This window comes from Thermus brockianus (genome assembly GCF_001880325.1).
Lineage (GTDB): Bacteria > Deinococcota > Deinococci > Deinococcales > Thermaceae > Thermus > Thermus brockianus.
In genome coordinates this window covers 763,224-815,167 of sequence record NZ_CP016312.1, presented here as the reverse complement: position 1 = coordinate 815,167, position 51,944 = coordinate 763,224, and the positions used below count along the sequence as shown (strand labels likewise).

Annotated in this window: 60 protein-coding genes, 1 tRNA gene, 1 other RNA gene and 4 pseudogenes (2 of these 66 cut by a window edge); 35 read left to right on the top strand and 31 right to left on the bottom strand. The window is 67.9% G+C overall.

Annotated features, from left to right (window positions below; genetic code table 11):
• A protein-coding gene (gene lysS, locus A0O31_RS04255; RefSeq protein WP_071676814.1) for a homocitrate synthase crosses the window boundary here: on the top strand, window positions 1-784 show its 3' portion. It extends 347 nt beyond the left edge of the window; the window shows 784 of its 1,131 coding nt (coding positions 348-1,131); the start codon falls outside the window, past its left edge; it ends in the stop codon at window positions 782-784.
• A 2-nt stretch (window positions 785-786) separates the two neighbouring features.
• Here the strand turns inward: lysS and A0O31_RS04250 are convergent, their stop codons facing one another.
• Window positions 787-993 carry a type II toxin-antitoxin system HicA family toxin gene (locus A0O31_RS04250; protein ID WP_071676813.1) on the bottom strand — a complete coding sequence of 69 codons (207 nt, stop codon included), beginning with the start codon at window positions 991-993 and terminating at the stop codon, window positions 787-789.
• On the bottom strand, window positions 983-1,210 hold the full coding sequence (locus tag A0O31_RS04245; RefSeq protein ID WP_071676812.1) for a type II toxin-antitoxin system HicB family antitoxin: 228 nt from the start codon (window positions 1,208-1,210) through the stop codon (window positions 983-985). Before A0O31_RS04245 ends, A0O31_RS04250 begins: the two co-directional genes overlap by 11 nt.
• Before the next feature lie 22 nt (window positions 1,211-1,232).
• Here A0O31_RS04245 and A0O31_RS04240 point away from each other — a divergent pair, with 22 nt between their 5' ends.
• The 13 genes and pseudogenes from A0O31_RS04240 (at window position 1,233) to A0O31_RS04180 (ending at window position 11,552) form a co-directional block, all read left to right on the top strand.
• Complete coding sequence (locus A0O31_RS04240; protein WP_071676811.1) at window positions 1,233-2,483, top strand: 3-isopropylmalate dehydratase large subunit; 1,251 nt, start codon at window positions 1,233-1,235, stop codon at window positions 2,481-2,483.
• A complete protein-coding gene (locus A0O31_RS04235) occupies window positions 2,476-2,967 on the top strand; it encodes a LeuD/DmdB family oxidoreductase small subunit (protein ID WP_071676810.1) in 492 nt (163 codons plus the stop codon). The genes A0O31_RS04240 and A0O31_RS04235 overlap by 8 nt, the downstream gene beginning before the upstream one ends.
• 9 nt (window positions 2,968-2,976) lie before the next feature.
• Entirely contained in the window at window positions 2,977-3,294 is a 318-nt protein-coding gene (locus tag A0O31_RS04230; protein ID WP_071676809.1) for a TFIIB-type zinc ribbon-containing protein, read from the top strand.
• Window positions 3,288-3,452: a lysine biosynthesis protein LysW gene (lysW, locus tag A0O31_RS04225; protein ID WP_039455264.1), complete on the top strand. Its 165-nt coding sequence runs from the start codon at window positions 3,288-3,290 to the stop codon at window positions 3,450-3,452. The genes A0O31_RS04230 and lysW overlap by 7 nt, the downstream gene beginning before the upstream one ends.
• Window positions 3,453-3,503: 51 nt before the next feature.
• Entirely contained in the window at window positions 3,504-4,349 is an 846-nt protein-coding gene (lysX, locus tag A0O31_RS04220; protein ID WP_071676808.1) for a lysine biosynthesis protein LysX, read from the top strand.
• Window positions 4,342-5,376 (top strand): N-acetyl-gamma-glutamyl-phosphate reductase, encoded by a 1,035-nt coding sequence (argC, locus tag A0O31_RS04215; RefSeq protein ID WP_071676807.1) that lies wholly within the window; start codon window positions 4,342-4,344, stop codon window positions 5,374-5,376. Before lysX ends, argC begins: the two co-directional genes overlap by 8 nt.
• Before the next feature lie 10 nt (window positions 5,377-5,386).
• Window positions 5,387-6,196: a [LysW]-aminoadipate kinase gene (locus A0O31_RS04210; protein WP_071676806.1), complete on the top strand. Its 810-nt coding sequence runs from the start codon at window positions 5,387-5,389 to the stop codon at window positions 6,194-6,196.
• Window positions 6,197-6,200: 4 nt separating this feature from the next.
• Entirely contained in the window at window positions 6,201-7,757 is a 1,557-nt protein-coding gene (locus tag A0O31_RS04205; RefSeq protein ID WP_071676805.1) for a 1,4-alpha-glucan branching protein, read from the top strand.
• A gap of 15 nt (window positions 7,758-7,772) precedes the next feature.
• Complete coding sequence (locus A0O31_RS04200; protein WP_071676804.1) at window positions 7,773-8,648, top strand: nitrilase-related carbon-nitrogen hydrolase; 876 nt, start codon at window positions 7,773-7,775, stop codon at window positions 8,646-8,648.
• Window positions 8,635-9,479: pseudogene (locus A0O31_RS04195) on the top strand (NAD+ synthase). Before A0O31_RS04200 ends, A0O31_RS04195 begins: the two are co-directional and overlap by 14 nt.
• 2 nt (window positions 9,480-9,481) lie before the next feature.
• Window positions 9,482-10,132 carry a nuclease-related domain-containing protein gene (locus A0O31_RS04190; protein WP_071676803.1) on the top strand — a complete coding sequence of 217 codons (651 nt, stop codon included), beginning with the start codon at window positions 9,482-9,484 and terminating at the stop codon, window positions 10,130-10,132.
• Window positions 10,132-10,557: a CoA-binding protein gene (locus A0O31_RS04185; protein ID WP_071676802.1), complete on the top strand. Its 426-nt coding sequence runs from the start codon at window positions 10,132-10,134 to the stop codon at window positions 10,555-10,557. Before A0O31_RS04190 ends, A0O31_RS04185 begins: the two co-directional genes overlap by 1 nt.
• Complete coding sequence (locus A0O31_RS04180) at window positions 10,554-11,552, top strand: A/G-specific adenine glycosylase (RefSeq protein WP_071676801.1); 999 nt, start codon at window positions 10,554-10,556, stop codon at window positions 11,550-11,552. Before A0O31_RS04185 ends, A0O31_RS04180 begins: the two co-directional genes overlap by 4 nt.
• Here A0O31_RS04180 and A0O31_RS04175 read toward each other — a convergent pair.
• Window positions 11,445-12,143, bottom strand: a complete 699-nt coding sequence (locus A0O31_RS04175) for an FAD-dependent oxidoreductase (RefSeq protein ID WP_071676800.1) — start codon at window positions 12,141-12,143, stop codon at window positions 11,445-11,447. The two genes, A0O31_RS04180 and A0O31_RS04175, sit on opposite strands and share 108 nt — an antisense overlap.
• Window positions 12,144-12,180: 37 nt before the next feature.
• Window positions 12,181-12,256, bottom strand: a tRNA-Trp gene (locus A0O31_RS04170).
• Between the two features lie 66 nt (window positions 12,257-12,322).
• On the opposite strand from A0O31_RS04170, the gene A0O31_RS04165 reads away from it, so the two are divergent.
• A complete protein-coding gene (locus A0O31_RS04165) occupies window positions 12,323-13,120 on the top strand; it encodes a C40 family peptidase (RefSeq protein WP_071676799.1) in 798 nt (265 codons plus the stop codon).
• On the opposite strand, the pseudogene A0O31_RS04160 reads toward A0O31_RS04165, so the two are convergent.
• From A0O31_RS04160 to A0O31_RS04150, 3 genes and pseudogenes are all read right to left on the bottom strand, one after another.
• A pseudogene (locus A0O31_RS04160) lies at window positions 13,117-14,036 on the bottom strand (nitroreductase family protein). The gene A0O31_RS04165 and the pseudogene A0O31_RS04160 overlap by 4 nt on opposite strands.
• A 13-nt stretch (window positions 14,037-14,049) precedes the next feature.
• Entirely contained in the window at window positions 14,050-14,547 is a 498-nt protein-coding gene (locus A0O31_RS04155; RefSeq protein WP_071676798.1) for a DUF2939 domain-containing protein, read from the bottom strand.
• A gap of 82 nt (window positions 14,548-14,629) precedes the next feature.
• Window positions 14,630-15,700 carry a prepilin peptidase gene (locus A0O31_RS04150; protein WP_071676797.1) on the bottom strand — a complete coding sequence of 357 codons (1,071 nt, stop codon included), beginning with the start codon at window positions 15,698-15,700 and terminating at the stop codon, window positions 14,630-14,632.
• Between the two features lie 100 nt (window positions 15,701-15,800).
• On the opposite strand from A0O31_RS04150, the gene A0O31_RS04145 reads away from it, so the two are divergent.
• Window positions 15,801-17,336 carry a carboxypeptidase M32 gene (locus A0O31_RS04145; protein WP_071676796.1) on the top strand — a complete coding sequence of 512 codons (1,536 nt, stop codon included), beginning with the start codon at window positions 15,801-15,803 and terminating at the stop codon, window positions 17,334-17,336.
• Here A0O31_RS04145 and A0O31_RS04140 read toward each other — a convergent pair.
• From A0O31_RS04140 to A0O31_RS04120, 5 genes are read right to left on the bottom strand one after another with little or no spacing between them, the layout of a single operon-like run.
• On the bottom strand, window positions 17,324-18,394 hold the full coding sequence (locus tag A0O31_RS04140; protein ID WP_071676795.1) for a YbfB/YjiJ family MFS transporter: 1,071 nt from the start codon (window positions 18,392-18,394) through the stop codon (window positions 17,324-17,326). The two genes, A0O31_RS04145 and A0O31_RS04140, sit on opposite strands and share 13 nt — an antisense overlap.
• Window positions 18,384-19,136, bottom strand: a complete 753-nt coding sequence (locus A0O31_RS04135) for an ABC transporter (RefSeq protein WP_071676794.1) — start codon at window positions 19,134-19,136, stop codon at window positions 18,384-18,386. The genes A0O31_RS04140 and A0O31_RS04135 overlap by 11 nt, the downstream gene beginning before the upstream one ends.
• Entirely contained in the window at window positions 19,129-20,031 is a 903-nt protein-coding gene (locus A0O31_RS04130) for an ABC transporter ATP-binding protein (protein WP_071676793.1), read from the bottom strand. The genes A0O31_RS04135 and A0O31_RS04130 overlap by 8 nt, the downstream gene beginning before the upstream one ends.
• 4 nt (window positions 20,032-20,035) lie before the next feature.
• Window positions 20,036-20,620: an MBL fold metallo-hydrolase gene (locus A0O31_RS04125; protein WP_071676792.1), complete on the bottom strand. Its 585-nt coding sequence runs from the start codon at window positions 20,618-20,620 to the stop codon at window positions 20,036-20,038.
• A complete protein-coding gene (locus A0O31_RS04120; RefSeq protein ID WP_071677914.1) occupies window positions 20,617-20,937 on the bottom strand; it encodes a nucleotide pyrophosphohydrolase in 321 nt (106 codons plus the stop codon). Before A0O31_RS04120 ends, A0O31_RS04125 begins: the two co-directional genes overlap by 4 nt.
• A 22-nt stretch (window positions 20,938-20,959) precedes the next feature.
• Here A0O31_RS04120 and mgsA point away from each other — a divergent pair, with 22 nt between their 5' ends.
• Window positions 20,960-21,358, top strand: a complete 399-nt coding sequence (gene mgsA / locus A0O31_RS04115; protein ID WP_071676791.1) for a methylglyoxal synthase — start codon at window positions 20,960-20,962, stop codon at window positions 21,356-21,358.
• 143 nt (window positions 21,359-21,501) lie between these two features.
• Here mgsA and A0O31_RS04110 read toward each other — a convergent pair whose 3' ends face one another.
• The 6 genes from A0O31_RS04110 to A0O31_RS04085 all read right to left on the bottom strand — a co-directional run bounded on the left by A0O31_RS04110 (window position 21,502) and on the right by A0O31_RS04085 (window position 26,684).
• Entirely contained in the window at window positions 21,502-21,675 is a 174-nt protein-coding gene (locus A0O31_RS04110) for an AbrB/MazE/SpoVT family DNA-binding domain-containing protein (RefSeq protein WP_152024394.1), read from the bottom strand.
• Between the two features lie 7 nt (window positions 21,676-21,682).
• Window positions 21,683-23,170, bottom strand: coding sequence for a YifB family Mg chelatase-like AAA ATPase (locus A0O31_RS04105; RefSeq protein WP_071676790.1), 1,488 nt, complete (start codon window positions 23,168-23,170; stop codon window positions 21,683-21,685).
• Between the two features lie 111 nt (window positions 23,171-23,281).
• Window positions 23,282-23,734, bottom strand: coding sequence for an ASCH domain-containing protein (locus tag A0O31_RS04100; protein ID WP_071676789.1), 453 nt, complete (start codon window positions 23,732-23,734; stop codon window positions 23,282-23,284).
• 103 nt (window positions 23,735-23,837) lie between these two features.
• On the bottom strand, window positions 23,838-24,986 hold the full coding sequence (locus tag A0O31_RS04095; RefSeq protein ID WP_071676788.1) for an MFS transporter: 1,149 nt from the start codon (window positions 24,984-24,986) through the stop codon (window positions 23,838-23,840).
• A 1-nt stretch (window position 24,987) separates the two neighbouring features.
• Window positions 24,988-25,800 (bottom strand): DMT family transporter, encoded by an 813-nt coding sequence (locus A0O31_RS04090; RefSeq protein WP_071676787.1) that lies wholly within the window; start codon window positions 25,798-25,800, stop codon window positions 24,988-24,990.
• Window positions 25,797-26,684, bottom strand: coding sequence for a DMT family transporter (locus A0O31_RS04085; protein WP_071676786.1), 888 nt, complete (start codon window positions 26,682-26,684; stop codon window positions 25,797-25,799). Before A0O31_RS04085 ends, A0O31_RS04090 begins: the two co-directional genes overlap by 4 nt.
• Before the next feature lie 174 nt (window positions 26,685-26,858).
• Here A0O31_RS04085 and A0O31_RS04080 point away from each other — a divergent pair, with 174 nt between their 5' ends.
• The 3 genes from A0O31_RS04080 to A0O31_RS04070 are packed head-to-tail and all read left to right on the top strand — an operon-like array spanning window position 26,859 to window position 29,640.
• The gene (locus A0O31_RS04080) at window positions 26,859-27,986 is read left to right on the top strand and encodes an NAD(P) transhydrogenase subunit alpha (RefSeq protein ID WP_071676785.1); all 1,128 of its coding nucleotides are present in this window, start codon (window positions 26,859-26,861) and stop codon (window positions 27,984-27,986) included.
• Complete coding sequence (locus A0O31_RS04075) at window positions 27,986-28,288, top strand: proton-translocating transhydrogenase family protein (RefSeq protein ID WP_071676784.1); 303 nt, start codon at window positions 27,986-27,988, stop codon at window positions 28,286-28,288. The genes A0O31_RS04080 and A0O31_RS04075 overlap by 1 nt, the downstream gene beginning before the upstream one ends.
• Window positions 28,288-29,640, top strand: a complete 1,353-nt coding sequence (locus tag A0O31_RS04070; RefSeq protein WP_071676783.1) for an NAD(P)(+) transhydrogenase (Re/Si-specific) subunit beta — start codon at window positions 28,288-28,290, stop codon at window positions 29,638-29,640. The genes A0O31_RS04075 and A0O31_RS04070 overlap by 1 nt, the downstream gene beginning before the upstream one ends.
• A 47-nt stretch (window positions 29,641-29,687) precedes the next feature.
• On the opposite strand, the gene A0O31_RS04065 is transcribed toward A0O31_RS04070, so the two are convergent.
• Window positions 29,688-30,833, bottom strand: coding sequence for an E3 binding domain-containing protein (locus A0O31_RS04065; RefSeq protein WP_071676782.1), 1,146 nt, complete (start codon window positions 30,831-30,833; stop codon window positions 29,688-29,690).
• Between the two features lie 20 nt (window positions 30,834-30,853).
• On the opposite strand from A0O31_RS04065, the gene A0O31_RS04060 reads away from it, so the two are divergent.
• On the top strand, window positions 30,854-31,924 hold the full coding sequence (locus tag A0O31_RS04060; protein WP_071676781.1) for an aminopeptidase: 1,071 nt from the start codon (window positions 30,854-30,856) through the stop codon (window positions 31,922-31,924).
• On the opposite strand, the gene A0O31_RS04055 is transcribed toward A0O31_RS04060, so the two are convergent.
• Together A0O31_RS04055 and A0O31_RS04050 are read right to left on the bottom strand one after the other, a co-directional pair.
• Entirely contained in the window at window positions 31,921-32,691 is a 771-nt protein-coding gene (locus tag A0O31_RS04055; protein WP_071676780.1) for an ABC transporter permease, read from the bottom strand. The genes A0O31_RS04060 and A0O31_RS04055 overlap by 4 nt on opposite strands.
• On the bottom strand, window positions 32,684-33,562 hold the full coding sequence (locus tag A0O31_RS04050) for an ABC transporter ATP-binding protein (RefSeq protein WP_071676779.1): 879 nt from the start codon (window positions 33,560-33,562) through the stop codon (window positions 32,684-32,686). Before A0O31_RS04050 ends, A0O31_RS04055 begins: the two co-directional genes overlap by 8 nt.
• A 19-nt stretch (window positions 33,563-33,581) precedes the next feature.
• Between A0O31_RS04050 and ffs the strand changes: the two genes are divergently transcribed.
• An RNA gene (gene ffs, locus A0O31_RS04045) (signal recognition particle sRNA small type) lies at window positions 33,582-33,682 on the top strand.
• 85 nt (window positions 33,683-33,767) lie between these two features.
• Here the strand turns inward: ffs and A0O31_RS04040 are convergent.
• The gene (locus tag A0O31_RS04040; protein ID WP_071676778.1) at window positions 33,768-34,970 is read right to left on the bottom strand and encodes a CaiB/BaiF CoA transferase family protein; all 1,203 of its coding nucleotides are present in this window, start codon (window positions 34,968-34,970) and stop codon (window positions 33,768-33,770) included.
• 30 nt (window positions 34,971-35,000) lie between these two features.
• Here A0O31_RS04040 and A0O31_RS04035 point away from each other — a divergent pair, with 30 nt between their 5' ends.
• The gene (locus tag A0O31_RS04035) at window positions 35,001-35,786 is read left to right on the top strand and encodes a carbohydrate ABC transporter permease (protein ID WP_071676777.1); all 786 of its coding nucleotides are present in this window, start codon (window positions 35,001-35,003) and stop codon (window positions 35,784-35,786) included.
• Window positions 35,787-35,789: 3 nt separating this feature from the next.
• On the opposite strand, the gene A0O31_RS04030 is transcribed toward A0O31_RS04035, so the two are convergent.
• The gene (locus tag A0O31_RS04030) at window positions 35,790-37,037 is read right to left on the bottom strand and encodes a replication-associated recombination protein A (protein WP_071676776.1); all 1,248 of its coding nucleotides are present in this window, start codon (window positions 37,035-37,037) and stop codon (window positions 35,790-35,792) included.
• Between the two features lie 52 nt (window positions 37,038-37,089).
• Between A0O31_RS04030 and A0O31_RS04025 the strand changes: the two genes are divergently transcribed.
• Entirely contained in the window at window positions 37,090-37,773 is a 684-nt protein-coding gene (locus tag A0O31_RS04025; protein ID WP_071676775.1) for a hypothetical protein, read from the top strand.
• 228 nt (window positions 37,774-38,001) lie between these two features.
• Here the strand turns inward: A0O31_RS04025 and typA are convergent, their stop codons facing one another.
• Complete coding sequence (gene typA / locus A0O31_RS04020; protein WP_071676774.1) at window positions 38,002-39,762, bottom strand: translational GTPase TypA; 1,761 nt, start codon at window positions 39,760-39,762, stop codon at window positions 38,002-38,004.
• 52 nt (window positions 39,763-39,814) lie between these two features.
• On the opposite strand from typA, the gene A0O31_RS04015 reads away from it, so the two are divergent.
• The 4 genes from A0O31_RS04015 to folE are packed head-to-tail and all read left to right on the top strand — an operon-like array spanning window position 39,815 to window position 42,372.
• Window positions 39,815-40,681, top strand: coding sequence for a DUF1028 domain-containing protein (locus tag A0O31_RS04015; protein WP_071676773.1), 867 nt, complete (start codon window positions 39,815-39,817; stop codon window positions 40,679-40,681).
• Complete coding sequence (locus A0O31_RS04010; protein WP_071676772.1) at window positions 40,672-41,052, top strand: NUDIX hydrolase; 381 nt, start codon at window positions 40,672-40,674, stop codon at window positions 41,050-41,052. The genes A0O31_RS04015 and A0O31_RS04010 overlap by 10 nt, the downstream gene beginning before the upstream one ends.
• Window positions 41,033-41,725, top strand: a complete 693-nt coding sequence (locus tag A0O31_RS04005) for a gamma carbonic anhydrase family protein (RefSeq protein WP_071676771.1) — start codon at window positions 41,033-41,035, stop codon at window positions 41,723-41,725. The genes A0O31_RS04010 and A0O31_RS04005 overlap by 20 nt, the downstream gene beginning before the upstream one ends.
• 38 nt (window positions 41,726-41,763) lie before the next feature.
• The gene (gene folE, locus A0O31_RS04000; protein WP_071677913.1) at window positions 41,764-42,372 is read left to right on the top strand and encodes a GTP cyclohydrolase I FolE; all 609 of its coding nucleotides are present in this window, start codon (window positions 41,764-41,766) and stop codon (window positions 42,370-42,372) included.
• A gap of 4 nt (window positions 42,373-42,376) precedes the next feature.
• On the opposite strand, the gene A0O31_RS03995 is transcribed toward folE, so the two are convergent.
• The 5 genes and pseudogenes from A0O31_RS03995 to rlmB all read right to left on the bottom strand — a co-directional run bounded on the left by A0O31_RS03995 (window position 42,377) and on the right by rlmB (window position 45,504).
• Entirely contained in the window at window positions 42,377-42,601 is a 225-nt protein-coding gene (locus tag A0O31_RS03995) for a DUF2905 domain-containing protein (RefSeq protein WP_071676770.1), read from the bottom strand.
• On the bottom strand, window positions 42,588-43,496 hold the full coding sequence (locus tag A0O31_RS03990; protein WP_071676769.1) for a glucokinase: 909 nt from the start codon (window positions 43,494-43,496) through the stop codon (window positions 42,588-42,590). Before A0O31_RS03990 ends, A0O31_RS03995 begins: the two co-directional genes overlap by 14 nt.
• Entirely contained in the window at window positions 43,493-43,729 is a 237-nt protein-coding gene (locus tag A0O31_RS03985) for a hypothetical protein (RefSeq protein ID WP_071676768.1), read from the bottom strand. Before A0O31_RS03985 ends, A0O31_RS03990 begins: the two co-directional genes overlap by 4 nt.
• A pseudogene (locus A0O31_RS03980) lies at window positions 43,711-44,783 on the bottom strand (M20 family metallopeptidase). The gene A0O31_RS03985 and the pseudogene A0O31_RS03980 overlap by 19 nt, the downstream one beginning before the upstream one ends.
• A 4-nt stretch (window positions 44,784-44,787) precedes the next feature.
• Window positions 44,788-45,504, bottom strand: coding sequence for a 23S rRNA (guanosine(2251)-2'-O)-methyltransferase RlmB (gene rlmB, locus A0O31_RS03975; RefSeq protein ID WP_071676767.1), 717 nt, complete (start codon window positions 45,502-45,504; stop codon window positions 44,788-44,790).
• Between the two features lie 41 nt (window positions 45,505-45,545).
• On the opposite strand from rlmB, the gene A0O31_RS03970 reads away from it, so the two are divergent.
• The 5 genes from A0O31_RS03970 to A0O31_RS13550 are packed head-to-tail and all read left to right on the top strand — an operon-like array spanning window position 45,546 to window position 48,035.
• Window positions 45,546-45,980, top strand: a complete 435-nt coding sequence (locus tag A0O31_RS03970; RefSeq protein ID WP_071676766.1) for a universal stress protein — start codon at window positions 45,546-45,548, stop codon at window positions 45,978-45,980.
• Entirely contained in the window at window positions 45,981-46,496 is a 516-nt protein-coding gene (locus tag A0O31_RS03965) for an LOG family protein (protein WP_071676765.1), read from the top strand.
• Window positions 46,493-46,855 (top strand): VOC family protein, encoded by a 363-nt coding sequence (locus tag A0O31_RS03960; RefSeq protein WP_071676764.1) that lies wholly within the window; start codon window positions 46,493-46,495, stop codon window positions 46,853-46,855. Before A0O31_RS03965 ends, A0O31_RS03960 begins: the two co-directional genes overlap by 4 nt.
• A complete protein-coding gene (locus A0O31_RS03955) occupies window positions 46,855-47,601 on the top strand; it encodes an HAD family hydrolase (protein ID WP_071676763.1) in 747 nt (248 codons plus the stop codon). The genes A0O31_RS03960 and A0O31_RS03955 overlap by 1 nt, the downstream gene beginning before the upstream one ends.
• A gap of 44 nt (window positions 47,602-47,645) precedes the next feature.
• Complete coding sequence (locus A0O31_RS13550) at window positions 47,646-48,035, top strand: hypothetical protein (RefSeq protein WP_071676762.1); 390 nt, start codon at window positions 47,646-47,648, stop codon at window positions 48,033-48,035.
• On the opposite strand, the pseudogene amrB reads toward A0O31_RS13550, so the two are convergent.
• Both amrB and amrS read right to left on the bottom strand, forming a co-directional pair.
• Window positions 48,030-48,815, bottom strand: a pseudogene (gene amrB / locus A0O31_RS03945) (AmmeMemoRadiSam system protein B); the annotation flags it as partial. The gene A0O31_RS13550 and the pseudogene amrB sit on opposite strands and share 6 nt — an antisense overlap.
• The gene (gene amrS, locus A0O31_RS03940; protein ID WP_071676761.1) at window positions 48,806-49,852 is read right to left on the bottom strand and encodes an AmmeMemoRadiSam system radical SAM enzyme; all 1,047 of its coding nucleotides are present in this window, start codon (window positions 49,850-49,852) and stop codon (window positions 48,806-48,808) included. The pseudogene amrB and the gene amrS, both read right to left, overlap by 10 nt.
• Before the next feature lie 45 nt (window positions 49,853-49,897).
• Here amrS and A0O31_RS03935 point away from each other — a divergent pair, with 45 nt between their 5' ends.
• Both A0O31_RS03935 and A0O31_RS03930 read left to right on the top strand, forming a co-directional pair.
• A complete protein-coding gene (locus A0O31_RS03935; RefSeq protein ID WP_071676760.1) occupies window positions 49,898-51,316 on the top strand; it encodes an SWIM zinc finger family protein in 1,419 nt (472 codons plus the stop codon).
• Window positions 51,317-51,336: 20 nt separating this feature from the next.
• Window positions 51,337-51,944 carry the 5' portion of an acyltransferase family protein gene (locus A0O31_RS03930; RefSeq protein WP_071677912.1) on the top strand. 463 nt of this gene lie beyond the right edge of the window, so 608 of the gene's 1,071 nt are visible here — the first part of the coding sequence; its start codon is at window positions 51,337-51,339; its stop codon lies off the right edge, out of view.

The following is a 51,944-nucleotide window of genomic DNA, read 5'->3' as shown; positions in this document are numbered from 1 at the left end:
GAAGGAGGTCATCGGCTACATCCGGGAGCACGCCCCCCACGTGGAGGTGCGCTTCTCCGCCGAGGACACCTTCCGCTCGGACGAGCACGACCTCCTGGCGGTCTACGAGGCCATCGCCCCCTATGTGGACCGGGTGGGCCTGGCGGACACCGTGGGCGTGGCCACCCCTAGGCAGGTCTACGCCTTGGTGCGGGAGGTGCGGCGGGTGGTGGGGCCCAACGTGGACATAGAGTTCCACGGCCATAACGACACGGGTTGCGCCATCGCCAACGCCTACGAGGCCATAGAGGCGGGGGCCACCCATGTGGACACCACCATCCTGGGGATCGGGGAGCGGAACGGCATCACCCCCTTGGGGGGGTTCTTGGCCCGCATGTACACCCTGCAGCCCGAGTACGTGCGGCGGAAGTACAAGCTGGAGATGCTCCCCGAGCTGGACCGCATGGTGGCCCGGATGGTGGGCATAGAGATTCCCTTCAACAACTACATCACCGGGGAGACGGCCTTCAGCCACAAGGCGGGGATGCACCTCAAGGCCATCTACATCAACCCCGAGGCCTACGAGCCCTACCCGCCCGAGGTCTTTGGGGTCAAGCGCAAGCTCATCATCGCCTCCAAGCTCACGGGCCGGCACGCCATTAAGGCCCGGGCGGAGGAGCTCGGCCTCCACTATGGGGAGGAGGAGCTGCACCGCATCACCCAGCACATCAAGGCCCTAGCGGACCGGGGGCAGCTCACCTTGGAGGAATTGGACCGCATCCTCAGGGAGTGGATCACAGCATGAGCTTAGAGGCGGCGGAACTCCTCTTCGGTGAGGCCTACATCTTTGAGGATGCCGAGAAAGGTGCCTCGCTTGAGCTCCTTGCGGTGGAAGGGAACCACGGTACGGCGTCCGTCGGGGTGGAGGAGAACCCGGTCGCTTCCCTTACCGCCTACCTCCTCGAGGCCCAGCTTTTTGAGCTTCCGCACCACCTCTTCGGGCCTAGGCGGCATGGATCTCCGCTTCCACCCACTCTTCCTGGGGTTCGGGGATGGGCAGGCCCTTGGCCTTTAGGGCTTCCAGCATGGCCTCGAGGGCTTCTTGGGCATTGCGGATGGCCTCCTCGCGTGTATCCCCATCGGAGCGCACCCCGGGCACGGCGGGCACCTCGGCGAGCCAGACGCCAGGTTCGTCTGGGTCTGGGTACACGCGAATCCAATACCGTCCCATGGCTTTAGTATAGGAGGGCAAAATGGGCTTAACCCTAGCGGAAAAGATCCTCTCCCACAAGGCAGGGCGCCAGGTGCGGGCGGGGGAACTGGTGGTGGTGGAGGTGGACCAGGTGATGGTGGTGGACTCCATCGCCGGAAGCTTCTTTAAGCGCCTAGCGTACCTGGAAGCCACCCCCCGCTACCCCGAGCGGGTTTCCATCGTCATTGACCACGTGGCCCCGGCGGCCAACCTGGAGGTGGCCAAGGCGCAGAAGGAGATCCGGGAATGGGGCAGGCAGCACGGTATCCGGGTCTTTGACGTGGGCCGGGGGGTGTGCCACCAGGTCCTCATGGAGGAGGGCCTGGCCCAGCCTGGCTGGATTGTGGTGGGCTCGGACTCCCACTCCACCACCTACGGGGCCGTGGGGGCCTTCGGCACGGGCATGGGGGCCACGGACATCGCCCTGGCGGCGGCGAGCGGCCGCACCTGGCTAAGGGTGCCGGAGAGCGTCAAGGTGGTCTTCCGGGGAAGGCTTCCCAAAGGGGTCACGGCCAAGGACGCCGCCCTGGAGATGGTCCGGCTCCTCACCGCCGAAGGCGCCACCTACATGGCGGTGGAGATCCACCTGTTGGACGGGGCGGAGGCTCTCTCCCGGGGGGAGCGCATGACCCTGGCCAACCTCACGGTGGAGGCGGGGGCCAAGGCGGGGCTTGTGGTGCCGAGCGGGGAGATACTGGAGATGTACTGGGTGCCCGAATGGCTCTACCCCGACCCCGACGCCCAGTACGCCCGGGAGGTGGAGATTGACCTTTCCACCCTTACCCCCAGGGTTTCCGTGCCCTTCTACGTGGACAACGTGCACGAGGTGGCGGCGGTGAAGGGGAAGCGGGTGGACCAGGTCTTCATCGGCACCTGCACCAACGGGCGCCTCGAGGACCTGAGGGCGGCGGCGGAGGTGCTAAGGGGCAGGAAGGTGGCCCCTTGGGTGCGGCTCCTCGTGGTGCCCGCCTCAAGCCAGGTCCTGGAGGAGGCGGCCAAGGACGGCACCCTCCTCACCCTCCTGGAGGCGGGGGCCACCATCGGCACCCCGGGGTGCGGCCCCTGCATGGGGCGGCACATGGGGGTCCTGGCCCCCGGGGAGGTGTGCGTCTCCACCTCCAACCGCAACTTCCGCGGGCGCATGGGGGCTCCCGACGCCGAAATCTACCTGGCAAGCCCCCGGGTGGCGGCGGCGAGCGCCGTGGCCGGGTACCTCACCACCCCGGAGGAGCTGGAGGTGGCCCATGCCTAGGGTGTGGAAGTTCGGCGACCAGATCAACACGGACGATATCCTTCCCGGGAAGTACGCCCCCTTCATGGTGGGGGAGGACCGCTTTCACCGGTTCGCCTTCGCCCACCTGAGGCCCGAGTTCGCCCAGGAGGTGCGCCCTGGGGATATCCTGGTTTTCGGCCGGAACGCCGGGCTTGGCTCCAGCCGGGAGTACGCCCCCGAGGCCCTGAAGCGCCTCGGGATACGGGCGGTCATCGCCAAGAGCTACGCCCGCATCTTCTTCCGCAACCTGGTGAACCTGGGGATTATCCCCTTTGAAGCGGAGGAGGTGGTGGATGCCCTAGAGGACGGCGACGAGGTGGACCTGGACCTGGAAAGGGGGGTTTTGCGGAAGGGGGACCAAACCTTTTCCCTCCGCCCCCCGCCCCCTTTTCTCCTGGAGGCGCTCAAGGAGGGTTCGCTTCTGGACTACTACAAGAAGCACGGGCGCTTCCCGGGGGAGTAAACTTTGGACATGGAGGACCTAGAGATCGTCTGTCCGGTGTGCGGCGAGGCCAGCCTGGTGTTGGCCGAGGATTTGGAGACCCTCGAGGTGGGGGATGTCCTGGAGTGCGAGGCCTGCGGGGCCTTTTTGGAGGTGGTTTCCCTGGACCCCTTGGAGGTGGAGGTGACGGAGGAGGGCCTGGAAGGCTTCTTCGTGGACTGCCCCCGTTGCGGCTACACCTTTGAGGTGTCCGAGGAGGACCAAGGCCAGGAGGTGCAGTGCCCCGAGTGCGGCTTTGGCTTTGTTCCCGATTGGAGTGAAGTGGAAGAGGAGGACGAGGAATGGTAGCGACCTGTCCCGAATGCGGTGCGGAGATTCGCCTGGAAAACCCCGAGCTTGGCGAGCTGGTGGTCTGCGAGGACTGCGGGGCGGAACTTGAGGTGGTGGGGCTAGACCCCTTGCGCCTCGAGCCCGCCCCCGAGGAAGCGGAGGACTGGGGCGAGTGAGGCCCTGAGGACCTAGGGGAAGGCTTCCTGGCCTTCCCCCTTTTCTGAACCATGCTGGCCATCCTGTACGACCGCATCCGCCCCGACGAGAAGATGCTCTTTGAAAGGGCTGAGGCCCTGGGCATCCCCTACAAGAAGGTCTATGCTCCCGCCCTGCCCATGGTCCTTGGGGAGAGGCCCGAGGCGCTAGAGGGGGTCACGGTGGCCCTGGAGCGGTGCGTGAGCCAAAGCCGGGGCCTGGCCGTGGCCCGCTACCTCACCGCCCTGGGCATCCCCGTGGTGAACCGGCCCGAGGTGATGGAAACCTGCGGGGACAAATGGGCCACCAGCGTGGCCTTAGCCCGCGCCGGTGTACCCCAGCCCAGGACCGCCCTCCTCACCGATACCGAGGAGGCCTTGAAGCTCATGGAGGCCTGGGGCTACCCCGTGGTCCTCAAGCCTGTTATCGGGAGCTGGGGCCGGCTTCTCGCCAAGATTACCGACCGGGAGGCGGCGGAGGCCATCCTGGAGCACAAGGAGGTCCTGGGGGGCTTCCAGCACCAACTCCTCTACCTGCAGGAGTACGTGCGGAAGCCCGGGCGGGACATCCGGGTCTTCGTGGTGGGGGATAGGGCCATCGCCGCCATCTACCGCAAAAGCCCCCACTGGATCACCAACACCGCCCGGGGCGGGCAGGCGGAGAACTGCCCCCTCACCGAGGAGCTCGCGGGGCTTGCTGTGCGGGCGGCCGAGGCCGTGGGGGGCGGAGTGGTGGCCATTGACCTCTTTGAGTCCGAGCGGGGGCTTTTGGTGAACGAGGTGAACCACACCATGGAGTTCAAGAACTCCGTGCACACCACGGGGGTGGATATCCCCGGGGAGATCCTGCGCTACGCCTGGGAGGTGGCCCGTGGATAAGAGGACCGTTTCCATCGTGGGGGCTTCGGGGTACGCCGGGGGGGAGTTCTTGCGCCTGGCCCTCTCCCACCCCTACCTGGAGGTGAAGCAGGTGACCTCGAGGCGCTTCGCCGGCGAGCCCGTGCACTTCGTCCACCCCAACCTCAGGGGGAGAACGAACCTCAAGTTCATCCCCCCGGAGAAGCTGGAGCCCGCCGACATCCTGGTCCTGGCCCTGCCCCACGGGGTCCTGGCCCGGGAGTTTGACCGCTACGCCGCCCTAGCCCCCATCCTCCTAGACCTCTCCGCCGACTTCCGGCTTAAGGACCCCGAGCTTTACCGGAAATACTACGGGGAGCACCCCCGGCCCGACCTCTTGGGCCGCTTCGTCTACGCCGTGCCCGAGCTTTACCGGGAGGCCATAGGGAAGGCGGACTGGATGGCGGGGGCCGGGTGCAACGCCACCGCCACCCTGCTCGGGCTTTATCCCCTCCTGAAGGGCGGGGTGCTCAAGCCCACCCCCATCTTCGTGACCCTCCTCATCTCCACCTCCGCCGCCGGGGCCGAGGCCACCCCGGCGAGCCACCACCCGGAGCGGGCGGGGTCCATCCGGGTCTACAAGCCCACGGGCCACCGCCACACCGCCGAGGTGGTGGAAAACCTTCCGGGCCGCCCCGAGGTCCACCTCACCGCCATCGCCACCGACCGGGTCCGGGGGATCCTCATGACCGCCCAGTGCTTCCTGCAGGACGGCTGGAGCGAAAGGGACGTGTGGCAGGCCTACCGCGAGGCCTACGGGGCGGAGCCTTTCGTCCGCCTGGTAAAGCAGAAAAAGGGCGTCCACCGCTACCCCGACCCCCGCTTCGTCCAGGGCACCAACTACGCCGACATCGGCTTTGAACTGGAGGAGGACACGGGCAGGCTCGTGGTCATGGTGGCCATAGACAACCTGGTGAAGGGCACCGCCGGCCACGCCCTCCAGGCCCTGAATATCCGCATGGGCTGGCCGGAGACCCTGGGCCTGGACTTCCCCGGGCTCCACCCCTAGGAGGTGCGCCGTGATCGTGGTCAAGGTGGGCGGCGCCGAGGGCATCTCCTACGAGGCGGTGGCTAAGGATGCGGCCTCCCTTTGGCGGGAGGGGGTGCGGCTTATCCTGGTCCACGGAGGGAGCAGCGAGACCAACAAGGTGGCGGAGGCCCTGGGCCACCCGCCCCGCTTCCTCACCCACCCTGGGGGGCAGGTGAGCCGCCTCACGGACCGCAGGACCTTGGAGATCTTTGAGATGGTCTACTGCGGCCTGGTGAACAAGCGCCTGGTGGAGCTCCTCCAACGGGAAGGGGCCAACGCCATCGGGCTTTCCGGGCTGGACGGGAGGCTTTTCGTAGGGCGTAGGAAGACCGCGGTGAAGTACGTGGAAGACGGGAAAGTCAAGATCCACCGCGGGGACTACACGGGCACGGTGGAAGAGGTGAACCGGGCCCTTTTGGACCTCCTTTTGGGGGCGGGCTACCTTCCCGTGCTCACCCCCCCCGCCCTGAGCTACGAGAACGAGGCCATCAACACGGACGGGGACCAGATCGCCGCCCTCCTCGCCACCACCTACCAGGCGGAGGCCTTGGTGTACCTCTCCAACGTGCCGGGGCTTCTCGCCCGCTACCCGGACGAGGGGAGCCTGGTGCGGGAAATCCCCGTGGACCGGGTGGAGGACCCCGAGTACCTGGCCCTGGCCCAGGGGCGGATGAAGCGGAAGGTCATGGGGGCGGTGGAGGCGGTGCGGGGCGGGGTGAAGCGGGTGGTCTTCGCCGACGCCCGGGTGGAAAACCCCATCCGGCGCGCCCTGGCCGGGGAAGGCACCGTGGTACGCTAGGCCCATGGCGCGCTTTGCCCTGGTCCTCCACGGCCACCTCCCCTACGTGCGGGCCCACGGGATGTGGCCCTTTGGGGAGGAGACCCTCTACGAGGCCATGGCCGAAACCTACCTGCCCCTTCTCAGGGCCTTGGAAAGGCTTTGGCAGGAAGGGGTGGAGGCCCGCTTCACCCTGGGCATCACGCCCATTTTGGCGGAGCAACTGGCGGACGCCCGCATCCGGGAAGGCTTTTGGGCCTACGCCCAGGACCGCTTGGAGCGGGCCCAAGGGGACTACCTCCGCTACCAGGGCACGGAATTGGAGAAAAGCGCCCGCCACCAGGTGGGGTTTTGGGAGCTCACCCTGGACCACTTCCACTCCCTTTCCGGGGAGATCCTCCCCGCCTTCCGCCGGGCCCAGGACCGGGGCCAGGTGGAGCTCATCACCTCCAACGCCACCCACGGCTACTCGCCCCTTCTGGGTTACGACGAGGCCCTTTGGGCCCAGATCAAGACCGGGGTGGCCACCCACCGCCGCCACTTCGCCCAGCACCCCACGGGGTTTTGGCTGCCGGAGATGGCCTACCGCCCCAGGGGGCCTTGGAAGCCCCCGGTGGAGGGCCCACCGGAGGGAATTCGGGCAGGGGTGGACGAGCTTTTGATGCGGGCGGGCATCCGCTACACCTTCGTGGACGCCCACCTGGTCCAAGGGGGAAAGCCCCTTGCCCCTTACGGGGAAGCCAGCTTGGGGCCCGTGGAGAGCGGGGAAGCCACCTTGTACGTCCACGAGCTGGAGTCGGGCCTTAGGGTGCTCGCCCGCAACCAGGAGACGGCCCTGCAGGTCTGGAGCGCCGATTACGGCTACCCCGGGGAAGGGCTATACCGGGAGTTCCACCGCAAGGACCCCCTTTCCGGGCTCCACCACTGGCGGGTGACCCACCGCAAGGCGGACCTCGCCGCCAAGGCCCCCTATGACCCCGAGGCGGCCTTCGCCAAGGCGCGGGAGCATGCGGCCCACTTCGTGGGCCTGGTAAGGCGGCTTGCCCAGGGGCACCCGGAAGGGGTGATCCTCGCCCCCTACGACGCCGAGCTTTTCGGCCACTGGTGGTACGAGGGGGTGGCGTGGCTGGAGGAGGTCCTGCGCCTTCTCGTCCGGGAGGAAGGGGTGCGGGCGGTGACGGCCAAGGAGGCGGTCCAGGGGCCTGCCCTCCGCGCCGCCTTGCCCGAGGGGTCCTGGGGCCGGGGGGGGGACCACCGGGTCTGGCTCAACGAGGCTACCCGGGACTACTGGCGGCGGGTGTACCGGGCGGAGGGGGCCATGCGGGAGGCGGTGCGGCGGGGGGTTTTGCCCCCTAAGGTCCTGCAGCAGGCCATGCGGGAGCTTCTCCTCCTCGAGGCCTCCGACTGGCCCTTCCTTATAGATACGGGCCAGGCCCGGGAGTACGCCGAGGAGCGGTATAAGGCCCATGCGGAGCGGTTTTTCCGCCTCCTCCAAGGGGTTTCCCCAGAGGAGCTCAAGGCTTTGGAGGAGGAGGACAACCCCTTTCCCGAGGCCGACCCTAGGCTCTACCTGGGCCTTTAGGGGTAGGATAAGGCCGTGGTCCGGCACGCCATCGTGCAGTTCCGGCCGGAGAAGGGGCGGCTTCGGGAAAGCCTGGCCCGCCTGGCCGAGGCCCTGCGCCTCCTAAAGCCCCACGCCCCCGAGGTGGTGGTCCTGCCCGAGGCCGCCCTCACGGGGTACTTCCTGCAAGGGGGGGTGCGGGAGCTCGCCCTCACCCGCTTTGAGCTTTTAGAGCTCCTCTCCCAGGTGCACAAGGAGGTGGGGTGGGAGGGGCTATTGGACGTGGTGGTGGGGTTTTACGAGCGGGACGAGGGGGCCTACTACAATAGCGCCGCCTACCTAGAGCTTCCCCACCGGGTGGTCCACGTGCACCGCAAGGTCTTCCTCCCCACCTACGGGGTCTTTGACGAGGAGCGTTACCTGGCCCGGGGGAGGCGGGTGGAGGCCTTTACCACCCGCTTCGGCCGGGCGGCCATCCTCATCTGCGAGGACTTCTGGCACTCCGTCACCGCCACCATCGCCGCCTTGGACGGGGCCGAGGTCATCTACGTGCCGGCGGCGAGCCCGGCCCGGGGCTTCCAAGGGGAGCGCCCGGAGAACGTGGCCCGCTGGCGCACCCTGGCCCAGGCGGTGGCGGCGGAGCACGGGGTGTACGTGGTCCTGGCGAGCCTGGTGGGGTTTGAGGGAGGAAAGGGGATGAGCGGGGGAAGCTTGGTGGCGGGCCCCGAGGGGCGGATCCTGGCCGAGGCCCCCCTTTTTGAGGAGGCGGCCCTTCTCTTCTCCTTGGATCGGGACAGGATTCCCCCCGTGCGCTACGATAGCCCCCTCCTCTCCGACCTCGAGGCGGGCCTTCCCCTTCTCCTCCAAGACCTCACCCGGGTCCTGAACGGGAGGCGGCATGAAGCTCCTTGAGGCCCCCAAGGCGCACGAGGTGTTGGAGCTCAACTGGCCCCTGGTGGCGGACTTCCTCACCCGCTTCCTCCGGGAGGAACTCGCCTGGCGGGGCTACAGCAAGGCCATCGTGGCGGTCTCGGGAGGGGTGGACTCCGCCACCACCCTGGCCCTGGCGGTGCGGGCCTTGGGGCCCGGGAACGTCCACGCCCTCTTCCTGCCCCACCGGGACTCGAGCCCCCTCTCCCGGGAGCACGCCTATCTGGTGGCGGGGGCCTTCGGCGTGGCCCTGGAGGAGGTGGACATCACCCCCATGGTGGAGGGGTACGCCGCCCTCACCCCCGACCTCACCCCCCACCGCAAGGGGAACGTCATGGCCCGGGCCCGCATGATCGTCCTCTTTGATAAGTCCGAGGCCTATAGGGCCCTCCCCTTGGGCACGGGCAACAAAACCGAGCGGCTTTTCGGCTACTACACCTGGCACGGGGACGACACCCCCCGGTGAACCCCTTGGGCGACCTCTACAAGACCCAGGTGTGGCGCCTGGCGGAGCACCTAGGGGTGCCGGAGGCGGTGGTGAAAAAGCCCCCCACTGCCGACCTCATCCCCGGCCAGACGGACGAGGGGGACCTGGGGGTGCGCTACCTGCGGGCGGACGTGATCCTGGAGCACTACCTCAAGGGCTACCCGGACGCCTACATCCTAAGCCTCGGCTACACCGAGGAGGAGCTTAAGCGGGTGAAGGAAAGGGTGAACCGCACCCACTGGAAGCGGGCCTTGCCCACCGTGGCCCTCCTTTCCTCCACGGCCATCGGGGAGTTCTACCTGAGGCCCTTGGACTATAGGCTTTAGGCATGGCGCGCCAATTCGGAAAAGCGGGCAAGACCCTTTCGCGGAAGCTCTGGCGGGTGGCCCTGGTCCTGCTCGGCTTTGGGTTTTTGGCTTGGTTCCTGGTGAAGCTTCTGGTCCCCTGGGCGGGGTTTTTGGCGCTACCCGTGGCGGTCTTTTTGGTGGGCAAGCTCCTCCAGGACAAGGAGGTGGAGCGGGCGGTGGTGGCCAACGCCCGGGGCTACCTCGGGGAAGCCCGTGTGGGCCAGGTCCTGGCCGGCCTCCCCTCCACCTGGCGGGTGTTCCACGACGTGGATCTGGGCGGGGAGAACGCCGACCACGTGGTGGTGGGGCCCCCTGGGGTCTTCAACGTGGAGGTCAAGAACTATACCGGCAAGATCCGGGCCACCCCTAAGGGCCTTTGGATCCGGGGGGAGCGCCGGGATGACCTCGTCCGCCAGGCCTGGCGCCAGGCGCACAAGCTCCGGGAGCTTTTGGGGGTGGAGGTGGAGCCCCTCCTCGTGTTCGTGGGCGGCGAGCTGGAGGGTCGGCAGGTGGGCCGGCTTCCCGTGCTCCGGCCCGAGGAGGTGGTGCCCTACCTTAAGGGGCTTCCCTCCCGCCTGGGCTTTGCCGAGGCGCAAAGGGTAGCCCAGGTCTTGGAAAGGAAGGTGAGGTGATGGAGGACGCGGCCTTGCGGGCTTATTTGGAGAGGGCCCGGACCATTGCCGTCCTGGGGGCCCACAAGGACCCTTCCCGCCCCGCCCACTACGTGCCCAAGTACCTGTGGGAGAGGGGCTACCGCATTCTGCCCGTGAACCCCCGCTTCGCCGGGGAGGAGCTTTTTGGGGAGAGGGTGGCGGCGAGCCTAGGGGAGGTTTCGGAGAGCGTGGATCTCCTGGACGTCTTCCGTCCCCCTTCCGCCCTCATGGCGCACCTGGAGGAGATCCTGGCCTTAAGGCCGGGCCTCGTCTGGCTCCAGTCCGGCATCCGCCACCCGGCCTTTGAGGAGGCCCTGAGGGGGGCGGGCATACCCGTGGTGGCGGACCGTTGCCTCATGGTGGAGCACAAGCGCCTCTTCCGGGGCGCCCTTCCCTTGCCGTGAGGCTTCAGGAAGCCCTCCTCGCCTGGTACCGAAAGAACGCCCGCCCCCTTCCCTGGCGGGGGGAGAAGGACCCCTACCGCATCCTGGTCTCCGAGGTCCTCCTGCAACAGACCCGGGTGGCCCAGGCCATCCCCTACTACCGCCGCTTTTTGGCCCGCTTCCCCACCCTGGAGGCCCTGCGGGAAGCTCCCCTGGAAGAGGTGCTCAAGGTGTGGCAGGGGGCGGGGTATTACCGCCGGGCGGAAAACCTTCACCGCTTGGCCCAGGCGGTGGAGCGGCTTCCCCGTCGCTTTGCCGAGCTCAAGAGGCTTCCCGGCCTGGGCCCCTACACGGCGGCGGCGGTGGCCTCCATGGCCTTCGGGGAACGGGTGGCGGCGGTGGACGGGAACGTGCGCCGGGTGCTCGCCCGCCTCTTCGCCCGGGAAAACCCCTCTCCCAAGGAGCTTTTCGCCCTGGCCGAGGGGCTTCTCCCCGAAGGGGAAGACCCTGGGGTGTGGAACCAGGCCCTCATGGAGCTTGGGGCCACCGTCTGCCTTCCCCGGAAACCCCTCTGCCCCGCCTGCCCCCTAAAGGCCTTCTGCCAGGGCCAGGGGAACTGGGAGCGCTACCCAAGGCCAAGGCGGCGGGAAGCCCCGGAAGAGCGGCTTGCCGCCCTGGTCCTTTGGGGCGCAGGGGGTGTCTACCTGGAGCGGCTTTCGGGGCGTTTCCGGGGGCTTTACGGGGTTCCCCTTTTCCCCGAGGAGGAGCTGGCGGATAGGGCCAAGGCCTTCGGCGTGGCCCCCCGGTACCTCGCCGAGGTGCGCCACGCCCTCACCCATAGGCGGCTTCGGGTGAAGGTCTACGGGGCCCTCTGGGAAGGGGTGGGGGAGGACCCCAAGGGGAAGCCCCTACCCAAGCTCATGGAGAAGGTGCTCGGCAAGGCGCTTCCCCTCCTGGCTCATGCAGGCGTAGTCCCCTTCCCGCACGCAAAGCCCCACGGCGTAGAGCCCCGCTAGGCGCTGGAGGCGGAAGGTTTCCGCTTCCCACTCCTCCGGGTGGAAGGCGTGGTAGCGCACCCGGTAGCCGGGGGTGGTGGGGGTTTCCGGGACCGCGCCCTCCCGTTCCACGAAGCGGAAGCCCAGGGCTTTCAGTTCCTCAAAGAGGTCGGGGTAGCTGGCCTCCGAAAGCCTTCCCGCCTCCTCCTCCACCTCGCCCAGGAAAAGCCTCGCCCCGAGGAAGCTCCCCACGGCGAGGACCACCCGCTCGGCCAGGGCCGGGGGGCCCTCCCAGGTCCGCACCCCCACCACCCGCCCTTCCTCCAGGAGTAGGCCCGTGGCCGTGGCCTGGAAGAGGTGGAGGTGGGGTTCGGCCTCGAGGCGGTACTTGGCCCGGGCGTGGAAGGCCCAGACCCGCTCGTCCTGGGGGTCGTAAGCCTTTTCCAGAAGGCTTTCCTGGGGGAAAGGGGGCTTTGGGGGGAGGAAGGGCATCATCACCGAGTCCAGGCTCTGGGTGAGGAGGCCCACCTCCACCCCGGCCCGGGCCAGGTGCCAGGCGGCCTCGGCCCCGGCGAACCCCGCCCCTACAATGAGAACCTGGTAGCGGCGCATAGCGGAACAAGAACGCCCTCCTTGGAGGAGGGCGCGCTGGCGGGCCGTGAAGGACTCGAACCTCCAACCCCCGGTTTTGGAGACCGGTGCTCTGCCAATTGAGCTAACGGCCCCCGCCTTGGCGATTCTAGCACACCCCGGCGCCCAAGGGGAAGGGGGCAGCGGGGTAAAATGGCTCCATGCCCCGTTTCCTCTTGGCCGTGGCCTTTCTCCTTTGGGCCTTCGCCCAAGAGGCCACGCACCTGGTGGCCCCCGGGGACACCCTCTTCTCCATCGCCCGGCGCTACGGGACCACGGTGGAAGAGCTCATGCGGCTCAATGGGCTAGAGAGCTTCCTCATCCGGCCGGGCCAGGTTCTTAGGGTGAGGCCAGGGGAGGGCCCCGCTTCCCCGACCCACGTGGTGGCCCCGGGGGAGACCCTTTACGCCTTGGCCCGGCGCTACGGGACCACGGTGGAGGAGCTCATGCGCCTAAACGGCCTCGCCTCCCCCGAGCTCAAGGTGGGGCAGGTCCTCAGGCTCCCCGCCAAAGCCCAAGACACCCCGCCGGCAGGGGAGAGGGGAGAGGCCCAGGGGGAAAGGGGAAGCGAAGAGGAATGGAACCCCGAAAGCCCCCTCCTTCGGGTGGTGCTCCGCTACCTGGGCCTGCCCTACAAGTACGGGGCCAACTCCCCCCTGGCCCTGGACTGCTCCGCCTTCGTGGCCCAGGTGTACGCCGAGCTAGGCGTGGCCCTGCCCAGGACCAGCAAGGAGCAGTACCAAGCCTTCTATCCCGTGGATGCCTTGCGTCCGGGGGATTTGGTCTTCTTCAGCTTTGGGGGCAAGGAGGTGGACCACGTGGGGATCTACTTGGGCCGGGGGGTCTTCGCCCATGCCAGTAGCTACGGGAGCCGGGTGGTGATAGAGAGCCTCGAGGCCCCCTTCTACCAGAAGGCCTACCGGGGGGCTAGGCGCGTGGTCCAGGAAGGGGGGCGCTAGGGCCAGCCGGGGATCTCTCCCCTCGCCTTCCTTAGGGCGGTGAGGAGGGCTTCCGCGGGCTTCCCTTCGCCCCGGAAGGCCTCGGCTTCCCGCTCCAGCCAGGCCTCGCCCGGGCGGAAGAGGACCCCCCGGGCCTCGGCCAAGGCCTCCTCCAAGAGGGCCCCGAAGGAGTAGAAGCGGGCGCCTTGGGGCAGGTCGGGGTCAAAGCCCTGGCGGCTCGCCGCCCGGCCATAGGGCCTTTCCCGTTCCTCCATGGTCCCCCTTGGGCGAAGTAGCGCCTTAGCACTCGGTTCCAGTCCCCCACCCGGCTGTAGGGGGCCATGGCCTGGTAGGCCCGTTCCAGGTCCTCTTCGGTGTAGGGGCGGTACTGGTCCTCGTGGACCACCAGCTCCCGGGGAAGCCTGGGCCTCGGGGGGCCTTCCTCGTCGGGCACGCCCACGGCGAGCCCCGCCACGGGCAGGACCCCTGGGGGAAGCTTGAGGAGGTCCAGGAGGGCCTCTATCCCGTTCAGCACCCCACCGATGAAGCAGACCCCATACCCCAAGGCCTCCGCCGTGAGGGCCAGGTAGGCCCCGGCAAGCCCCGCGTCCAGGATGGCGAAGTGGAGGGCGGTCCTGGGCCAGGAGGCCATGGCCTGGCCCCGGTGGGCGAGGAGCCTTTCCAGGCGGTGGATATCGGCAAGGAGGACGAAGAACTCCGCCGCCTGCCGGATGTGCTCCTGCTCCCCGGAAAGCCTGGCGATCTCGTCCCGGAGCCCGGGGTCCTTGACCCGGATGACGGAGTAGAGTTGGGCGCTGGCGTCCGTGGGGGCGCGCTGCAGGGCGAAGAGGAGCCGGTCTAGGTCTTCCTCGGGGATGGGTACGGGCTTGAAGCGGCGGACGCTCCGCCTTTGGGCGAGGACGGGCAAAAGGTCCACGGAGGCCAGGATACTACTCGGGGGGCAGGTCTATCCGCACCACCCTCCACCCGAAAAGCCCTTGCCGCTCCAGGTAAAGGCGGCTTTGGGGGTCGTTCGGGTGGTGGATGTAGGCGGTGCGGAAGTCCTGGTACTTCAGCCGCCAGTTCCGCACCTCCTCCTTGGGGGCCTGGCCGGGTTCGGCGCCCGTGCCGATAGCGGCAAGCCCCTCGGGGGTGAGGAAGGCGTCCACAAAGGCGTTGATCAGGCCAGCGGCGAAAACGTAGCCCAGGCCGGCAAAGGGGTCTTGGGTCTTTTCCAGTTCCTTAAGCAGCTGGGCGTTGATCTGGGCCTTTAGCCCTTCCCGCACCCGGGGAAAGTCCACCATCCGCTCTAAGCGGGCCCGGTCGCCCGCCAGGATGGCCTCCTGCAGCTCTCGGAGGAAGAGGTAGGGCGAGGCCCAGAGGTACGCGCCCAAACCCGCGGCTATCAGGACGAGGCCCAGAAGGGCAATCCAAACGGGTTTCCTCATACGCGTTTTCCCTCCATGGGGAGCGTCTTTAGTTTGCCCCTATTTTAAGATAGGGGCTTGGCATCCCGGGCGCAAGCGCCCCCTAGCCGAGCCCAAGCCAGGCCAGGTAGGCCCGCCACAGGGGTTCTCCAAAGAAGAAGGCCACCACCCCTCCAAGGGCCAGATAGGGGCCAAAGGGGATTTTCCGCTGGCGGAGGAGAAGGCCCACCACCGCCCCGGCGAAGACCCCGAGGAAAAGGGCCAAGAAGGCGTAGGGCCCAAGCCAAGCCCCTAGGGCGCCCAAAAGCTTCACGTCCCCGTAGCCCATGGCCACAGGTTCCTCTTCCTCGCCCTCCGGCGCCGGCCGGAAGGCCCAGTAAAGCCCCCCCGCCAGGGCCAGGCCCCCGGCGGCGAGGAGGGCCCCCTTAAGGCTTAGGAGGAAGTCCAGGCCCAGGATGGGGGCGAGGAGGAGGGCGAGGGGCAGAAGGGGCAGGGTGAGGCGGTCGGGGAGGACCACGGGCTTCCCCGTCCGGGCGGAAAGGGCCCAGGTGAGGAAGGCCAGGGCCATCCCCACCCCGGGGCCCAAAAGCGCCCCGAAAAGGGCCGCCATGTGCACCTGGTGGGGGCCCACGGGCACCTCCGCCCGGCCCTCTTGGAAGCGCCTCAGGAAGAGGTTGGCGTAGCCGGCGATGAGCCCAAGCCCCCCCGCCGCCAGAAGGGCCCCGTCCAGGGCTTCCCGGAAGGGGAGGGGGAAGGAGAGGAGCCAGGCGGAGGCGAGCCCCAGGAGGAGGAGGCCGTAGGTGAGGGCGTCGGGGAGTTCAAAGGTGTCCAGGTCAATGAAGCTTAGGGCCACCAGGAGGGCCAAGAAGGCGAAGACCCAGAGGGCCTCCCACGAGGGAGGGTAGAAGAGGGCAGCGAGGAGGAAAAGCCCCCCGGTGAGCCCCTCCACCAGGGGGTAGCGGGGGCTTATGGGCTCGTTGCAGTACCGGCACCGTCCCCTAAGGGCCAGGTAGGAGACCACGGGAATGAGGTCCATGGGGGCGAGCCGGCGCCCGCAGGAAGGGCACCGGGAGGGGGGGAAGACGATGGACTCCCCCTTGGGCAGGCGGTGGATGACCACGTTGAGGAAAGAGCCCACCACCAGACCCAAGACCAGGGCGAGAAGGGGCCACATGGGGGCATTTTACGGAATGGGCGACTTGGGGTCGGGGGAGGATACGGGGGATGGAGGGCTCCTTCGCAAAGCTTTCATCCGCCCGGTGTAGGATGCTCCCGTGACGCCGGAAACCGCTTACCAGCACCTTCTGGAGTTCCAAAGGGAAACCGCCTACCTGGCCTCCTTGGGGGCCTTGGCCGCTTGGGACCAGCGCACCATGATCCCCAAGAAGGGGCACGAGCACCGGGCCAGGCAGATGGCCGCCTTGGCCCGGCTCCTCCACCAGCGCATGACCGACCCCCGCATCGGGGGGTGGTTGGAGAAGGTGGAGGGCACGAGCCTGGTGCAGGACCCCTATTCGGATGCGGCGGTGAACGTGCGGGAGTGGCGCCAGGCCTACGAGAGGGCCCGGGCGATTCCCGAAAGGCTCGCCGTGGAGCTCGCCCAGGCGGAAAGCGAAAGCGAGAGCTTCTGGGAAGAGGCGAGGCCCCGCAACGATTGGCAAGGTTTTCTCCCCTACCTGAAGCGGGTTTTCTCCCTCACCCAGGAAAAGGCGCAAATCCTCTATAGCCTTCCTTCCGCCCCCGGGGACCCGCCTTACGGGGAGGTCTACGATGCCCTTCTGGACGGCTATGAGCCGGGGATGCGCGTGGCGGAGCTCCTACCCCTCTTCGCCGAGCTCAGGGAAGGTCTGCGGGGACTTCTAGACCGCATCCAGGGTAGTACCAAGCGGCCCAGGACGGAGATCCTCCACCGCCACTACCCCAAGGAGGCCCAGCGGGCCTTTGCCCTAGAGCTCCTTCAGGCGTGTGGGTATGACCTCGAGGCCGGCCGCCTAGACCCCACGGCCCACCCCTTTGAGATCTCCATCGGCCCCGGGGACGTGCGCATCACCACCCGGTACTTTGAGGACTTTTTCAACGCCGGCATCTTCGGCACCCTGCACGAGATGGGCCACGCCCTCTACGAGCAGGGCCTGCCCAAGGAGCACTGGGGCACCCCCAGGGGGGAGGCGGTCTCCTTGGGGGTGCACGAGTCGCAAAGCCGCACCTGGGAGAACCTGGTGGGCCGCTCCCTGGGCTTCTGGGAGCGCTTCTTCCCCCGGGCGAAGGAGGTCTTCCCCAGCCTTGCCGACGTGCGCCTGGAGGAGTTCCACTTCGCCGTGAACGCCGTGGAGCCTTCCCTGATCCGGGTGGAGGCGGACGAGGTCACCTACAACCTCCACATCCTGGTGCGCCTGGAGCTGGAGGTGGCCCTTTTCCGTGGCGAGCTTGCCCTGGAGGACCTCCCCGAGGCCTGGGCGGAGAAGTACCGGGCCTACCTGGGGGTAGCGCCCAAGGACTACAAGGACGGGGTCATGCAGGACGTCCACTGGTCCGGGGGGCTTTTCGGCTACTTTCCCACCTATACCCTGGGCAACCTCTACGCCGCCCAGTTCTTCAGCCAGGCGGAGGCGGAGCTTGGGGCCTTGGAGCCCCTCTTTGCCCGGGGGGAGTTCCGCCCCTTTTTGGACTGGAGCCGGGCGAAGATCCACGCCGAGGGAAGCCGTTTCCGCCCCAAGGCCCTGGTGGAACGGGTGACCGGGAAGGCACCGAGCGCCAAGCCCTTCCTCGCCTACCTGGAGCGCAAGTTCGCCGCCCTTTACGGCCTCTGAGGCCAGGCAGGGAGGAGGGCCAGGGCCAGGAGGCCGCTGGCCACCCACAAAGCCCCCTCCCCCCGGCCCAGGGCCTCGGCCCCCAGGCCTGCCAGGGTGGGGCCCAGGGCTTGGCCCAGGGCGAAGGCCGCCGTGGAAAGCCCCATGGCCCTAGGCCAGGCGGAAGGGGGAAGAAGGGCGCGGAAGGCCTGGGTAATGGCGGTGATGACCCCCAAAAAGGCCAGGCCAAAGAGGAAGGCGCTCAGGCCGGGAAGCCCTTGGGCAAGGGGGGGTAGGCTTCCCAAAAAGAGCACCAGGAGCACGTGGAATAACCCCCTCCTGCCTCCCACCCGCTCCACCCAGGGGCCCCAGACCACCCCCGTGAGGAGGGCGCCCACGCTGAGGAGGGTGAAAAGCAGGGTCCAGTTCCCCACCGCCGTGGTCACGAAGGTCATGTAGCCGATGTACCCGGCCCCGTAGAGGCCGTAGGCCAGAAGAAGGGGGAGGATAGGTCTGAGGCTTCCTTCCCCCCGGGCGGGGGGTGGGGGCTCTTTCAGGACACCCCAGGCCATCAGGGGGGCCAGGGAGAGGAGAAGGGACCCAAGGCCAAGCCGGAAAAAGGCCGCCCCCGGCGTTTCCGCACCCCAAAGGAACCAGGGGGCGAGAAGGATCCCCAGCCCCACCCCGCCGTAGTAGGCGCCCAAAGCCCGGCCCGTGCCCCCCAGGGCCATGAGCAGGGCAGCCCCGCCCACGAAGACCAAGGCCCCAAGCACGCCCTGGAGAAGCCTTAGGCCAAAGGCCAGGGGGTAGCCCCCGGCCCCGGTGAGGGCAAGGACCCCTCCTTGGAGGAGGAGGGCCAGGAAAAACCCCCTTCGGTAGCCGAGCCAGCCCAAAAGGCGGTGGCTAAAGAGGGCTCCGAGGAAGTAGCCCAGGGTGTTGGCGCTGCCCAAAAGCCCCGCCTGGGCGTAGGAAAGCCCCCAGGTGGCCTGCATAAGGGGAAGGACTAGGGCGTAGGCGAAGCGCCCAAGGCCCAGGGCCACCCCGGGCCCCAGGGCGAGGAGGAGGGCCCTAGTAGCCATGGAGAAGCCCTAGCCTTTTGGCCCGGCGCACCGCCTGCCGGAAGAGGAGGATGCCTAAGCCCATATAGGCGAGCCCGTTGAGGAAGGCAAGGCCTAAAGCGGCGGGGTCCAGGGGGGCGCCTTCCGCCAGCATCCTCCGGGCCAAAGCCGCCCCCGGGGCCAAGGGGAGGAGGGCGAAAAGCCCCTGGCCCGGGGCCTGGAGGAGGAAAAGGAGGAGGAACTGGGAAAGCCCCAGAACCTGCCCCACCCGCTTGTAGAGGAGGGCAAGGCTCCCCATGGCGAAGCCGAGGCCGTAGCCGCCCAAGAGCACCGCCAGGAAGGGGAGGACCACCCCAGGGGCGAAGGCGAGGCGGGCCCCGGTGAGGGCCATGAGCACCAGGGCGATGAGGAAGACCAGGAGGCCCTGGGAAAGGAGCCCCGCCAGGTTCCGCACCAGAAAGAGGGGGATGGGCCCATAGGGGGTGAGGAAGACCTGTTCCAGGGTACCCGTCTGGGCTTCCTCCATGAGGCCGAAGGAAATGCCGTTATAGGCGGATAGGGTGAAGGTCCAAAGGAGGTAGCCCACCAGGACCGCTTCCAGCCTGCCCCCGAACTCCGCGCCCGGCCCTGCCAGGAAGCGGGCGCCCAGGAAGAGGAGGTAGAAGATAAGGCTTAGCGTGACCACCGCTCCCAAGAGCTCCAAGGGGTAGCGGCGGAGGTAAAGGAGGCTTCGCCAAAACTCGGCCAGGAAGAGTTCAAGCATGGCCCACCACCTTTAAGAAAATCTCCAAAAGATCCGCTTCCGCCTTGGCCACGCGCTTGAGGGGAAGGGGTTTTAGGGCATCCAGCACGGCCCAAAGGGCCTCCCCATCTCCCCGAAAGAGGAAAGGCCCTTCCCCCTCCACCCCCAAGGCCCGGAGCCGGGCGAGCACAGCCCCTGGGAGGGGGCCTTCCACCTCCAGCACATAGTGGTCCCCGGCGAAGCGGGCGAGGAGGGCGCCCTTTTCCTCCTCCAGCACCACCTCCCCCCGGTGGATGATGGCAATGCGGTCCGCCAGGGCCTCGGCCACCTCCAGCTGGTGGGTGGTGAGGAGGATGGCCTTGCCGCTTTGGGCCAGGGCGCGAACCTTTTCCCGCACCAAAAGGGCGGTTTCCACGTCCAGTCCCAGGGTGGGCTCGTCCAAAAGGAGCACCTCGGGGTCGTGGATAAGGGCTTGGAGGAGGGCCAGTTTTTGCTGCATGCCCCGGGAGAGGTGGCGCACCTCGGTGTGGGCCTTTTCCAAGAGGCCGTACTCTTCCAAGAGGGCCAGGGCCCGCTTCCTGGCGGTCCCAAGCCGGAGCCCCCGGGCCACCCCGAAATAGACCAGGTTTTCCAAGGGGGTAAGCCGCCAGTACACGTTGCGGTTTCCCTCCAGCACCGCCCCCAGGTGGCGGAGGGCCCAAGGGTTCTGGAAGGGGTCCTGGCCCAAGAGGCGCACCTCCCCCTCGTCGGGCAGGAGGAGGCTTGCCAGCATCTTCACCGTGGTGGTCTTGCCGGCCCCGTTCTTGCCCAAGAAGGCCAGGACCTCGCCGGGGCGGAGGGCGAGGCTTACGCGGCGCACGGCGAAGAGAGCCCCGAAGCGCTTCACAAGCCCTTGGGCCCAAAGGAGGGGTTCCATGGCCCTAGTCTAAGGGGCGTACTGGCCCGTGGCCCGGGTAAACGAGGCGGGCGCCCTTGGCCCGGAGGGAGGCCCAGCTTTGTTGAGCCACAGGGTTATCCCAGGCTCCCTCTTCCGGAGGTAGGTCCCCGGTGAAGGCCCGGCCGTCGTCCAGCAGAAGGGAAACGCAGTGGTCTGTGTGCCCTGGGGTGGGCAGAATCTCCCCTGGGATGCCCAAGGAGGCCAGGAAGGCCCGACTTTCGGTGAAGGAAAGTAAGCGGTTGCCCACCCCCTGGATGGGGCGGTAGCGGTCCTGGGGTTTGGCGAAGCGCCTCATGTGGGGGATGGCCTCCACCTGGTTTTCCATGACCAAAAGGGTCATCCCCGCCTCCTTGAGCTCCTGGGCCAGGCCTGCGTGGTCTATGTGGTAGTGGGTGGCGAGGCCGAAGCGCACCTCCTTTAGGTCTACGCCTACCCGTCGCAGCGTCATTTTTAGTGCGCCGAAGGTGCCAGGCCAGCCCAGGTCTACCAAAAGGCGGGCCGGTCCTTGGCCGATGAGCCAGTAATGGGTGGAGCGGTAGCCCACGTTTAAGACGGGAATGGCGCTCACGGGCGGCTCCAGCGGGTGGCGTCTCGCTTTGCGTACTTTTCCATGGCCTTGCGGAAGGCCTCCTCCAGGTCAATGCCCTCCCGGTTGGCCAAGGAGATGAGGACGAAAAGGAGGTCAGCGAGTTCCTCCGCCAAATCCCCCTCCGCCTCCCCTGGCTTGGGCTTCTTCCCGTGGCGGTGGGCCAGGACCCGGGCCACCTCCCCGAGCTCCTCCGTGAGGCGGGCGAGCATAAGGAGGGGCGGGAAATAGCCCTCCTTGAACTGGGAGATCCAAGCGTCCACCTGGCGTTGCGCCTCCTTGAAGGTGAGGGGTTCCATGCCCCAAGCGTACAATGCCCCCATGCGGGCCCTTGCCCTCATTGCCCACGACGCCAAGAAGGAGGAGATGGTAGCCTTTTGCCAGCGGCACCGGGAGGTCCTTGCCCGCTTTCCCCTGGTGGCCACGGGTACCACGGGAAGGCGGATAGAGGAGGCCACGGGGCTAACGGTGGAAAAGCTCCTTTCCGGGCCCTTGGGCGGGGACCAGCAGATGGGGGCCCGGGTGGCGGAGGGGCGGATCCTGGCCGTCATCTTCTTCCGCGACCCCCTCACCGCCCAGCCCCACGAGCCCGATGTCCAGGCCCTCCTGCGCGTTTGCGACGTGCACGGGGTGCCCCTCGCCACCAACCCCATGGCGGCGGAGGCCCTCATCCCCTGGCTTCAGTCCTTGGTGGGGTACCAAACCCCCCAGGGCCAATAGCCCCAATGGGAGGAGGCTCTCCCCGGGGGCCGCGCGGAAGATGTGCTGCAGCCCTGGGAAGAACAGGGGCCAGAGGGGGCTTTTTCTATCCAGGTGACCACCCCCTGCCCTGCAGGATACTTTTGCCACCGCTTGGGGTTCCGTTAGAGACAATCCAATCCCATTCTTCCGCTGAAACCGGAGAGACCTCCTCTCACCCAGAGTAGCAGGGCATCCCCGGCTTGGAGGCCCAGGGCTTTGCGTACCGAAGCGGGCAGGGTGATCTGCCCTCTGGGGGAGACTTGGGTGACGATTTTTATACACTCTGATCGCCCCATGGTGCCCTCACCCCAGGCTCCTGCGGTAGGTGAGCGCCTCGGCCAGATGGGCCTCCTCAATGCGCTCCGAGCCCGCCAGGTCGGCGATGGTACGGGCCACCCGCAGGATGCGGTCGTAGCTCCTTGCGCTGAGGGCTAAGCGCTGGGTGGCGGCTTGCAAGAGGGCCTCGGAGGAGGGGGAAAGCTTCGCGTGTTGCCGCAATTCGCGGCCCAGGAGTTCGCTGTTGGGCTTGCCTTGGCGGGCCTGCATTCTTTCCCGGGCGGCCAACACCCGCTCCCGCACCACCGCGGTGGGCTCGCCCTCGGGGGCGCGGGCGAGCTCTAGGGGGGTGAGGCGGGGCACCTCCACCACCAGGTCAAAGCGGTCCAAGAGGGGTCCGGAGATGCGGCCGGCGTAGCGTTGCCGGGCCGAGGGGGTGCAGCTACAGGGCCTTTCCGGGTCCCCGTACCAGCCGCAGGGGCAGGGGTTCATGGCGGCCACCAGGAGGAAGCGGGCGGGGAAGGTGAGGCTTGCCCGGGCCCGGGCCACGGTGACCACCCCGTCCTCCAGGGGTTGGCGGAGGGCCTCGAGGGCGTCCCGGGAAAACTCGGGAAACTCGTCCAAAAAGAGCACGCCCCGGTGGGCCAAGGAAACCTCCCCCGGCTTGGGGATGGCCCCGCCCCCGATGAGCCCGGCGTAGCTCACCGTGTGGTGGGGGGCGCGGAAGGGAGGCGTGCGGAGGAGGCCCTTGACGGGCTTGCCGGCGGCGGAGTGGATGCGGGTGACCTCGAGGGCGGCCTCCCGGGAGAGGGGAGGGAGGAGGAAGGGCAGGCGCCTTGCCAGCATGGTCTTTCCCGAGCCCGGGCTTCCCACCATGAGGAGGTGGTGGTACCCGGCGGCGGCGATCTCCAGGGCCCGTTTGGCTTTGGCCTGCCCCTTCACGTCCCGCAGGTCCAGGACCTCTAGGGCCTCCACGGGGTCTTCAGGCGCCGCTGGGGAAAGGGCTTCCTCTCCCTTTAGGTGGGCCACGGCCTGGGCCAGGGTCTCCGCTCCCAGGGCCACCACGCCCTCCACCAGGGCCGCTTCCTTAGCGCTTTCCTTGGGGAGGAGGAGCGTTTTTCCCTCTGCTAGGGCGCCCAGGGCCAGGTTCACCGCTCCCGGCACGGGGCGGAGGGTCCCGTCCAGCCCCAGCTCCCCCGCCACGGCGAGGCCCGCCAGGGCCTCGAGGGGCACCACCCCTTGCGCCGCCAAAAGCCCCAGGGCGATGGGGAGGTCAAAGTGGCTCCCCTCCTTCCTGAGCTCCGCCGGGGCCAGGTTCACCACCACCCGGGCCTGGGGGTAGGGGAAGCCCGCGTTTTTCAGGGCGGCCCGGACCCTTTCCCGGCTTTCCTCCACCGCCTTGTCCGGAAGGCCCACCAGGGCGTAGGAGGGAAGCCCGGGGCTAACATCCACCTCCACGGTCACGGGAACCGCGTCCAGGCCGAAGAGGGTGTAGCTTCGCACCTGGGCTAGCATGTAAGGAGTTTAGTAGAAATTGGCAGGGCCGGCGCTGCCTTACCGGTTGCGAGGGATTGCAACACCCTTGTGGATTCTGACTTTTACCGCTTCACGCCACTGAGCGGGTATTCAAGAAGCAGACGGGCTTTCCCTGAGAAGGTCCCACCAGATGATCGTGATCTCGCGGATGGGAGGGTTGGCGGCCGCGAGGCCAAACAGCAGGTCCCACGGGTCATTCCCCGAGTCCTGGAGGGCCTTTTCAAAGACATCGTTGTGCCACGCGTCATATTCGGAAGGGGAACCTTCCCTTGCTACGGCCTCCTCCCATAGGCGCTCTGCTTCCTCATCTGTAGGCGCTTCCAGTACGGCCCTTGCTAGCTCCACTTCTGGCGTCATGTCTAGGACCACGATCTCCCGGACGAGAGCTGGGAGAATCTTTGGGCGGTCCCGACGCCCGAATGCCAGCTCTACCTTCTGGCCAGGCCGTAGCCTTCGTGCCCAGTAGGTACCGTCCCGGATAGTAGCGGTTTTCTCTCCGGAGGCCACCTTCTCATATAGGTCTGCTCGGAATGGTATCCTCATTCTTTCTGAGATTCATTATACACAAAACCCAACTCTTTTTCAAAATGGCTGCTATTTTGCGGCCGGTTCGCCAAGAGAGGTATAGGCGGATGGGAACCCATCCCTAGTTTTTTAGTTGGGAGGGGCTGTGAAGCAGGGGCAGGTAAAGCCCCAGGGCGAGGAGGAGCAAAAGGAGAAGCCCCCCGAAAGCCGCCCCATACCCCAGGCTTCCCACCACCACCCCCACCCCCCATTGCAGGAGGAAGGTGCCGCCGATGCCGAAGAGGTTCACCAAGGTGGTGCCCCGGCCCACCAGGTGGCTTGGCACCAGTTCCCGGGCCTGGGTGAGGGTGAGGATGTTGAAGGCCCCGAAAAAGCCCAGGAGGGCGTAGGCGGGGACGGGGAGCTTGAGGAGGAGCAAGAGGAGGCCCAGGGCGAAGGCCAGGGCGGAGAGGAAGAGCACCCTCGCCGTGCCCAAGCGGTCCGCCAGGTATCCGGAGACCAAAAACCCCAAGACCGCCATCCCCGAGTAGAGGAAAAGGAGGTTTCCCACCGCCACCGCCGTAAGGCCCAGGTGGTAGCCGTAGGCCCCCGCCCAGAGGGTCTGCAGGGCGAGGAAGCTTCCGGCGAAGGCCAGGGCCAGGAAGGCCACCCTTAAAAGCCTGCCGTTTCCCCAGACCTCCCGAAGCCCGCCCGCCCCTCCCGCCTTGGGCCAGGGGACGCCCGGGGGGGTGTTCCGCACCCCCAGGTAGATGGCCAGGGCCACCAAGACCACCCCCAAGGCTCCCAGGAGGAAGACCCCCCGCCAGCCCAGGACTTCCTTGAGGAGGGCGAGGGGCGTGGCCGCCAGGAGCCCGCCCGTGGCCCCGAGGCCCACGAGAAGCGTGGAGACCGTGGCGTAGTTCTTGGGGAACCAGAGGCTAAAGGCCTTCAGGGCCCCCATGAGGGCCGCCGCCATACCCACCCCGATGAGGGCCCGGCCCAGGGCCAAGATGGGAAAGCTTGGGGCCAGGGCGAAGACCACGCTCCCCAAGGCCGCCACCAGGAGGAGGGCCGGGGTTACCACCCGGGGCCCCATCCGGTCCAAAAACCCCCCCAAGGGAAGTTGCACGGCGGCGAAGGCCAGGTAGAAGAGGCTCGTCATGAAGCCGAGCTCCGCCGGTCCAAGCCCCAGGTCCTGGGAAAGGTCCTTGGAGAGCACGGCATTGGCCGAGCGGTAGAAGTAGGAGAGGAAGTAGCCCAAGGTGAAGAGGAAAAAGACCCGCGTTGCCATATCACCTCCGGTTTAAGGCTACCCCCAAAAGGATGAGGCTACCCCCCAAAAGCGCCTCCGCCCGCAGGGGCTCCCCCGCCAAGGGCCAGGCGAAGAGGGCCCCGGCCACGGGTTCCAACATGGCGAGGAGGGTGGCCTCCCGGGCGGGGACCACCCGTACCCCTTGCAGGAAGAGGGCAAAGGGGAGGAGGGTCCCGAAGAGCACCAGGTAGGCCACCGCTCCCCAGTCCGCCAGGTCCAGGGCGGGGAGGCGGGGCAGGCTTAGGAGGAGGACGGGCAAGGAGAGGAGGCTTCCCACCCCCGTGGCCACCCCCAGGCTCACCAGGGGCGGGGTTTTGAGCCCCTGGGAGGTGGCGGCGTAGAGGGCGAAGGAAAGGGCGGCGAGAAGGCCAAAGGCCACGCCCACGGGGCTACCCTCTAGCCCCTTTCCCCCGGCCACCAGGACGTAGGCCCCCAGGAGGGCCAGGGCAACCCCCCAAAGGGCCCGGGCGGGAAGCCTTTCCCGGCGCAGGAGGGCGTAAAGGGTGAGGAGGGCGGGGGCCAGGTACTGGAGGAAGATTCCCGTGGCCACGGTGGTGGCGTGGATGGCCAGGTAGTAAAAGGCCTGGGCCCCGGAGAGGGCGAACCCCACGCCCAGAAGGCGGCGCCTTTCCTCGGGCCTTGGGGGGTAGCGGAGGACGAGGGGCAGGAGGAGGAGGAAGCTTAGGAGAAAGCGCAAGGGGATGAGGACCCCAGGGGGAATCCCCTCCATGAACCGCCCAGCCAAGGCACCCCCCAGGCCCCAAAGGAGCGCGGCCAAGACGACGAAAATCACCGCCTACCTCCCACCACGGCGAGGCCCACGCCCAAAAGGAGGACCAAGGCCCCCAGGAGCACGGGCAGGCCTGGAAGCTCCCCAAAGAGCAGGAAGGCGAGGAGGCTTGCCCCCACCGGCTCAAAGAGGATGGCGAGGGTGACCAGGACCGGGGGGATGTGCCGCGTGGCCCAGTTGAAGCTGGTGTGCCCTACGAGTTGCGGCAGAAGGGCCATGAGGAGGATGTAGCCGTAGACGGCCAGGGGGTACCCCCCGTACCCGCCCCCGAAGAGGTAGGGGAGGGGAAGGAGCACCAGGGCCGCCATGGTGTAGGCAATGCGTATGTATTCCAAGGTGGAAAGCCCTCGCCGCTGGGCCTCCCGTCCCAGGAGGAAGTAAAAGGAAACCGCCACCGCACCCAGAACCGCCAGGAGGTCCCCGAGGAGGGGGTTTGCCCCTCCTCCCCCTTCCGCATCCCCAAGCCCAATGAGAAGCCCCCCTATGAGGGCCACGGCCACCCCAAGAAGGGTGGTGCCAGAGGGCTTCTCCCCGAAGAAAAGCCAGCCGAAGAGGGTGACCCAGACGGGGTTGGTGGTCACCAAGGCGGTGCTGGCGGCCACGGAGGTGTAGGAGAGGGAGGTGATCCAGAAGGCGAAGTGGAGGGCTAAAAACACCCCGGCGGCTATGGCGAAGGGAAGGCCCTTACGGGAAGGGAGGGGCCTAAGCCAGCCTGGGGCGAGGAGGAGGGCGGCGAGGCCCATGCGCCCGGCGCTCATCACCAGGCTGAAGGCCAGGCTTCGCTCCCCCGAGGCCTCGAGGCTTAAGCGCACCAGGATGCTGCCGAAGCTGATGGCCAGGATCCCCAGGAGGAGAACGGCGAAGATTTGGAGCCTCGAGGGGCGCATGGCGGTATTCTTCCACGAAAGCGGGGTTTTTGCGAAGGGGTTTTCCTCTTCCTCGGGTGTTTTGACCGAGGGTTTAGGCGGTGTAGGCCTTTTCCCGGGGTGGTGTAAAGGGAGGCTTCCGCCTGGGACAGGCGTCCTTACCCCTACTGGTATACTGCCCCCGAAGGAGGTCCTATGGTGACCGTAGCGGTTCCCAAGGAACGGGCTCCCGGGGAAAGGAGGGTAGCCCTGGTGCCCGAGGTGGTGGCCCGCCTGGTCAAGGGGGGTGCCCGGGTGCGGGTGGAACGGGGTGCCGGGGAAGGCGCCTACCACCCGGACGCCGCCTATCTGGAAGCGGGCGCAGAGGTGGTGGAGCGAGGTGAGCTCCTAAGGGGCGCCAACCTCCTCTTCACCGTTCAGCCGCCTCCGGAAGACCTCATCGGGGCGCTAGAGCCAGGGGCCATCGTGGTGGGCTTTGTCCAGGCCCACAAGAACCCCGAGCTGGTGCGGGCGCTGGCGGCCAAAAAGGCCACGGTGATCGCCATGGAGCTCATCCCCCGCATCACCCGGGCCCAGAGCATGGACGCCCTCTCCAGCCAGGCCACGGTGGCGGGTTACCTAGCGGCGGTCCACGCGGCCCGGCTTTCCCCCCGCTTCTTCCCCATGCTCACCACGGCGGCGGGCACCATCCGCCCGGCCAAGGTGATGGTCATGGGGGTGGGGGTAGCGGGGCTCATGGCCATCGCCACCGCCAAGCGCTTGGGCGCCCAGGTCTTCGCCTACGACGTGCGCAAGGCGGCGGTGGAGCAGGCGGTCTCCTTGGGGGCCAAGCCCATTGAGCTCCCCATCAGCGCCGAGGGGGAGGGCGGCTACGCCCGGGAGCTTACCGAGGAGGAAAAGCGCATCCAGCACGAGGCCTTGCGGGAGCACGTGGCGGGCATGGATGTCCTCATCACCACGGCGCAGGTACCGGGCCGCCGCGCCCCCATCCTCCTCACCGAGGACATGATGGAAAGGCTCAAGCCCGGCACCGTGGTGGTGGACCTGGCGGCCGAGAGCGGGGGCAACTGCGTCCTCACCAAGCCGGGGGAGGTGGTGGAGGTGCGGGGGGTGCGGATCTACGGCCCCCTGAACCTCCCAAGCGAGCTTTCCGTGCACGCCTCGGAGATGTACGCCAAGAACCTCTTCAACCTCTCTAGCCTCCTCATAGAAAAGGGCGCGTTCGCCCCCAAGTGGGAGGACGAGATCATCCAGGGAGCGCTTCTGATGAAGGAAGGGGAGATCCTGCACGGGCCCACCAAGGCCCTTCTGGGAGGTGCGTGATGGAGTTCGGCTTCTGGGCAGCCCTTTACATCTTCGTGCTCACGGCCTTCTTGGGCTACGAGCTCATCACCCGGGTTCCGGTCATCCTCCACACCCCCCTCATGTCCGGGTCCAACTTCATCCACGGGGTGGTGGTGGTGGGGGCCATGGTGGTCCTGGGGCATGCGGAAACCGGTTTGGAAAAGCTCATCGGCTTCCTGGGCGTGATCCTGGGGGCAGCCAACGCCGCCGGGGGCTACGCCGTCACCGTGCGTATGCTGGAAATGTTTGAGAAAAAGCCTGGGAAAGGGGGTGGTCCGTAATGGACCTCATCCAGGCAGCCTACTTCGTGGTGGCCATCCTCTTCATCGTGGGGCTTAAGCGCATGGCCCACCCCACCACCGCCAAAAGCGGCATCGTCTGGGCGGGATGGGGCATGGTGCTGGCCGTCTTGGCCACCTTCTTCTGGCCGGAGATGGGCAACTTCGGCCTCATGCTCCTGGCCTTGGCGCTGGGCTCGGTGGTGGCCTGGTGGGCGGCGGTGAAGGTGGCCATGACGGACATGCCCCAGATGGTGGCCATCTACAACGGCATGGGCGGGGGTGCCGCCGCCACCATCGCCGCGGTGGAGCTTCTCAAGGGGGCCTTTGAGAGCCCGGGGCTCATGGCCTTGGCCATCCTGGGCGGGCTCATCGGCTCGGTGGCCTTCACGGGAAGCCTCATCGCCTTCGCCAAGCTTCAGGGCATCATGCGAAGCCGCCCCATCCTCTTCCCAGGGCAGAAGGCGGTGAACGCCCTGGTCCTTCTGTTCACGGTGGTCTTGGGCTTTTCCCTCCTCTGGAACGACCCTACCCTTAGCATCGTCCTCTTCTTCCTCCTCGCCCTTCTTTTCGGCGTGCTCATGACGCTTCCCATCGGCGGCGGGGACATGCCCGTGGCCATCTCCTTCTACAACGCCTTTACCGGCATGGCCGTGGGCTTTGAGGGCTTCGCCGTGGGCAACCCGGCCCTGATGGTGGCCGGCACCCTGGTGGGGGCGGCGGGTACCCTCCTCACCGTGCTCATGGCCCGGGCCATGAACCGCTCGGTGTGGAGCGTGCTGGTGGGGGGCTTTGGCGTGGAGCAGGAGGCGGGGGAGGTCAAGGGAAGCCTGAAGCCCATTGACGTGGAGGACGCCGCCGTCATGCTGGCCTACGCCAACAAGGTGGTCTTCGTGCCCGGGTACGGCATGGCCCTCTCCCAGGCCCAGCACAAGGTGAAGGAGCTCGCCGACCTCTTGGAAAGCCGGGGCGTGGAGGTGAAGTTCGCCATCCACCCCGTGGCGGGCCGGATGCCGGGGCACATGAACGTCCTCCTGGCGGAGGCGGGGGTGGACTACGATAAGCTCAAGGACCTGGAGGAGATCAACCCCGAGTTTCCCACCGTGGACGTGGCGGTGGTCATCGGGGCCAACGACGTGGTGAACCCCGCCGCCCGCCGCCCGGGGAGCCCCCTTTACGGCATGCCCATCCTGGACGTGGACAAGGCCAAGAACGTCATCGTCATCAAGCGGGGGCAGGGGAAGGGGTTCGCCGGGGTGGAAAACGAGCTCTTCTATGCCGATAACACCCGCATGCTCTACGGGGACGCCCAGCAGGTGCTAACGCACCTTACCCAGGCCCTGAAAAAGCTTTAGCCTTGCTCGGGCAGGTCCGCCCCGGGTAAGCCCCGGGGCGGGGTCTTTTAGGCCAAGAGGAGCACGGGGTTTTCCAGGTAAAGGGCTACCCTCTCCAGAAGCTTCCGGGCCACGGGGGCTTCCAGGCCCGAGGCGGCGAGGACCCCTTCCGGGGAGAGAAAGAGGCTTGGCCGGCCCGTGTGGACCTCCTCTTCCCCGACGAAGCAGAGGAGGCCCTCTCCCTCTTCGCCCCCTTCCTGGCGGAAAAGGGTGAGGAAGCCGCCTAGAGGCTTCACGCCCCAGACCCTTTCCCCTTCCACATGGCCCAGCAGGGCCCTCAAGGGAAGTTCCAGCTCCGCCAAGGCCCTTTCCGCACCCCTAAGGAGGAAGGGCAGGGGGTCTTGGGGTACCCCGTGGGCGCGGGCGAAGGCCTCGAGGGCCTTTTGCAGCTCGGTGGGGTCAAACCGGCGGCGGTGGACCCTGAGGAGGGCGGGCGTTGCCGGGATGGGGGCCGCCGAGACGGCCCCGCTGGGCGCGGGGGTGGGGACGGGGGCCAGGGGAGGGGGTGCGGGTTCGGTGGGCGGTGGGGTGGTTTCCTCGGCCAGGAAGTCCTCCTCCAAAAGCGTTTCGGGGAGGGGTTCTTCCTCGGCCAGGAAGGTGGCCAGCTCTTCCTCTAGGGCGCTTGGGGTGCTCTCCGCCGGCTTTTCCTGGGAGGGTTCCTCGGCCAGGAGGGCGGCGAGCTCCTCGTCCAGGGGGCTTGGCTTAGGGGGTTCTAGGGTTTCCTCCGGGAGAAGGGCCAGGTCCTCTTCAGGAACAGGAGGCGGGGGTTCCTCTGCCAGGAGGGCCTCATCCTCCAGGTCCAGCTCCAGGTCCATCTCCTCCAGGACCGGCTCCAGCTCCAGGGCTTCCTCTTCCAGCTCTTCTAGCTGCACCGTGGGGGTTTTGGAAGGCTCGGGGAGGAGTTCCGAGAGGTCCACCCCTTCCCTCCCCAAGGCTTCTTGGGCCCGCTTTAGGTCCTCTTCCGGCAAGACGGGGGGCGGTTCTTCCGGCATGGGGGGCAGGTCCACTTCTCCCGCCATCACCTTGGCCAAGAAGGCCAGGATGTCCCGCTCCACGATGGTGCCGTCGGGGCCCGTGCCTTGGAGGCGGCGCCAGTCTATGCCGTTCTCCTCGGCGAGCCGCCTTGCCAGGGGCGTGATCTTGGGTTCTTCCATCTTGGCCCTATGATAGCAGGGTGGAGGCGCGTTTTGCCGAGCTTTTGGCGGGGTACTGCCTCGAGGCGGGCCCCGGCGAGACCGTTCTGGTGGAGGCGGAAACCCCGGCCCTTCCCCTCATCCCTCCCCTGAAGCGGGCCCTCCTCGCCCGGGGGGCCTACCCCCTGATCCGCCTGGTCTACCCCGGGGAGGAACGGGACTTCCTCCTCCATGGGGGGGTGTGGCTGGAGAGGATCCCCGAGGCCGAGTGGGCCCTCTACGAGAAGGCGGACAAGTTCTTGCGGATCCTTTCGGCGGAAAACCCCCTGGAGGGGGCCAGCCTGGACCCGGAGCTTGCCCTGCGCCAAAGGCGGGCCTGGCGGCCCTTGCAGGAGATCCGCCTGAGGAAGCGCTGGACCCTCACCCTCTACCCCACCGTGGGCTACGCCGTGGGGGCGGGGATGGGCACGGAGGAGTTTAGGGCTTACCTGGAGCGGGCCCTCTTCCTGGACCGGGAGGACCCCATCGCCGCCTGGAAAGCCCTTTCCCGCTTCCAGGAGGCCCTCATCCAGAGGCTTTCGCGGGGGAAGGAGCTCCGCATCCTGGCCCCGGGCACGGACCTAACCCTTTCCGTGGCGGGGAGGGTTTGGGTGAACTCCGACGGGAAGCGGAACATGCCCTCGGGGGAGGTCTTCACGGGTCCAGTGGAGGACAGCGCCCAAGGGGAGGTGCGCTTCAACCTCCCCGCCTTCGTGGGGGGCAGGCGGGTGGAAGGCGTCTACCTCCGCTTTGAGGGGGGAGAGGTGGTGGAGGCCCGGGCGGAGGTGGGGGAGGACTACCTGCTCCGCGCCCTGGCCACGGATGCGGGGGCGAGGCGGCTTGGGGAGGTGGGGATCGGCACCAACTTCGGCCTTACCCGGCCCACGGGCCTCATCCTCCTGGACGAGAAGATGGGGGGCACGGTCCACCTGGCCTTGGGCCAAAGCTACCCGGAAACGGGCGGGAAAAACCAAAGCGCCCTCCACTGGGACCTGGTGCTTTCCCTAAAGGAGGGAAAGCTCCTTCTAGATGGTGAGCCGCTTCTCTCCGAGGGCCGCTTCCTGGAGGGCTAGAGGTCCTTTCGTTCAAAGAGAAGGGCTGCCAGGAAGGCGAAGCCCAGGGTATAGATGAGGAGGAGGGAGAGCCCAAGCCCCGCCGCCTCGGGCCTTAGGTGGAGGTCCAGGTAGGTGGTGAGGAGGAAGGGCGTAAGGGCGGGAAAGGCCACGAGGAGGCGCATGAGGAGGAGGGTGGCCACCGCCGCCAGGGCGCTTGCCGTGGTGGAGAGGAAAAGGGTCCCGTAGAGGAGGGCCAGGGCGGCGAGGGGCACGAGCACCGCCCCCGCCAGGAGGTGCGCCCGCAAGAGCTCCTTTAGCGCCTCCCCGGGGGTGAGGAGCCCCACCCCGGCGAAGCCCCCTGCCCCCAGGCCCGTGCCGCCAAAAAAGGGGCCAAGCCCGTGGGGTAGGCCGGCAAGGAGGCTTCCGAGGAAGCTGGCCCCCAGGAGCACGAAAGGGTAAAGGAGCGTGGCGAAAAGCTTGCTTAAGAGGAGGAGGCTTCGGGGCAAGGGCCTTAGGAGGAGGGTTTTTAGGGTGCCCTGGGCCACCTCGCTTCCCAAGGACTCGCTCGCCGCCATGACCACCAGGAAGGGGAAGAGGAACTCCATCCCGGCGAGGAGGCTTAGGGACACCACCTGCCACCCCGAGGCTAGGACGAGGCCATAGACCTCCTTAAGCCCGGGGGCCAGGGCCCAGAGGAAGGGGAGGAGGAAGGCGAAAAGGAGCCCCAGGGCCACGGAACGCAAGCGGAAGAGCTTGTAAAGTTCAAAGACAAAGAGCCTAAGCATGCTTCACCCGCTCCTGGTAGTAGGTGAGGAGGTCAAACCGTTCGGGATAGAGGGCCTTTACCCGGTAGCCCTCTTGGAGGAGGGCTTGGAGCGCCGCTTCGGGGTTCCCCTCAAAGAGGATGGCCCCTCCCTGGAGCCGGGCCTGGGCCACCTGGGGAAGGGTTTTGAGGAGGGCCAGGGCCCCTTCCGGGGGGTGGGCCTCGAGGCGGTACACCTCCCGCCCATTTAGGGCCACCTCGTCCAAAAGCCTTCCCCCGCCCAGGATCCCCACCTTGTGGGCGTACTGGCTCACCTCCTGCAGGTGGTGGGTGGAGAGGAGGACCGCCACCCCTTCCCGGGAAAGCTCCCTTAAGAGCCCGTGGACCAGTTCCACCCCCTCGGGGTCCAGGCCGCTTGTGGGCTCGTCCAGGACCAGGACCTTGGGCCGGTGGAGGATGGCCGCCGCCAGGCCCAAGCGTTGCCTTTGGCCGAGGGAGTAACTCCCCACCTTCTGGTCCGCCACCGAAAGCAGCCTTAGGCGGGCCAGCACCTCGCCGATGCGGCTTTCCTCCCTAACCCCGGCCAAGTAGGCCTGCAAGCGGAGGTTTTCCCGCCCCGTGAGGTAAGGGTAGAAGGCCGCCGGGGCCTCCACCACCGCCCCCAGGTGGCGCCTGGCCGAGGGGCTCTGGTGCACGTCCTCCCCCAGGAGAAACGCCCGGCCTTCCGTGGGGAAGGCTAGGCCCGTCACCAGGCGGATCAAGGTGGTCTTGCCCGAGCCGTTGGGGCCTGCCAGGGCGTAGACCTCCCCTGGGGCCACCTGGAGGCTCACCCCTTGCAGCACGGGCTTGCGGCCGTAGCGTTTGCCCACGCCCTCTAGCCTCAGGGCTTCCATGGGTGCTATACTACCCAAGCCCCCGGTCCAGCGCGGCGGGCTGGGCGTGAACCGGGTCAGGTCCGGAAGGAAGCAGCCCTAAGCGCCCAGGTCCGGGTGCCGCTGGGTAGCCGGGGGCAGCTTATCCACAGGGTTATCCACAAGTCCTCCGCGCCCTTGGCCAGAGGGTCTTGTGCAAAAGCGCCCTTCCGAAGGGCGCTTTTCCTCATCCCTCCGGTCTCTTGGCCACCCTGGCGATACCCTTTTCCACAAGGCGGCGCACCTCTTCTGGGGTGAAGCCCGCCTCCAGGAGGACGGCCTCCGTGTGCTCCCCAAGGAGGGGCGGGGGCGAAGGGGGGCTTGCGGGGGTGCGGGAGAGGAAGCGCAAGGGGTTGGCCAGGGTGGGAAGCGTGCCCAACAGGGGGTGTTCCAGGCTCCAAACCGCTCCCCGCGCCTGGGCCTGGGGGTCCTGGAAGGCCTCGGCCAGGTCGTTCACCGGGGCGGCGGGGACGCCCACCGCTTGGAAAAGCTTAAGCCAGTGGGCCCTGGGCTTGGTCCTGAGAACTTGGGCGAGAGCCTCCACCACCTCTTCCCGGTGGGTTACCCGCTCGCGGTTGGTGGGGAAGCGCTCCCTTAGCTCGGGAAGCCCCAGGACCTGGCAGAGCCGGGCAAACTGCTCGTCGTTCCCCACGGCCAAGACGAGCCATCCGTCCTCCGCGGGGAAGGCCCCATAGGGAACGATCTGGGCGTGGGCGTTGCCGAGCCTCTTTGGGGGTTTCCCCGTGAGGAGGTAGCTTTGGCCCAGGTTGGCCAGGGCGAAAAGGCCCACGTCAAAGAGGGAGAGGTCTATGTGCTGGCCCAGGCCGCTTCGCTCCCTTTCCCAAAGGGCGGCGAGCACGGCTATGGCCCCCATCATCCCCGTCATCACGTCAATCCAGGCCACCCCCACCTTCATGGGGGGGCCTTGGGGCTCCCCGGTCACGGACATGATGCCGGTGTAGCCCTGAAGCGCGGCGTCGTAGCCGGGTTCCTTGGCCCTGGGGCCGGTGTGGCCGAAGCCGGTGAGGGAGAGGTAGACGAGGCGAGGGTTTATGGCACTAAGGCCGGCGTAGTCCAGGCCGTAGCGGGCCAGGTCCCCCGTCTTGAAGTTTTCCACCAGGACGTCGGCCTCCCTGGCCAGGCGCCGCACCGCCTCCTGGCCCTCGGGGTGCTTTAGGTCCAGGGCCACGCTCCTCTTGCCCCGGTTCACCGAGAGGAAGTAGGCGCTTTCCCCCTGGAGGAAGGGCGGGCCCCAGCCCCGGGTCTCGTCCCCCCAGGGGGGTTCCACCTTGACGACCTCCGCCCCCAGGTCCGCCAGGATCAGGGTGCAAAGGGGCCCCGCAAGCACGCGGGAAAGGTCCAGGACCTTGATGCCGGAAAGGGGTCCCATGGGGGCATCCTAACCCGTTATAGTGGGGGCGTGGGCCGCTTCCTCAAGCACCTTTTCGTCTTCGCCGTCCTCCTTTTCATCGCCCTCCCTTTCCTCTGGATGGCCTACGCCGCCTTCATGCCCAAGGAGGCGGTGTACTCGGGGGAGCTCTTCTCCCGGATGGGTTTCAGCCTGGAAAGCGTTCGGGCTCTCGCCAAGGAGGGCTTCTGGGACCGGCTTTTCTTCTCCTTAGGCCTTTCGTCGGGCGTGGTGGCCCTGCAGCTTTTCACGGCGCTTCTCGCCGCTTATGCCCTGAGGGCGGGGCTTGGGCTTCTGCCCTTTTACCTCTTCCTCATGGCGGTGCCGGCAGAGCTCCTCTTGGTGCCGCTTTACGGCATTTTAAAGGGGTTTGGCCTTCTGGACACCTTCTGGGCCTTGGTCTTGCCCTTTGCCGCCAGCCCCTTTGTCATCTATTTGGTCTACCAGGCCATGCGGGGCGTGCCGGAGGAGCTTTTGGAGGCGGCCAGGCTGGATGGGGCGGGGCATCGGGTGCTCCTTTTCCGCATCCTTTTCCCCTTGGTCCGGCCCACCTTGGTGGCGGCGGGGGTGCTTTCCTTCGCCGCCCACTGGAACCTGGTACTCTACCCCAGGGTGGTGGTGTCGGACCCGGGGCTTTGGACGTTGCAGACCTGGCTCACCGACCTGCAGCGCAAGTACCCCACGGACTGGGGCCTGCTCTCGGCGGCGGCCCTTTTTAGCGTTTTGCCCATCGCCCTCCTGTACCTCCTCTTTGAACGGCGGGTGGTGGCCACCTTTGAGGAGGGGCTGAAGGGCTAGGGTCTACAGCTCCTTCATGGCAAACCGCTCCCGAAGGGCTTTGAGCCGCTCCCGCACCCTTGCTTCCCAGCCCTCCCCCGTGGCCTCAAAGAGGCGGAGGTCCTCGAGGCCCTCCGGCAGGTACCGCTGGGCGAAGCTCCCCTCCTGGTCCTCGTGGTAGTAGGCGTAGCCCCGGCCGTGGCCTAAGGCCCGGGCGAGGGCGGTGGGGGCGTTCCTAAGGTTGAGGGGCACGGGAGCCTCGGGGTGGGCCTGGGCTATCTCCTCCGCCCTTTGCCAGGCGGTGTAGAGGCTATTGGACTTGGGGGCCAGGGCCAGGTACACCGCCGCCTCCACCAGGGCGAGCTCCCCTTCCGGGCTCCCCAAGGCCTCGTAGGCCTCCAGGGCTGCCACCGCCAAGCGGAGGGCCAAGGGGTCGGCGAGGCCCACGTCCTCCACCGCCACCCGGATGAGGCGGCGGGCGACGTAGCGGGGGTCCGCCCCGCCCTTGAGAAGCCTTGCCAGGTAGTAGAGGGCGGCGTCCACGTGGCAGCCCCTAAGGCTCTTGTGCAGGGCGGAGATGAGGTCGTAAAACCGGTCCCCTTGGCGGTCCATGGCGAAGCGCTCCGCCCCCAGGGCTTCCCGCACGCTTTCCCGGCTCACCTCGCCGAAGGCGGCGGCGAGCTCTAGGGTGTTCAGGGCGAAACGGGCATCCCCTTGGGCCGCCTGGGCGAGGAGCTTTAGGGCCTCTTCCTCGTAAGGGATGCCGGGGAGGCCCCGGGGGTCCCTTAGGGCCCGCTGGAGGAGGGCGAGGAGGTCCTCCTCGGAAAGGGGGCGTACGGGGAGGAGGCGGAGGCGGGAGCGCAGGGCGGGGGTGAGGAGGAAGGCGGGGTTTTCCGCCGTGGCCCCGATGAGGGTGAGGAGGCCGGACTCCAGGTGGGGCAGAAGGGCGTCCTGCTGGGCCTTGTTGAAGCGGTGGATTTCGTCTAGGAAGAGCACGAGCCCCCCTGCCTCCCGTGCCCTTTCCACCGCCTGCCGCACCTCTTTGAGCCCCGCCTCCACGGCGGAAAGCCATAGGAAGGGTTTGCCCACGCCCTCCGCTAGGAGCCGGGCCAGGGTGGTCTTGCCCGTGCCCGGGGGGCCGAAGAGGACCATGGGGCTCAAGCGCTTGGCCTCCAGCATCCGCCTTAGGAGGCCCCTTTCCCCCGTGAGGTGGGGCTGGCCCAGGACCTCGTCCAGGTTTCTCGGCCGTAGGCGCTCCGCCAAGGGTTCCACCTTTCCATGCTAAGGCGGGCGTAAGGGGGAGCATGGTAGCCTTGGAGGGAGCATGCGCTGGCTTTTTTTGCTCCCTTGGCTTCTCTTCCTCCTGGGCCTTTTGCCCCTGGCCCAAGGGGAAGCCTTAGGCCAGGTGGAAAAGGGGCTTTCCCTTTTCGTGGCAGCCCTTCTCCTGGCGGCGGTGGCGAGCCTTTACTCCCGGTTTCCCGTGGGCTTTCGCGTGCAGCTCGCCTTGGTGCTGGGGCTTGGGTTTTTGGCCTTGACCCTGGCCCTGGAGAGCGCCTTGGCCTTCACCGGGCGGGAGGGGTCCTTCTACACCGCCATGGCCGGGGTCTTAGGGGCGGCGGCTTTGGGGGCGGCCTTCTTCCTGGGCACGGGGCGGGAGGCTCCCCTCCTCCCCGCCTTGGAAGGGGTGGGGACGCGGGAGGACCTCCTGCGCCTGGCTGGGGCCCTGGAGGGGCTAGCCCTTAGGCGGGAGCTCATCCTGGTCTACCTCGCTGCTCCCTTACCCCCCGAGCGCTTGGCAAAGGAGCTTCGCCGGGGGGATCTAGCCTTCCTGTTGGAAGGCGGGTACCTTCTGGTCCTTCAGGGAAGCCGACCGGAGGACGCCGCTGGGCTTATCAGGCGCCTCAAAGAACGCTTCCCCCTGGCCGCCTACGCCGTGGAGCGCTGGCGGGGAGGGAGTTTGGAACGGGTTCTCGCCCGCCTCGAGGCGGAAACCCTCCTCCAGACCTAGGCCTTTTGGTGTAGCCCCTGAGGGGCTACACCGCTTTGGGGTGTACGGGTTTTTTCTTTAGCCCAAGCCCTCACGCCGGGCAGGAGGCTACCTTGGAGGCTAAGGAGGTCAGCCATGGAGCAGGCCAAGGAGATTAGCCAAGCGTGGCAGGAGGCCTTGGAAACCTACGGGGAGCGGGACGAGGAGTAAAGCTTGGGGAAGCCAAAGGGGGGCTTTAGCCCCCTTTCGCTACTTCACCAGGCGCTTGCGCTTGGCCGGGTCCAAAACCTGTTTCCGCAAGCGCAGGCTTTGGGGCGTGACCTCCAAGAGCTCGTCTTCGGCCAGGAACTCCAGGGCCTCCTCCAGCGAGAGCTTCCTGGGCGGGATGAGGCGGATGTTCTCGTCGGAGCCTGCGGCCCGGATGTTGGTGAGCTTCTTGGCGGTGGTGACGTTCACCTCCAGGTCGTTTTCCCGCACGTGCTCCCCCACGATCATGCCCACGTAGACCTCGGTCCCGGGCTCAATGAAAAACTGCACCCTTTCCTGCAGGCGGTGGAGGCTATACGGGGTGGCCACCCCGGCCTCCATGGCCACGGCGCTCCCCGTGGTGCGGGTGGGGATGGGGCCAGCCTCGGGGCCGTAGCCGTGGAAGGTGTGGCTTAGGATCCCTTCTCCTCCGGTGAGGGAAAGGAACAGGCTACGGAAGCCGAAGAGGGCCCGGGCGGGGAGGACGAACTCCGCCCGCACCCTTTCTCCCCCCTCCATGTGCACCATCTCCGCCCGCCTGGTTCCTAGGGCCTCCATGACCGCTCCGAAGCGCTCTTTAGGGGCTTCCACCACCAGAAGCTCGTAGGGCTCGAGGCCATCCTTGAGGAGGACCCGGGGCTGGCCCACGCTGAACTCGTAGCCCTCCCGGCGCATGGTTTCCAAGAGGATGGCCAGGTGAAGCTCCCCGCGGCCCCTCAGCTCAAACACCTCGGGGGCCACCTCCAAGACCTGTAGGGCCACGTTGGTGCGAAGCTCCCGCTCTAGGCGCTCCTTGAGCTTCTGCCCCGTGACGTACTTCCCCTCCCTTCCGGCGAAGGGGGAGGTGTTGGGGGTGAGGGTGAGGGCCACGGTGGGTTCGTCCACCGCCAGGCGGGGCAGGGGCTCGGGGGCCTCCGGGCTCGCCAGGGTGTCCCCGATCTCCGCCCCTTCCACCCCCGCCAGGGCCACGATGTCCCCGGGAAGGCTTTCCTCCACCTCCACCCGTTCCAGGCCCTGGTGGGTGTAGACCGCCGCCACCTTGGCCAGGGCCTGGTTCCCTTCCTTCAGGATGGCCACCGTTTCCCCCTTGCGCACCCGGCCCCGGGCCACCTTGCCCACGGCTACCCGGCCCAGGTAAGGGGAGTGGTCCAGGTTGGCCACCAGGAGTTGGAAAGGGCCTTCCGTCCAGCGGGGCGGGGGCACGTGGTCCAAGATGGTTTGGAAAAGCTCCGCCAGGTCCTCCCGGGGCTCGTCCCGCCAGGCCCTTCCCTCCCGGCCGATGGCGTAGAGGTAGGGGAAGTCCAGCTGCGCCTCGGAGGCGCCAAGCTCCACCATGAGGTCAAAGGTGAGGTTGAGGACCTCGTCGGGGCGGGCTTCCTTTTTGTCCACCTTGTTGAGGACCACGATGGGCTTGAGGCCGGCCTCGAGGGCCTTCCGGAGCACGAAGCGGGTCTGGGGCATGGGACCCTCGGCGGCGTCCACCAAGAGGAGCACCCCGTCCACCAGGGAAAGGGCCCGCTCCACCTCCCCGCCAAAGTCCGCGTGGCCCGGGGTATCCACGATGTTGACCTTCACCCCGTCCCAGACCACGGCGGTGTTCTTGGCCAGGATGGTGATCCCCCGCTCCCGCTCCAGGTCAAAGGAGTCCAGGATGCGCTCACCCTCCTCTTTCTTCAAGGCCTTGGCTTGGCGGAGCATGGCGTCCACCAAGGTGGTTTTGCCGTGGTCCACGTGGGCAATGATGGCAATGTTTCTAATCTCCATGGGCGCACCCAATCCCCCCACTCTACCACGGGGAGGCGCTTAGGATAAGGGCATGGTGGTGGCCACCTTTTCCCTGGTGGCCCGGGACCCTGAGACCGGGGATCTGGGCGTGGCCGTGGCCAGCAAGTTCCTGGCGGTGGGGGCCGTGGTGCCCTTCGCCAGGGCCCAGGTGGGGGCCATCGCCACCCAGTCCTACGCCAACCCCCGCTTCGGGTCCCAGGGCCTGGCCCTCTTGGCGGAGGGGGCGAGCCCGGAAGGGGTCCTGGAGGCCTTCCGCCGCACCGACCCCGACCTGGAAAGGCGGCAGTTCGGCCTGGTGAGCGCCAGGGGGGAGGCCCTGAGCTTCACCGGGGCCCTTTGCCACCCCTGGGCCGGGGGGGTGGTGGGGGAGGGCTTCGCCGCCCAGGGCAACCTCTTGGCGGGCCCCGAGGTGGTGGAGGCCATGGCGGAAACCTTCGCGCGGGAAAAGGCCCTTCCTTTCCCCGAAAGGCTCCTTCGGGCCCTCGAGGCGGCGGAGGCGGCCGGGGGGGATAGGCGGGGCCGGCAGTCCGCCGCCCTTCTGGTGGTGGGGGAGGGGAAGGGGTACGGGGGGCTTTGGGACCGCTATATAGACCTGCGGGTGGACGACCATCCCGAGCCCCTGGCGGAGCTTTCCCGCCTCCTTTCCCTCCACCGCCTCCTCTTTGAAAGCCCCAAGGCCAAGCGTCCCCTGAGGCCGGAGGAGGTGCGCTGGCTCCAAGGGGTGCTCTGGGGGCTTGGCCTCTACCCCGGGGAGGCCCACGGGGTCTTTGACCGGGCGACGGAGGAGGCCTTTTTGGCCCTTATCGGCATGGAGAACCTGGAGGAGCGCTACCAAGGGGGTCCCGAGGTGGACGAGGCCACCTTGGACTACCTCAAGGGGAGGTACGGGTGGAGCTAGGCGCCGGGGGCGTGGTCTTCAACGCTAAACGGGAGGTGCTTCTCCTACGGGACCGCATGGGCTTTTGGGTTTTCCCCAAGGGGCATATTGAGGCGGGGGAAAGCCTGGAGAGGGCAGCGGTGCGGGAGGTTCTGGAGGAAACCGGGGTCCAGGCGGTGGTCCTAGGCCCCCTCTACCCCACCCGCTATGTGAACGCCAAGGGGGTGGAACGGGAGGTCCACTGGTTCCTCATGCGGGGCGAAGGGGAGCCCCGGCTGGAAAGGGGCATGAGCGGGGTGGGTTGGTTCGCCCCCGAGGAGGCCCGGGCCCTCCTTTCCTTCCCCGAGGACCTGGGCCTTTTGGAGGTGGCCCTTGAGCGTTTACCGCTTTGAGGACAAGCTTCCCAAGGTCCACCCCACCGCCTTCCTAGCCCCCGGGGCCTATGTGGTGGGGGCGGTGGAGGTGGGAGAGGGGGCTTCCCTCTGGTTCGGCGCCGTGGCCCGGGGGGATTTGGAAAGGGTGGTGGTGGGCCCCGGCACCAACGTGCAGGACGGGGCCATCCTCCACGCCGACCCCGGCTTCCCCTGCCTCCTGGGGCCTTCCGTCACCGTGGGCCACCGGGCGGTGGTCCATGGGGCGGTGGTGGAGGAGGGGGCCCTGATCGGGATGGGGGCCATCGTCCTGAACGGGGCAAGGATTGGGAAAAACGCCGTGGTGGGCGCGGGGGCGGTGGTGCCGGCGGGGATGGAGGTGCCCGAGGGGATGCTGGCCCTGGGGGTGCCGGCCCGGGTGGTCCGCCCCGCAGAACCCCCCGGCAACGCCCCCCGGTACCAGGCCCTGGCCGAGCGCTACCGGAAGGGTCTTTTCCCCGTGGAGCCCCCCAGGCGCTACCGCCTCACCCTGAGGGGCCAGGACGCCCTTAACCCCTTTAGCGAGCTCCACCTGCGGCTCAAGCGGCAAAAGAGGGAGGCCCTGGAGGCCCTGCGCCAGGCGGCCCAGGGGTTTCCCCTAGCCCCGGAGGTGGCCTTGCCCCTGGTGGAGGAGGGCTTCCTTACGCCCGAGTGAGCCCGGGGCCACAGAAGGCGGGGGAAAAAGGGGGCACCATGGAGCGCAAGATGGTGGAGATTGAAGAAACCGGGCTTTCCTTTGAGACCGAGCTGGACCTGGACCGCCTCAAGGCCCTGGCGGCGGACTGGCTCCTGGCCATCGGCGAGGACCCGAACCGGGAGGGGCTTTTGAAGACCCCGGAGCGGGTGGCCAAGGCCTGGGCCTTCCTCACCCGGGGCTACCGCCAAGACCTCAAGGAAATCGTGAACGGGGCCATTTTCCAGGCGGAGGGGAGCGAGATGGTGGTGGTGAAAGGGATTGAGTTCTACTCCCTCTGCGAGCACCACCTCCTACCCTTTTTCGGCCAGGTGCACATCGGCTACATCCCCAACGGCAAGATCCTGGGCCTTTCCAAGTTCGCCCGCATCGTGGACCTCTTCGCCCGCCGGCTCCAGGTGCAAGAGCGCCTGGCGGTCCAGATCGCCGAGGCCATTCAGGAGGTCCTCGAGCCCCAGGGGGTGGGGGTGGTGGTGGAGGGGGTGCACCTGTGCATGATGATGCGGGGGGTGGAGAAGCAGCACTCCCGCACCGTCACCAGCGCCATGCTCGGCGTCTTCCGGGAAAGCCAGAAGACGCGGGAGGAGTTTTTGAGCCACCTCCGCTAGGCCCCTAGCGCCGCCAGAAGTGGCCGAAGAGGTTCAGAAGGAGGGTGAGGAGAAGGGAAAGCAGGAGGGCCGAGGTGATGGGGATGTACACCCTTAGGCCCTCCCGCTCTATGCGGAGGTCCCCCGGCAGGTGGCCGAACCAGGCGAAGAGCTTGGGGAAGTAGAGGAGAAGAAGCCCCAAGGCCACGAGGAAAAGCCCCAGGTAAACGAGCGCCTTACCCGCTTCCATCCCGCACCTCCAGGTAAGCGGTGAGGGCGGCCCCCAGAAGCCCCGCCTCTCCCCCAAGCCTGGCCTTGCGCAAGGGGGGTACCTCCCAGCCCGCCAGGTAGTGGCGGTAGGCGGACTGCAGGGCGTCCCAGTAGCCTTCCGGGGCGTTCAGGGCAAGTCCCCCGCCCACCACCACCGCCCCCGGGTCAAAGGCCTTGACCAGGCTGGCGAGGCCCAGGCCCACGTAACGGGCCGCCTGGAGGAGGATGCGCTGCGCCTTGGGGTCGCCTTCCTCAAAGAGGGCGAAGAGTTCCTGGTTGCTTAGGGGGCGGTGGTAGGCGTAGGCGGCTTCCCGTTCCAAAGCCCGCCCGGCGGCCAAGGCCTCCAAGCACCCTTCCAGCCCGCAGCCGCACACCGGTCCCCCCGGGAGGAGGGTGATGTGGCCGAGCTCCCCCCCTTGCCCCCTTTCCCCCCGCAGGACCCTCCCCTCGAGGACCACCCCGCCCCCGATGCCGGTGGAGACCGTGAGGAAGAGGGAGCTCCTCTCCCCTTTGGCCGCCCCCAGGTGGTGCTCGGCGAGGGCGGCGGCGTTGGCGTCGTTTTCCAGGTGGACGGGTTTGCCCGTGGCCTCCTCCAGGAGCTTCCGGATGGGGAAGTCCACGAGGCCGGGGATGTTGGGGGTAAAGCGGATTGTGCCTTGGCGGAAGTCCAAAGGCCCCGGGGTGCCGAGGCCGATGGCCACCCCCTTTTCCCCCGCCTCCGCTTCCGCCTGCCTTGCCGCCTCCGCCAGGGCCCGCACCACCGCCATCCCTCCTTCCTTGGGCGTGGGGAGGATGACCTTGGAGAGGAGCCTTTCCCCGTCAAACACCCCGGCGGCGATCTTGGTGCCGCCCAGGTCCAGGCCCACCACCCTCATGGCGCCTCCTCCGCCAGGATGGCCTCAGCCTCGCCCAAAAGGGCCTCGGGCACCCAGAGGGCCACGTCCCCCATGTAGGTGCCCAGGGCGGCCTCGGGAAGGCCGGAGAAGGGGGTTTCCAGGAGGACGGGGATGCCCCGGGCCTCGAGGCGGGCCTTGAGCCCCTCGGCCACGGGCCTGGGGGCGGAAAGGAGCCTGGCGTAAGGGGTTCCGGCTACCGTGCGGCGTTCCATAGGGCCTCCACGAGGCGGGCGTAGGCTTGGCTGGCGGCCTCCACTTGGGAGAGGAGGATGTGCTCCTTGGGGGTGTGGGCCAGGCTGGGGTCCCCCGGGCCCAGGCCCAGGACCGGGGCCCTAGCCCCCAGGTAGGGGGCGTCGGTGGTGAAGGGCCATAGGCCCGCCCGTTCCTGGCCTAGGGCCCTTAGGGCGGCCTGCAAGAGGGGGTGGTCCTCCGGCAGGCGGTAGGGGGGCCAGAGGGCGGGGATGGCCATCCGCACCTCCCCCGAGGCCCGCTCCTCCTCAGGGATGTAAATGGAGGCGGTGCCCAGGGCCTTGAGGCGCTCCAAAAGCCCGTCCAGCTCCGCCTCGGGCTCGTAGCGCACGTCCAGGTAAAGCCGCACCACCCCGGGGGTCTGGTTGGTGGCCCCGGGGTAGGTGTCCACCCGGGTGGGGTGAGCTTGAGGCCCTGGGGCAAGGGGAGGTCCTTTAGGGCGAGGAGGTACTCCCCGAGGTCGTAAAGGGGGTTTTCCCCGGAGGCAAGGGCGGCGTGGGCCTCTTCCCCTTCAAAGTCCGCCCAGATCTCGGCCCGGCCCCGGTGCCCCCGCATGAGCCTCCCCCCGGAGGGCTCTCCCAGGATGAAGGCCAAAGGGCTAAGCCGCAGGGCGGCGTGGCGGCTTCCCAGGCCCCCCACCTCCTCCTGCACCACGGCGAGAAAGCGCACCCGTCCCCGCAAGGGCCTTTGGGAAAGGGCCTCCAAGGCCAGGAGCATGGCCACTAGGGCGCCTTTCATGTCCACGGCCCCCCGCCCGTAAAGCCTCTCCCCCACCACCGCCCCTTGGGGGTAGGGCCAGTGGGCCAAGTCGCCCACGGGCACCACGTCCATGTGTCCCGTGAGGACCACCTCGGGCTCCTTTTCCCCCAGGAGGGCCTCCACGTTCCCCGCCTCGTCCAGGGTGGCGGGAAGGCCTAGGGCCTTTAGGGCTTCCAGGAGAAGCCCCGCCACCTCCTCTTCCTTCCCCGGGAGGCTTTCCGCCTGGACGAGGCGGGAAAGGAGCCGAACCCAGTCCACGCCCCTATCCTACACCCCGGGAAAGCCCCGCCTGGTACAGGGCGATGGCGAGGGCCACGGAGGCGTTTAGGGACTCCGCCTCGGGCCGGATGGGGATGCGGAAAAGCTCGTCGCAGGTTTCCCGCACGAGCCGCCGCATCCCTTCCCCCTCGGAGCCCACCACCAGGGCCAGGGGCCTTTGGAAGTCTAGTTCCCTGGGCGTCTTTCCCCCCCGCAGGTCTAGCCCGTAAATCCAAAGCCCCCGTTCCTTGAGTTCCTTCAGGGTGCGGGGAAGGTTTTTCACCTTGACCACGGGAAGCTTGAGGGCGGCTCCGGCGCTCGCCTTGAGGGCCAGGGGGGAAAGGGGGGCGGCCCGCCTTTCCTCGGAGACCACCCCGTGGGCCCCCAGGGCCAGGGCGCTCCGGATCATGGCCCCATAGTTCCTGGGGTCGGTGATCCCGTCCAGGACCGCCAAAAGGGGAAGCTCGCCCCGGGCCTCCGCCAGGCGAAGGGCGTCCTCCAAGGTGGCGTGGGCGGGTACCTCCACCTCCGCCGCCAGGCCCTGGTGGTGGGTGGTGCGAAGGAGGGTGTCCAGCTCAATGCGGGGGACGAACTCAAAAGGGGCTCCAAGCCGTTCCAGTTCCCGGATGAGCCACGCCTCCACGCCCTTCGCCACCAAGACCTTTCGGGCGCGGCCTTCCCGGATGGCCTCAAGAACCGGGTTCCTCCCGTAGATCCACATGGTCCGAGTCTACGCCGTATGATGAGGGGGAAGGAGGCCTTATGTACAGGACCATCCTTATGCCCACGGACGGGAGTCCCTGCAGCTTCCAGGCCCTGGAGCACGGCCTTTCCTTGGCCAAGGCCTTGGGGGCCAAGGTCCACTTCCTCTACGTGTTGGAAAACCCCGCCCAGGCCATCTGGATCGCCCCTGAAAGCGTCCCCTATGGCCTTGAACTTTTGGAGGACCTGAAGAAGGCGGGGGAGGAGGCCATCCGGAAGGCCTTGGATCTGGCCCGGGAAAAGGGGGTGGAGGCCACGGGGGAGGTGAAGGAGGGTACCCCCATCCCCACCATCGTGGAGGCGGCCAAGGGCTTTGACCTTCTCGTCATGGGCACCCACGGGCGCACGGGGCTGGACAAGCTCCTTCTGGGCTCGGTGACGGAGGGGGTGCTCCACCGGGTTTCCGTGCCGGTTCTGGTGGTGCGTTGCCGCTAGATGCGCCTCCTTTCCGTCTTCGTTTCCTCGAGGCTATCCCCCAAGGATCCCCTGTACCCTAGGCTCGTGCGCTACGGGGAGGTGTTGGCCGAGGAGGGCTTTGGCCTGGCCTGCGGGGGCTACGGAGGGGGCATGGAGGCCCTGGCCCGGGGGGTGAGGGCCAAGGGGGGCTTGGTGGTGGGGGTCACGGCCCCCGCCCTCTTTCCCGAGCGGCAGGGCCCCAACGCCCACGTGGACCTGGAACTCCCCGCGGCCAGCCTTCCCGAGCGCATCGGCCGGCTTTTGGACCTGGGGGCGGGGTACTTGGCCCTGCCGGGTGGGGTGGGCACCCTGGCGGAGCTCGTCCTCGCCTGGAACCTCCTCTACCTCCGGCGGGGCTTGGGCCGGCCCTTGGCGGTGGACCCCTACTGGCTTGGCCTCCTCAAGGCGCACGGGGAGATCGCCCCGGAGGACCTCGCCCTCCTCCAGGTGGTGGCGGACGAGGAGGGGCTCCGCCGCTTTCTCAGGAGTCTATGAGCGAAACCCTGGTGGTCTACGTGCCCGACCTGGGCCAGGGGGCGAGCTTCTACCAGGCCCTGGGTCTGGCCCTGGAGGAGCTCGTGCCCGGGGAGGCGCTTTTGGTGCCGGGGGAAGGCCCCCTGCTCCTCCTCAGACCGGGTACGGGCGGGGTGGAGCGGGGCCCCAGCCGCCCAAGGCCCGAGGGGCAGGGCTTCGCCCGGCTCCGCTTGGAGGAGGGGCGGCTTTCGTTCCTGGTGGAAAGCCTTGCCCACGAGCGGCTTCGCCTCGCCAAGTACGGCCTGGCCTACCGGGAGGCGGGGGACCACCTCCTCCTCTTTGACCCCGGGGGGAACCCGGTGGTGGTGCGGGAGGGCTGATGCGGCTTTGGCTTTTGGACCTGGACGACACCCTCCTGGTGGACCACGGGGTGAGCCGGGAGGTGCTGGAGGCCCTGGGGGAGGAGGTGGGGGTAGAGGGCCTTTACGGGGCGGTGAAGGCGAAGGCCGAGGCCCTTTTCCGGGAGGCCCCCTTTTACCCGTGGGCGGAAAGGATCGGCCACTCGGCCCTCGAGGCCCTCTGGGCCCGGTACACCACTCCGGGCCTGGAGGCCTGGGCGGCCTGGGCCTGGCCCTTTCGGGAGCGGGTCTTCCAAGAGGCCCTGGCCGCCTTAGGGGGGCCAGTGAGGCGGGCCCGGGAGCTGGCGGAGGCCTTTTTTGGGAGGCGGCGCCAGTACCCCCTTTTCCCGGAGGTCCCGGAGTTCCTAAAGGCCCTTAAGGCAAAGGGGGCTACCCTGGTCCTCCTCACCAACGGCGTGCCCGACCTCCAGCGGGAGAAGCTCGTGGGTTCGGGGCTTAAAGAGGCCTTTGACCTCACCCTGGTCTCCGGGGAGGTGGGCCTTGGCAAGCCCGACCCTAGGCTTTTCCGCATGGCCCTCTGCGCTTTCGGCGTCCCCCCGGAGGAGGCGGTGATGGTGGGGGATAACCCGGAGCGGGATATCCGGGGGGCCTTGGCGGCCGGGATATACGCCGTCTTCGTGGACCGGGGCCACCGCTCCCCCGACCCCCGCTACCCCGCCCACCTGGAGGTGAAGGACCTTCGGGAGGCCTTGGCCCTCCTTTCGTGAGGCGCTTCACAGGGGCTTGGGGGGCTTTCCGGTAGACTCCCCCCATGCACGAGGTGCTCCTTTTCCTCCATAGCTGGGTACGCTGGCTGGTCCTCCTTTTCGGCCTTTGGGCCCTTTTCAGGCCTGAGCCTTGCCCGGGCGCCTTCTTCGCCCACGCCCTCACCCTACAGGTGGTCCTGGGGGTGCTTTTGGCCTTCGCAAGCCCCCTCTTCCAAGGCGCCCTGGCCAACCTGGAGGCGGTGATGGCGGCGGGGGGCGAGCCCCGCTACTTCGTGGCGGAGCACTGGGTGGGGGGGCTGGTGGCCTTGGGGCTAGCCCATGCGGGCCTTGCCCAGGCCCGAAGGGGAAAGCCTAGGGCGCGGCTCCTCTTCGCCCTGGCCTATCTGGTCCTCCTCCTTTCCATCCCCTGGTTCCGGCCCCTCCTCCGGCCCTAGGTAGGCCATGGCGGCGTAGCCCACCACCCGTTCCCGACCGCCCCCCGCCTCGGCGCTGGTGGCGTAGGCGAGGAGCCGGGGCCCCCACCCCCATCCCCGGGCCAGGTGGGTGAGGGAGGCCCAGGGGAGCCGGCCGCAGGCCTCCGACTGGGCCAGGCCTTCGGCGTCCAGGGCTAGGGCCCTTTCCAGGGTTTTCCCGTCCAGGGCCCGGGCCACGGGGTCGGGATGGTGGTGGGAGAGGTCGCTGCTCGCCACAAGGAGGTCTTCTCGCCCCACGTGGGGGCGGAGGGCCTCCGCCACCTCCTTGGGGTCCACGTCCCCGAAGAGGAGGGGGAGGATGGGGGTTTCGGGGAGGAGGCGCTGGAGGAAGGGGAGGAGGACCTCGAGGCTATGCTCCTCCCAAAAAGGCGCCTCGTAGGCCCAAAAGGGCTTGCCCAGGGCGAGGAGGCGTTCTACCCCCTCCCGGTCCACCGCCACCTCCCCCAAGGGGGTGGCCCAGGCCCGGTGGGGGAAGAGGGCCACGCCCCAAAAGGGCACGAAGTGGCTCGGCCCCAGGAGGAAGACCCGCCGCGCCCTTCCCCGCCAGGCGGCGAGGGGGCGGAAGCCTTCCGCCATGACCCGCCCCGCATACCGGTAGCCCGCATGGGGGGAGAGCACCCCCCGGGCCCGGGGTTCCGGCGGGGTGCGGGCCTGGGCCAGAAGGCCCTCCACCTCCCGGGCCAGGGCCTCCTTGTCCCCTGGGTAGAAGTACCCCGCCACCGCCGGCTTCCTCAGGCCCATACCCCGGGAATCCTCCGCCCACACCCCGGGCAGACCCCGGGGGTTTCCCAAAAGGCCTTCACGCGAAAGCCCCGCCGCCAAAGGAGAAGCCGTCCGCAGTCCGGGCAGCGGGTGGAGTTCCTTTCCTCGTCCAGCACGTTGCCCACGTAGACGAACCTTAGCCCCTCCTCCTTGGCGATCTCGTAGGCCCGCACCAGGGTGGCGTGCCCTGTGGGCTTCAGGTGGAGCATGCGGTAATCGGGGTGGGCGGCGGTGAGGTGCCAGGGGATCTCGGGGGAAAGCCCCTTGAGGAAGCGGGCCATGGCCCTAAGTTCCTCCTCGCCGTCGTTATACCCCTCCAGGAGGAGGGTGGTGACCTCCACCCAGACCCCGAGGCCCAAGAGGTACTCCAAGCTTTCCAGGACAGGCTTGAGCCGGGCCCCGCAGATCTCCCGGTAGAACCTTTCCGTGAAGCCCTTGAGGTCCACGTTGGCGGCGTCCAGGTAGGGCCGCATGTAGTCCCAGGCCTCTTTGGTCTCAAAGCCGCTCGTGACGAAGACGTTTTTCAGGCCCCGGGCCTTGGCCAGGCGGGCGGTATCGTGGGCGTACTCCACGAAGACCGCGGGCTCGTTGTAGGTGTAGGCGAGAAGCCGCACCCCCAGGGCCTCCGCCTCGGCCACGAGCCGCTCTGGGGGCCAGTCCTCCCCCACAAAGCGGTCCGGGAGGCCCTCCGGGCTTACCTGGAACTCCCGGAACTGGGAGATGGGCCAGTTCTGGCAGAAGGCGCAGAAGAGGTTGCACCCCACGGTGCCCACGGAGAGAATGCCTTCCCCGGGGTGGAAGTGGTAGAGGGGCTTCTTCTCCACCGGATCCAGGTGGACCGCGGCCGCCTTGCCGTAGGTGACCAGGTAGAGCCTCCCCCGGAGGTGCCGCCGCACCCCGCACTTGCCCGCGCCCCCTTTGGGGATGGCGCAGTAGTGGGCGCAGGCCCGGCACTGCACGTACCCTTTGGGCAAGGGGCGCTTTAGGTCCGCTTCCCGTAGCGTGGCGAGCGGCATTTCATAGGCTTCTTTTCCCAGAATAGCACGCCCTAAACTGGGAGGGTGCGGCCCTTTCCCCCAGAGGACGAGGCGGACTTCGCCCCCTTCTTCCCGGAGGAGGTCCTCGCCCGGGGCCTGGCCTATGCCCAGGAGGGGCGGGTAAGGCGGGTTTTCCGGGTGGGGGAGAGGCTTTTGGGCGAGGTGCAGGGCTCGGCCCCCTTGCCCTACCGGGTGGAGGTGGGGCCGGGCCTTTCCGGCCGGTGCGGCTGCCCCTATCCGGGCTTCCCCTGCAAGCATGCCGCCGCCCTCCTCTACGCCTACCTGGAGAGGCGGCCGGGGGACCTCGAGGCCCACCTTAAAGCCCTCTCCCCCGAGGAGGCGAAGCGGCTTCTCCTGCGCCTTTCCCGGGTGCCGGAGGTGGCCTTCCTCCTCAAGGAAATCCTGGCCCCCGAGGAGGCCTTCCGGGAGGGGCTTAGGCGGTTGCGCCAGGCCTTCCGCTTAGGGGGAGGGGAGGAGGCGGCCAAGGCCCTCCTCCTGCGGCTGGAGGAGGTGGGAAGGGAGGAGGTGGAGGCCCTGCTTGGGACCCTCCTGGAGGCCCCCTTTGACCCCGAGCCCTACCTGAAGGAGGCCCTCAAGCGCTACCAAGCCCTTTCGCCCAGGCCCTCCTTCCTCCTTGGGCTTTACCTCCGCCACCCCTCGGAGGCCCTGGGGGAGGCCTTCTTGCGGGCGGCGGAAGGAGCCCCCGAGGAGGCACTTTCCCTCCTCAAGGGGCAGGACCCCTCGGGCCTCAAGCGGGCGCTAAGGGCCGAGCTCCTCTTCCGCTTGGGCCGGGAGGAGGAGGCCCTTTTGGCCCTCAAGGAGGGGCTCGAGGGGGTGGAGGACTACCTCCTCCTGGTGGGGCGCCTTCTCCGCCTGGGCCGTCTGGAAGAGGCCCTCTTCTACGCCGAGGAGGCCCGGGACTGGTTCGGTAAAGACCCCAGGCTCCTTCCCCTTTTGGACCTCCTGGTGGCCCACCGGGGCCGGGTAGAGGACCACCGGGCACGCTTTTCCCTAAAGCCCAACCTGGAGGACTACCTGGCCCTAAAGGCCAAGCTGGGAAAGGCCTTTGCCGAGGAGAGGCCCGCCCTCCTCCGCCGGGTGCGCGACCCGGCCCTTCTCGCCCAGATCTACCTCCTGGAGGAGGACTGGAAGGCCTTGGACCGCCTCCTCCAGCGGGCCTCCCCGGAGGACTACCCGGCCCTGGCCGAGGCCCTTGCCTCCCGCCTCCCTGAGGAGGCCCTGAGGCTTTACCGGGAGGCGGCCTTCCGCCTGGCGGCGGCGGGGGGGCGGGCCCGTTACCGGGAGGTGGCGGCGCTTTTGCAAAGGGCTTCCCGCCTAGACCCTAAGGCGGCCCAGGCCATGGCCCTGGCCCTGGTCCAGGCCTACCCCCGGCGCCGCGCCCTGCGGGAGGCGCTTGACCCCCTTCTCGGGAAAGCCTCATGAGCTTGGGGGAGTATGGAGGGGTGGAGCGCTTTCCCTGGGTGGAGGTCTTCCGGGGGCTTGCCATCCTGGAGGTGGTCCTCCACCACCTCACGGGTCGTTTCTTGCGGGAGCTGGCCCCGGGAAGCCCGGAGTGGCTTTTCCTGGCGGCGGTGAACCGCACCCTGCACTTTGCCGTGCCCGCCTTCCTCTTCATGACCACCCTGGTCCTGGGGGCAGGGATGTTGCGGGATTTTCGCCTGGGCCGCTACCTTTCCAACCGCGCCCTGCGCCTCCTTTGGCCGTACCTTCTTTGGAGCGGGATTTACCTTTTCTTCCGCTACTGGGACCATGGGATCTTCCAGCCCGAGCGGCTCCTACACCAGCTCCTTTGGGGCAAGGCTTACTTCCACCTCTACTTCCTGGCGGTGGCCTTGCAGCTCACCTTGCTCTTGCCCGTCCTCCTTCCCCTCCTCAGGCGGCGCCCTCCGGGGGTTTTCTTCCTCCTCTTGGCCCTAGGGCTTACCCTTTTGGTCTACTTCCTGAACCGGCACTACCGCTTCCTGCCCTATCCTGGGAGTTTCGTCCTCTGGTACACGCCGGCCATCGCCTTGGGGCTTTACCTGGCGGCGCACCTGGACCGCCTTCCCCA

Bases quoted from the DNA above. Each gene is read 5' to 3' on its own strand.
- A0O31_RS04250 (WP_071676813.1), bottom strand. From the start codon at position 993: ATGCCGCCTAGGCCCGAAGAGGTGGTGCGGAAGCTCAAAAAGCTGGGC.
- A0O31_RS04245 (WP_071676812.1), bottom strand. From the start codon at position 1,210: ATGGGACGGTATTGGATTCGCGTGTACCCAGACCCAGACGAACCTGGC.
- A0O31_RS04240 (WP_071676811.1), top strand. From the start codon at position 1,233: ATGGGCTTAACCCTAGCGGAAAAGATCCTCTCCCACAAGGCAGGGCGC.
- A0O31_RS04235 (WP_071676810.1), top strand. From the start codon at position 2,476: ATGCCTAGGGTGTGGAAGTTCGGCGACCAGATCAACACGGACGATATC.
- A0O31_RS04230 (WP_071676809.1), top strand. From the start codon at position 2,977: ATGGAGGACCTAGAGATCGTCTGTCCGGTGTGCGGCGAGGCCAGCCTG.
- lysW (WP_039455264.1), top strand. From the start codon at position 3,288: ATGGTAGCGACCTGTCCCGAATGCGGTGCGGAGATTCGCCTGGAAAAC.
- lysX (WP_071676808.1), top strand. From the start codon at position 3,504: ATGCTGGCCATCCTGTACGACCGCATCCGCCCCGACGAGAAGATGCTC.
- A0O31_RS04205 (WP_071676805.1), top strand. From the start codon at position 6,201: ATGGCGCGCTTTGCCCTGGTCCTCCACGGCCACCTCCCCTACGTGCGG.
- A0O31_RS04190 (WP_071676803.1), top strand. From the start codon at position 9,482: ATGGCGCGCCAATTCGGAAAAGCGGGCAAGACCCTTTCGCGGAAGCTC.
- A0O31_RS04185 (WP_071676802.1), top strand. From the start codon at position 10,132: ATGGAGGACGCGGCCTTGCGGGCTTATTTGGAGAGGGCCCGGACCATT.
- A0O31_RS04175 (WP_071676800.1), bottom strand. From the start codon at position 12,143: ATGCGCCGCTACCAGGTTCTCATTGTAGGGGCGGGGTTCGCCGGGGCC.
- A0O31_RS04165 (WP_071676799.1), top strand. From the start codon at position 12,323: ATGCCCCGTTTCCTCTTGGCCGTGGCCTTTCTCCTTTGGGCCTTCGCC.
- A0O31_RS04155 (WP_071676798.1), bottom strand. From the start codon at position 14,547: ATGAGGAAACCCGTTTGGATTGCCCTTCTGGGCCTCGTCCTGATAGCC.
- A0O31_RS04150 (WP_071676797.1), bottom strand. From the start codon at position 15,700: ATGTGGCCCCTTCTCGCCCTGGTCTTGGGTCTGGTGGTGGGCTCTTTC.
- A0O31_RS04140 (WP_071676795.1), bottom strand. From the start codon at position 18,394: ATGGCTACTAGGGCCCTCCTCCTCGCCCTGGGGCCCGGGGTGGCCCTG.
- A0O31_RS04135 (WP_071676794.1), bottom strand. From the start codon at position 19,136: ATGCTTGAACTCTTCCTGGCCGAGTTTTGGCGAAGCCTCCTTTACCTC.
- A0O31_RS04130 (WP_071676793.1), bottom strand. From the start codon at position 20,031: ATGGAACCCCTCCTTTGGGCCCAAGGGCTTGTGAAGCGCTTCGGGGCT.
- A0O31_RS04120 (WP_071677914.1), bottom strand. From the start codon at position 20,937: ATGGAACCCCTCACCTTCAAGGAGGCGCAACGCCAGGTGGACGCTTGG.
- mgsA (WP_071676791.1), top strand. From the start codon at position 20,960: ATGCGGGCCCTTGCCCTCATTGCCCACGACGCCAAGAAGGAGGAGATG.
- A0O31_RS04110 (WP_152024394.1), bottom strand. From the start codon at position 21,675: ATGGGGCGATCAGAGTGTATAAAAATCGTCACCCAAGTCTCCCCCAGA.
- A0O31_RS04105 (WP_071676790.1), bottom strand. From the start codon at position 23,170: ATGCTAGCCCAGGTGCGAAGCTACACCCTCTTCGGCCTGGACGCGGTT.
- A0O31_RS04100 (WP_071676789.1), bottom strand. From the start codon at position 23,734: ATGAGGATACCATTCCGAGCAGACCTATATGAGAAGGTGGCCTCCGGA.
- A0O31_RS04095 (WP_071676788.1), bottom strand. From the start codon at position 24,986: ATGGCAACGCGGGTCTTTTTCCTCTTCACCTTGGGCTACTTCCTCTCC.
- A0O31_RS04085 (WP_071676786.1), bottom strand. From the start codon at position 26,684: ATGCGCCCCTCGAGGCTCCAAATCTTCGCCGTTCTCCTCCTGGGGATC.
- A0O31_RS04080 (WP_071676785.1), top strand. From the start codon at position 26,859: ATGGTGACCGTAGCGGTTCCCAAGGAACGGGCTCCCGGGGAAAGGAGG.
- A0O31_RS04075 (WP_071676784.1), top strand. From the start codon at position 27,986: ATGGAGTTCGGCTTCTGGGCAGCCCTTTACATCTTCGTGCTCACGGCC.
- A0O31_RS04070 (WP_071676783.1), top strand. From the start codon at position 28,288: ATGGACCTCATCCAGGCAGCCTACTTCGTGGTGGCCATCCTCTTCATC.
- A0O31_RS04065 (WP_071676782.1), bottom strand. From the start codon at position 30,833: ATGGAAGAACCCAAGATCACGCCCCTGGCAAGGCGGCTCGCCGAGGAG.
- A0O31_RS04055 (WP_071676780.1), bottom strand. From the start codon at position 32,691: ATGCTTAGGCTCTTTGTCTTTGAACTTTACAAGCTCTTCCGCTTGCGT.
- A0O31_RS04050 (WP_071676779.1), bottom strand. From the start codon at position 33,562: ATGGAAGCCCTGAGGCTAGAGGGCGTGGGCAAACGCTACGGCCGCAAG.
- A0O31_RS04040 (WP_071676778.1), bottom strand. From the start codon at position 34,970: ATGGGACCCCTTTCCGGCATCAAGGTCCTGGACCTTTCCCGCGTGCTT.
- A0O31_RS04025 (WP_071676775.1), top strand. From the start codon at position 37,090: ATGCGCTGGCTTTTTTTGCTCCCTTGGCTTCTCTTCCTCCTGGGCCTT.
- typA (WP_071676774.1), bottom strand. From the start codon at position 39,762: ATGGAGATTAGAAACATTGCCATCATTGCCCACGTGGACCACGGCAAA.
- A0O31_RS04015 (WP_071676773.1), top strand. From the start codon at position 39,815: ATGGTGGTGGCCACCTTTTCCCTGGTGGCCCGGGACCCTGAGACCGGG.
- folE (WP_071677913.1), top strand. From the start codon at position 41,764: ATGGAGCGCAAGATGGTGGAGATTGAAGAAACCGGGCTTTCCTTTGAG.
- A0O31_RS03995 (WP_071676770.1), bottom strand. From the start codon at position 42,601: ATGGAAGCGGGTAAGGCGCTCGTTTACCTGGGGCTTTTCCTCGTGGCC.
- A0O31_RS03990 (WP_071676769.1), bottom strand. From the start codon at position 43,496: ATGAGGGTGGTGGGCCTGGACCTGGGCGGCACCAAGATCGCCGCCGGG.
- A0O31_RS03985 (WP_071676768.1), bottom strand. From the start codon at position 43,729: ATGGAACGCCGCACGGTAGCCGGAACCCCTTACGCCAGGCTCCTTTCC.
- rlmB (WP_071676767.1), bottom strand. From the start codon at position 45,504: ATGTGGATCTACGGGAGGAACCCGGTTCTTGAGGCCATCCGGGAAGGC.
- A0O31_RS03970 (WP_071676766.1), top strand. From the start codon at position 45,546: ATGTACAGGACCATCCTTATGCCCACGGACGGGAGTCCCTGCAGCTTC.
- A0O31_RS03965 (WP_071676765.1), top strand. From the start codon at position 45,981: ATGCGCCTCCTTTCCGTCTTCGTTTCCTCGAGGCTATCCCCCAAGGAT.
- A0O31_RS03960 (WP_071676764.1), top strand. From the start codon at position 46,493: ATGAGCGAAACCCTGGTGGTCTACGTGCCCGACCTGGGCCAGGGGGCG.
- A0O31_RS03955 (WP_071676763.1), top strand. From the start codon at position 46,855: ATGCGGCTTTGGCTTTTGGACCTGGACGACACCCTCCTGGTGGACCAC.
- A0O31_RS13550 (WP_071676762.1), top strand. From the start codon at position 47,646: ATGCACGAGGTGCTCCTTTTCCTCCATAGCTGGGTACGCTGGCTGGTC.
- amrS (WP_071676761.1), bottom strand. From the start codon at position 49,852: ATGCCGCTCGCCACGCTACGGGAAGCGGACCTAAAGCGCCCCTTGCCC.